Below are 46,454 nucleotides of genomic sequence, written 5' to 3'. Positions count from 1 at the left end.
ATCTATATTTATATAATTACAATACTGTATATTTTATTTAATTAATCGGTTGCATTTTGTTGTTTTAATAATAAATTATAAACTTAGATAAGGAAATCCTCTCTGAAAGGTGCAAAGACATCAATTAACTGACCTTGTTCAAGGCATTTTACCCCATGAATAATATTGGGCTGTGCGAAAAACCCATCTCCTTCATGCAGAACTTTTGTTTCACCATCTACAGTGACTTCAAACTTTCCGGAAGCAACATAAGTGATCTGCGAATGAAAATGCTGGTGTAGAGCTCCAACAGCATCTTTCTCAAATTTTACAATCACCATCATTACCTGAGAATTGTACCCAACAAACTGTCTTGAAACACCGTTTCCTAAACTATCCCACCCAGAGTTTCCGTTAAAGAATGGTTCTTTTTTTAAGTCCATGTTTATTTTTTTTTGAATTAAATTCTTGCAGAATCTGCTGAATCATCTAAGAGCTTTTTGCATTCTCTTTGTCATTCGGTAGGAATTTTCTCACCTTTATAAAGAGGGTTTAGATGCCACGCTTTACTTCTGAACTTTGTTCACAAATCCTTCAGTTTGTGCTCTAATGACAAACTCTGCGTAAAAATTTTGTTATTTAATATATTTTTCCAATCCGGTTTTCATATTTTTCAAAGAAGCAACTGCCAGTTTTGCAATAGATTCAGCTCCCAGTTTTGACAAATGAGTATCATCATCTTTACCTTCCGGGTAATAGGCTTCATCACCCTTTTTATAATGCAGATGCAGCTTCATTGAACTTTCCGGACCATAAGAAATCTCCAGTTGCTCTGATAATAATTGTAAATCAACAAACGGAACTTTTAAATCATTGGCAACCATTCTTACAACCAAAGGATATTCTTTATGGGTATCCACCAATACTCCGTTTTCATTGAAATTTCTCCTCACAATTGAGGTCATCAGAATTGGAGTTGCGCCTTTTGCTCTTACCTCATTCACATATCTTTCCAGATTAGCTTTGTATTGAGTATATGGATTGGTAAAACGCAAAGAATCATTTACCTTTTGGTCGTTATGCCCGAATTGAATGATCACAAAATCTCCTTTTTTAAGCTGTTTCATCACTTTATCCCATCTGCCTTCTGTTCTGAAGCTTTTTGAGCTTCTGCCATTTGTTGCATGATTTTGAATTTCAATCTTCGCAGTCATTAATGGCGGAAGCATTTGTCCCCAACCATGTTCCGGATTCTTATCCGGATTTTCCTTGTTGGCCATGGTGGAGTCTCCAATTAAGAATAATGTTGGTTTTTGTGCACATGTCAATATTGATAAAAAAACGGACGTGATTAGAAGAATTTTTTTCATTTTTTAAATTAAGTTTTATTGATATTAAACTTTTTAAGATACTTCGACAAGCTCAGCATTGCACACCGGTAAAAACACTAATTAATTGTCATTAAACACTTAGTAGGAGCAATGGCATGTTGAGCCCTATCCAAGCCTCTCATTAATTATGTATTAGGATTCCATCCATCAAATATTTTTTCAATAGTATATTTTTTCAAATCTTTTTTTGTTAATTGATGCGACCATTTTACACGCTTTGAAACATTTCCACCTTCACCCTTGCTTCTAAATTCTGCATAATATGCTGTTTTTTCTTTATCAGGAAACATTTTATCACCTTTCCATGGGTTCCAGCCTTCGGGTAAGATGTGTTTTCCCATTTCTGTATTGATGAAAACTGTTTTGGAGTAAGGTCTCCAAGGCCTTCCCAAATATACTTTTGTGATACCTTCCTTAGCAATTAATTGACAATCGAAAAAAACAAAACCATATCGCTTGTTGGCTTCCGTTGCGGCTGCGGTGATGTAAGAATCGGCTAAACTTTTAATCGTACAATTCTTAAAAATAACCGTTGCCTGACCAAAAATAAAGTCTGTTGTTCCTTCGATATAACAGTTTTCAAAATATTGTCTGCTGTGATTGGTAGCGGAATAAACAGTGTCCTGACAACCCAGAATTTTAGAATTTTTAATCACAAAACGATCGCCTTCTACATGCAGAGAAACTGCCTGCCCTTTGTTACAAGAGCTGTTTTGAACCGTTAAATTACTGATTTTAATATCATCACCCATCACCAGCAAAGTATAAGAATTGAACGTTGTCATTTTTTCATTAAATGCATCTGATTTTCCTGAAAAGTCATTATTGGTGATAATGGTATTGTCCTTATTTTCACCTTCTACTGTAATTTTATGTTTTGAAGAAGGGATTGTGATTTTTTCATTATAAGTTCCCGATTTAATGAAAATTAGTGCTTCTGCAGGTCCTAAATCTCTTACTGAATTAATTGCTTTTTGAATCGATGTAAAATCTCCGCTTCCGTCTTTAGCCACAGTAATTTTAATGTACGGATCATTTCCTGCCATGAGAAAATTAGCAATAGAAATAAACAGAATTAGGAGTATTTTTTTCATGAAATTTACTTTAAAGCTGGTCAATCTCAATCTTAATCTATTTCAAAACTTTATTTAAAAAGTCAACAGTATAATTCAATGTTTCTGTAAACCATGGTTCTGCGCTCCAAAATGAATGCGGAGAATCTTTAATTTCATGAAACTCAGTAGGAATATTATGGTTCTTTAATTTCTTCATCATATCGTCTCTTCCGGCATGGAATCGGGGCTGAGAGCTGTTGACGAAAAGGGTAGGAGGCGTATTTTTGTCCACATATTCCAGAGGTGAAGCCTCTGTCCAGTTTTTCAAATTGATATTTCTGTCGCCACCCAACCAATAGGAAGCGTAAATGCTTTCTTCAGCTTCGGGATGAATAAATGAAACAATTCCATCAATATTGATGATTGCCTTAATTTTATTCTTTTTCTTAACACCAACCAAAGTCGCCATTTGTGCTCCAGCCGATTCGCCAAAAACCACCATTCTATTTCGATCTAAATAATATTTTTTTCTGTTTTTCTTTAGCCAATGAATAGCTTTTTCAATATCTTCAATTCCGGCGGGATATTTTGCAACATCAGCCAACCGATAGCCGACTGCGATTGCGACATACCCTTTTGAGGCTAATTCCATTGCCATGAATTTTTCATTTTCTTTATCTCCCGAAATCCATCCGCCACCGTGCACCATTGCAATCCCGGGGTGTTTTGTTGTTTTATCAAGAGGATAATAAACGTCTGCTTTTAATGAGAGACCGTTGATGTTTGCATATTCTATATCTTTATCAATCCCGATATTTTGCGGAACCGGTCGATCTATCGGAGTAATAAAAGGATTTTTTTTCTTTAATTTTTCAAAAGTCAATTCGTTGGTATAAGGAGTCGCATTCGGCCGTTGAATCTGGCCGAATGCTAATGTTCCTCCCATTAAAAAAATAGAAATATAAGTATGTTTTCTGTTAAAAATCATTCACTTATGGAATTTTTATTTAACTGCATTTTTAGCTACCTCCGTTCCAATAGAAAGTAAATTTTTATCGGACGTTATTTCTTTCGGCAATAATACTGCTCCTGTTTTGTTTCCTAAAACCTTAATGTAAGGTTTGTTTGCAGATTCAAATTTTACCGTTGAAAGGTTGATGTTTTTACTGTTGTAAACCGTTGCTCCTGTTCCTTCAGCATATTTCAGCTTCACATTTTTTAGTTGAATTCCGTCTGCATCTACTATTGTTAAAGCTTTTTTCGTGTCAAACTGAGAATCTTCAATCACGATATTTTTAAGATTCATTTCTGCTAAACCGAACAATGTAATCGCTTCATAAGAATTAACTGCATTGATGTTTTTAAAGAAAATATTTCTAAAAACAGGAGTTTCATCTGTTACGGGATAAACCTTTTCCGGGGTGTTGTTGCCTTCTTTCTTCTGTCCGTCTTCCAAAACCGGTGAAGCGCCTTCATAGAACATATTGAATCCGATTACCTGAGTTGGGATATTAATCATATCGATATTTTTGATGTAAATATTTTCGACGATTCCACCTCTTCCGCGGGTAGTTTTGAACCGAAGACCAATATCCGTTCCGATGAAAGTACAGTCGGAAACGTGAATATTTCTCGCTCCACCCGACATTTCACTTCCTACGACGAAACCTCCATGACCGTGGTACACAACATTATTTTTAATGATGACATTTTCAGTCGGCATATTTCTTTTTCTCCCGTCTTCATTTTTTCCTGATTTAATGCAAATCGCATCGTCACCAACATCAAATGTGTTATCGTAAATCAAAACATTTTTACAGGATTCCAGATCTACACCGTCACCGTTTTGTGAAAACCAAGGATTTCTAACGGTAAGATTTCTTAAAATTACATTCGAACACATTAACGGATGAAGGTTCCAGGCCGGGGAATTCTGGAAAGTGGGACCGTCCAGCAAAACTTTGTCGCAACCCACCAGACTTACCATTACAGGACGAAGAAAATCTTTAACCGATTTTAGCTCTTCTTTAGAAATTTTATCAGGAACATTAAAATTTGAACTGCTTTCAAATCCTTTTTTATAACTTTCTGAAGGATACCAGGTTTTACCGTCGGAAGATAAGATTCCACCGGATTTTACAATTTCTTTCCATTCAGATTCAGATACTTTTCCTTTTTTGATGGCCCTCCAGGCATCACCACTGCCGTCGATTACTCCTTTTCCCGTGATGGCAATGTTGTTAGCATTTCTTGCAAAAATTGGCGACTGACAACGAACTGTGTTTAGTCCCTCAAAACTTACATCAACCAAAGGATAATCATTTTTGTCTTTGCTGAATATGATGAATGCTCCTTCTTCTACATGAAGATTGATGTTGCTTTTCAGCTCTATAGGGCCTGTGAGCCACATTCCGCGGGGAACAACCAGTTTTCCGCCGCCTTTTTTACTTAAATTCTCAATTGCTTTTTTGAAAGCTTCTGTATTTTTTACATTTCCACCCGCAATTCCGCCAAACTGTGTGATGGAGACCGTGTTTGCGGGAAAAGAAGTTTCCGCAACCTGAGGCATTTTAAACTCAATATTTTTATAAATATCCAGGTTCTGAGCATATATGTGCCCTGAAAACATCATGGCTGCAGCCAGACCGATAACTTTGAGAGACTTCTTCATTTTATTTTTTTTGAGTTTTAATTATTTTTTTGAATTCCTGATAAACAATCGATGCCACCACTTTTGCGCCTTCCGGTTGGAAATGGGTGTTGTCTTTTTGACCTTTTGGATAAGCTTCATACACGTTTTCCGGAAGATTCATGAAATAGTGATTTGTGGTAAAATCCTGTCCTTTTTTCGTAAAATAGTCCATGGACAATTTGTTTAAATCAATATAAGGAACATTCATTTCTTTGGCAATATCGATTGGAGCCTGCCAGTATTCTCCATGTACATTTTCAAGTTTTCCGTCTTTCCAGGGATAATTTCTGGCTACGGGTGTCAAGATGATTGGATTTCCTCCTTTTTGTTTGGTCTGGGTCACAAATAATCTTAAAAATTCTTTAAATCCTTCAATATTTACATACCGTTCTGTATGTTTTTCCGAGCTGTCGTTATGACCAAATTGCATGATAACATAATCATTCGGCTGCAAATGTTCGTACACATATCTCCATCTTCCTTCCTGAAAAAAAGTTCGGGTACTTCTTCCGCCATGCGCTCTATCGATAATGACAACAGAGTCTGTTGTGATGTCAGGTCTCAAAAAAGCCAGGCTGTCTTTCACAAAAAACGGTTGAAAAACCTGTCCCCAACCTGTAATAGGATAACGGACTTTCATATAATCTTTTCCCGGTTCGTAGTTCCCCGTATAATCTGCCATTGTGGAGTCTCCGATAAGATAAATATGCGTGACTTTTTTATGGTTTTTTACTGTTGTTTTTGGGGTTCCTTTCTGTGACTGACAGGCAGACAACAGCACAGCAGCGAATAAAAATGAAAGTATCTTGTATATTTTTTTTGTCATTGATTTTAATTTTTCCATAAACCTTATAGATTTTTAAAACCTATAAGGTTTAGATTAGGGAACTTCAAAGTTTAATTTTTAGTAATTCTAAACCAGTCAAAATCCGCATATCCTCCACGAGGGGCTTTTGCTGTGCTTATACTGTATAAACCGACTTTGGCACCAATCCATTTTCCAGGTTTTGCCTGAAAAATGTCACCAACTTTTGTAAAGTTTTTTCCGTTTTCGCTGTAGCTGAACTGGCATAATCCATTTGGTTCGGTAACATTTACTTTTAAATAAGCTTCGTTTCTTTTTAGTTTTGTTTCAAACAAAATCTTTTCTTCACCTCCTTTATCCGCTTTTTCGGCTCTTTTTAGCTGTAAATAATATCCGTCCGGTTTATTAGTAATAACGATGGATTCATGGTCTAATCCCATTACCAAAAGTCCTGCAGTTTTTCCTTCTTGAGCATCTTCCGGAGTTAATTTTACTTTCGTGGAAGCTGTAAAATTTGGTGCCGGGAACTTTTGAGTTAATAAATTCGGAACGTTCCAGAGATTTTTTTCTCCTTCAGAAACTTTCATGGAAAATAATCTTAAAAATTTCTGTCCGGGAAGTTTGGAGGACCAGACAATATTTTCGTTCGCGCTCCATTGCCATTGCATGCCTAATTTTTCACCATCAAATTCATCCGTTTCGGGAGGTGTAACAACAGGATAGGCTTGACCAATATTTGGTTTTTTATAGGTTAAGACCGGTTCACCAATTCCGTTTTTATTATTGTCGATTCCGATGACAGGCCAGTCTTTTTCCCATTTCATCGGCTGTAAATGAACGATTCTTCCGCCCGCATCTACATCCTGAAAATGGTAAAACCAATCATCACCTGCAGGTGTATCAACCCAGGCTCCCTGATGAGGTCCGTTGATTTTTGTTGAACCCTGTTCTAAAACAACTTTTTCTTCATAGGGACCATAAATATTTTTTGACCTTAGTACCAATTGCCAACCTGTTGCCACTCCGCCTGCAGGTGCAAAAATATAGTAGTAGCTGTTTCTTTTGTAAAATTTCGGGCCCTCAACGGTTGGATGAGCGTCATGACCATCAAAAATATGAACACCCTTATCCAACACTTTTGTTCCTTCCGGATTCATTTTATTCACTGAAAGTAAACTTTTAACGCCTGCGCGGCTTCCTGCCCAACCATGAACTAAATACGCATTTCCATCATCATCCCAGAACGGGCAAGAATCGATCAAGCCTTTCCCCTCCATCACCAAAACGGGTTTTTCCCAAGCTCCCAGCGGATCTTTGGTTTTTACCATATAAATTCCAAAATCGGGGTCGCCCCAATAGATATAGAATTCACCTTTATGGAATCTGATACTCGGTGCCCAAACTCCGTCACCTCTTTTGGGTATTGAAAAATGTTCTTTGGGAAGGACCTCCGGAAGTGCATAATTCACTAATTTCCAGTTGATCATATCTTTTGAATGGAGAATAGGCAATCCTGGAGCTTCGTTAAAGCTTGAAGCGGTCATATAATAATTTTCACCAACACGAATCACGTCTGGATCGGAATAATCTGCATACAAAATCGGATTTCTGTAATTTTTTCCCTGATCGGCTGTCCAAACTTCGGAAACATAGTTTTTTTCCTGCGCATTGAGATATGTTGACGCAACTGAAAGTGCTGAAATTACGGCTATATTTAAAATGCTTTTTGTCTTCATTAAATCAGATTCATTTATTGTAGTTAGTAAATTTTTAATGCAAAGAGCGCAAGGATTTTCTTAAATTAATACTGTTTTTAAGCTCGCAAGGGCATTTCACTCAGCAAAGGGTGAGTGTTTTTATTTCTCAAATTCTAAGCTTGCCAAAATGAAAGGCCCTGTTCCTTTCGGGTCATTGGACCGAATTTCTTCATTCACATAATATTCGTAAGAACCATCTCTGTAAGGATTTCCGCCTAAACCAGCAACTGCGCAGCATCTGTTTAAATTTACCACTCCGTTTTCATCAACTGTAATTAAATTTTTGATAATGCCGGCATAGCCTTTTTCTGCATATTTTTTATATGCCTTTGTCAGATATCCTTTGTTGACGGATTTTATCATTGTGTATACAAACATGGATGAGCCCGTGGCTTCCAAATAATTTCCTTTTTCACCGCCTTTATCTAACACCTGATACCAAAGCCCGGTTTGTTTGTCCTGAACTTTAATGACGGCATCACAGTAAGATTTTAAATATGAAATTAGTTTTGCTCTTCCCGGATGATTTTTAGGAAAATAATCAAGCACATCTACGATTGCCATTCCGTACCATCCCATTGCTCTGGACCAGAAATTGGGTGAAAGTCCTGTATTTTTGTCTGCCCAGGCTTGTTCTCTGCTTTCATCCCAGGCATGATACAGCAAACCTGTTCTTTTATCTAAAAGATTTTTTTGAATTAAATCAAACTGATTAATAATATCATTGTAAGCCTTTTCTGCGTCCATACCTTTTGAAAAGTCGCGGGTATAATGTGCATAAAACGGTTCGCCCATATAAAGGCCGTCTAGCCACATTTGGCTTGGGTAAATTTTCTTATGCCAGAATCCACCTTCTGAAGTTCTTGGTTGTCCGTCAATTTGAGAACGAAGCGTTTGTAAAGCTTTCAGATATTTATCCTTTTTCTCTTGCTGATAAAGATAAAGCAGAACATTACCGCAATTCAGCATATCAATATTATACTTTGAAAGATCATAGGAAATGATGTTTCCGTCTTCTTTTACCATCGTATCGCCGAACCTTGAGATGTAGTTATAATATTCTTTATTTCCAGTTTTTAGGTAAATGTTTTTTGCTCCTTCTAAAACTATGGCGGTGGGATAGCTCCATTTTGGAGCCTTATTATAATCAAGCATCCAGGCTTCAGGAAAACGATTCATTTCTGAAAGCAGCATTCTTTCTGACCATTTCAAATTCAACGGAACTATTTTACCTGATTTTGAATTTTCAATAATTGCTTTTGGCTGAGCGGTCTGCCTTGTTTGTGTACATGCCAACAAAATCCCTGATCCCAAAATCGTGAGTGTATATATTTTAACTTTATGGTTAATAAAATTCATTTATTGTAAACTTTAAAGTTGGTGAGTTTTATCTAAAATGTCCAGTTTTTTATCCAAATCCTGATAAAATGCTTCTTCTGTCTTCAAGCCGTTTGGTTCCAGTGACCAGGCTCCCAAAAAGTAATAAGAAATGCTCTTTGTTTTCTTGAAGACCACGGTATGAGTGGATTTTGTTTTTACATATTTGTCAAAACTTTCGAGAGGATAGAAGACAGCCATTCCTAAATTATCATCTTTTTTGGTTTCTGTTTGATTGCCGTAAGTGGCTATGTAGGCCCATTTTTTATTTTTGCTGATTCCCTGTTTCACCGGAATATTTTTAATGGCAACAATCCCGGTACATAATCCTGAAATGGTGTTGGTTAAGTTTAAATCTACTTTTACAAAACGGTCTTTATTAAAAATCGTCAGTTTTGACTGTAAATCTATGGCATCACCCCAAGTTTTCCAGCCTTTGTAATTGATGGTGGCATAAGATTGCTCTTTTTCATTATTGACTTTTACGGCAGTATTTTTTACGATTTTAAAGGTTTCAACAAAATCATTCTGCTCGTCATATCTTCCGTAAGATCCAATACCGATCGTACGACCGGATTTCAAAATATCCTGTCCCCAGGGTGCGTCATGATGATAAGATTCAAAACCGTCCTGTCCGACTTCAGGCAAAACCAAAGTATTTACTTTTTTACCAAAAATATCAGTAGCATTTCTCCAGTCTAAGTATAATCTATAGCCGATCTGGTTGTTTTCCAGACCGATACCTTCATATCTGATGTAAGAAGAATGATCTGTATGTTCGGCAGGGAGTACAAGTTCATTAATATTTTTAAAAGTTCCACCAACATACTGATTGCCTTCCCATTTTCCGCCTTCTTTAATGGAAAGTTCGGCATAAGAAAAGGGAGCTTTTGGATTTTTCTTAATTTTTTCAATCACAGAAACCTGAGCCAGAGAACATGTTGAACTTAAAAATGCTCCTGCAATTACTATTTTAAACACACTGAATTTCATAATATTCTTTTATTAGATAGCTGGTTTTTAACTAAAAGTTTTCATGGTTATTAATATTGTCTTTCGGTTATTTTTTTTACCAGATCGTTAAAATATACTTCAATATTATCGTAGTTTTTATCTAAATCACGTCCATTGGAATTGGCAACCTTGGGGTTTAATTTATTTTTAATTTCCCATTCATCGGGCATTCCGTCGTTATCTGAATCGGGGAGGGGGTTTCCAGGGTTTAAGGTTGGAAATCCGCCGACATCATTTTGAGAATCAATAATTCCGTTGGTACTTCCTTTTGAACCTTTGTATGTGAAACTTCCATTTTTTGCATCTTTTAAAACGTGCAGATCAACGGCATCTCTCACCAAACTTGCTCCTCCAAACAGCAAAATTTTCTCATAGGCTTCTTCTGCAGAATGAGTTTTCACATTGTCTTTAATATCGTGTGGCTGATTGATTTTTATGGAGTTTTTATCTTCATCCGTCAGATTATAAGCTTTCATCTGACCAAAAACACCTTTCGTCCAGTTATCCTTCGTGATTTCCGGGCTTCCTTCCATAACATTTCCGTTGATGTAATATTTCCCCCAAATGTTGTACACTTCAGCTTCCGGTTTTTTATTTTTATCGATGCCGACAATCCGTTGTTTTATCGTGGTTGCAGGACCGGGTTTGTAGTAATTATTGACGATATTCACGTTCATTCCTTCGCCTCCGTACACATTGTTGTGTCCCCAATTGTAGATCGCATTATTCCTGAAATCGGTAAAATCGGTCAATGCAAATTTACTTCCTGCATATTCCCCTAATCTGGGAGTTCTGCTGTCGTGATGGGCGTATAAGTTATGATGAAAAGAGGCAAATTTTCCACCTGCAATTCCGCCATATCCGTGAGTGCCTTTTTCGTGTGCAGAGTTTCTCAAACTTTCAGAAATTACGCACCATTGAAGTGTAGTATTTTCGTTGACATAAATGGAAACCGTCTCATCCGTAGACCAGCTCATCGAGCAGTGATCAACCATGAGATTTTTGATAAATCGTGCACCAAAGGCATCACCCTGATATTTTTTGTAATCACCCATCCTGAATCTCATATAGCGGATAATTACATTATCTGCCGCGACAAAAGTTTCGTAATTGGCAACGGTAATTCCGTCTCCGGGAGCGGTTTGTCCGGCAATAGTGACATCACCTTCTTTTATTTTTAGTGGTGATTCCAAGTAAATCGTACCGCCTGTTTTAAAAACAATATATCTTGGCCCGTTTTGGTCTAAAGCATATCTCAAAGTACCTTCCGAACCGTCATCCGTCAATTTTGTCACGAAATAAACCTTGCCGCCACGTCCGCCGGTTGTGTATCTTCCGAAACCTTCTGCACCGGGAAAACTTAGAACGTTTTGAGCTTCCACAAAAGTCAAACTTCCGCATACAATCCCTATCGTCATTATTTTTGTGAAGTGTTTTTTCATGGTTGAAAACTTTTTAGCGTTTTGGTGTTTTGATTTAAACTATTTTAAACTTTTTTTCGCGTTCCAGTGGTCTTTTCCTTTGAGAATATTTTGTGTTGTATATTTTTTGCTTTCTTGTTTTGTTAACTGATGTGACCACGAAATTCTTTTTCCAGCATCTGCACCGGTTCCTTTTGAATTAAATTCTGCGTAAAACGTTGTTTTTTCTGCATTTGGTTTGTTCCAGTTGTGCCATCCTTCCGGTTTTATGGTGGAATTCATCTCGCAATCAATGTAAACTGTTTTGGCAAAAGGTCTCCAGGGTCTTCCTAAGTAAACGGAATTTTCTTTAGCATTTCCGATGATTTTAGACTGAATAAAAACAAATCCGAATTCGCTTTCCTGTGGGGTAGAGGCGGCTGTGATATAGCTTGATGTTTCTTTAGAGTAAATTATACAGTTTTCAAAAACGGCAGTTCCGGCTCCGAAAATGTAATCGGTTGTACCTTCGATATAGCAGTTTTTAAAGTAATTTCTTGAGGGTTTTGTTTTATCTGTTAAATCCTGCGCTCCTTTTAAATATAAGGTATCCTGATTTCCTAAGAATCTGCAGTTTTCAAAAGTAATTCTGTCACCCGAGGTTAAAACCGCAACCGCTTGCCCAACTCTGCCTGAGCTGTTTTCAAATGAAATATTTTTTGCTGTAAAATCGCTTGAATAAATAAAAACTGTTGACGAACCTGTTGTTCCGATCTCTTTTCCATCCGGATTCTTTTTTGAAGCATAATCATCGTAAGTGATGATGATATTTTCAGGATTTTCTCCTTCAATTAAAATAGGTCCTTTTGTTTCAGGAACGATAATTTTTTCTTTGTAAACTCCGGCTTTAATTAAAATTTTTGTTTTTCTGGAAGAACCATTTTCAATGGCATCAATGGCTTGCTGTAACGTTGTGAAATTGCCTTTCCCGTTTTTTGAAACCACGATTGTTTTATCATTGATTTTAAAAGAAAGAAGACATACCAATACGATCGAAAATATTGAAATTGTTTTAAAATTTTTAATAAAAAATGAAGTTTTCATTAAATAAATTTTGAGTTAAAATACAGACTTCTCTTTATGAGAGTAAGCCTGTATTTTTTTGATATGAAACTTTTATCTAATAACCATAATCCTGTGTAAGATTATAGTTGGAATTAATTACATCTAGTGCTATTGGAAGCAATTCTTTTTTATTTGGCTGGAAGTAATATGCATAACTTTTGATAGGATCACCACTGATATACGGTTGAGTTATGGCAAGCCTCCAGTTTACTTTTGTATATCCGGAAGGTGTTGCCACACTTTGATTAGGGCTATAGAAAACATCAGCCTTTGTAACTCCGTTGGCAGTATAAAAATCGATGTCCAATACATTTTGCTGAGCTGTTTTTGTAGGCGTGTAAGCTACTTTTTTATAGAAAATATATTCAGGGATGTTGGCATAAGCTCCAGTACCGTTCATAAACTGCGTAAGTTTCTGTCTGGTTTCGTTAATTTTAGTTTCTAGCAGATTCCAACGGATCAAATCGTATTTTCTAAGTCCTTCCCCTCCGAATTCTAATTGTCTTTCCTTAACAATAAAACTGAAGAATTCATTTTTAGAAGTAGGAATAGTTCCCACTTGGCTTAAATTACCTGCATAAGCTCTCTGCCTAACCGCTAAAACAGCATTAATGGCGTCTTGTGACGGCCCACTGTGAAGTTCATTATCGGCTTCAGCAAACATTAGGAGAATATCTGCATATCTCAATAGCGGCCAGTCGATCCCGAGGTTCTGAGAAGTTCCGGTAATGTTTGTCCAGGATTTTCTGAATTTACCGTCATTCCAGTTAATTGCTGTTTGAAGTTCTTCCTGTTTTGTAGTGCTTACCCTGAAGATCGCAATATTAACGTCTCTTCTTAAATCATATTTTGTAAATTCATAAAAATAAACAGGGATCGCATTGATGCCTCCTGAAGATTTCCAATCTGTATCATCATGTCTTAAACCATTGTAGTAACCGATTTTACTGTCCGTTCTTGAGTTTCCTCCGAATGCTCCTATAGCATATATAATCTCATTTGTCGCATCGGGACTATTGGTATGCAATGATCTGAATAAGCCTTCATAGCTCGGATTCAGCTGATGCTGCCCGGAATTCATGATATCTTTACACTCGTCGTAAGCGATCTGGTAATATTTTTGTGGATTCGTACCTTGCAACATCTGTTGTGGATTTCTTCTTAAGGAATATCCGGCTCTTGCTAAAGCAATTCTTGCTCTTAACCCTTTTACAGCAGCTTTTGATATTCTTTGTGCTGTTGTGTTGCCTTCTGATTTCCAAGGGACTAAGCTTTCGGCTTTTAATAAGTCATCCAGAATTTTATCGTAAATAACATCTCTGTCTGTTTTTGCAAGATACAAATCCGGAAGGTCTGCGGATGGGACGTCTTGAAACGGAACATCACCCCAGTTTTTAATAAGGTCATAATAGAATTGGGCTCTCAGCGTTAAAGCTTCACCCAAATATCTGTCCATTAATTTTTTGTCTGCTGCAGAACCTGTTTGGTATACCGGAGAAATCGGAATATTTTTAATAACAAGGTTCGCTCTTTCAATTCCTGCATAAGTATCTAAGAAAGGTCTTAAAAGTTCGGTATTGGTTGGTATGGCACCAAAGCAGCTGATTCCTCTTCGGTCATTGGCATTGTAATCCCCTGAAGTTCTTAGGTCGTCTCCCGATTGTGTAAGGATAAGATTCATTCGCTGACCATAGGTATTATCACCCATAGTAGCATTATAAACTCCCACTAATGCTGAAAATGTGTCAGATGCGGAGTCAAATTGCTGCTTTTCAGCTGTATTAGATAAGCTTTCTACATCCAGATATTCTTCACATGAATTTAAAGATATCAATCCTACAATGGAAAATAGAATAGCTAAAAATTTATTTTTTTTCATAATATTAGATTTAAAAAGTTATATCAACTCCTGATAAGATAAATCTGCTTCGCGGGTAAGCTGCATAATCAACACCGGGTGTTAAAGGATTCCTTCTTGTGTTGGCTTCCGGATCATATCCGGAATATCCTGTTAATGTAAATACATTGTTCATTGTAAAGTACAATCTGAAATTTGAAAGCCCCAGCTGTTTAGTAAATTCTTTACCTAAAGAATATCCTAACGTAACGTTATTTAATCTAAGGAAAGATCCGTCTTCGATTGCATAAGAGTGCAAGAAATATGCACCCGCGGGAGGAGTCCACATGGTTGTATTGGCATTTAGTGCAGCCAATTCTGCAGGATCATTTACTTTAACCCCTGCATCATTAAACCATCTCCATCTGTCGGCGACTTCTGCCAGCATATTATTATCTCTGTAAAGATATTGCGTAGAATATTCTATTTTGTTGGCATTATAAACTTTATTTCCTACAGAGAAGTTAAACATTAAACTCATATCCCAGTTTTTGTATCGAAAAGTCTGATTGAACCCTCCGTAAAATTTAGGCTGGGCATTTCCCAGGTCTGTCATATCCTGATTATCAATAATGCCGTCATTGTTAAGATCCTGAAGTTTAAGATCTCCGGGTTGTATGAGCTTTGCTCCGTTTGCAGCAGCAGAGGCACTCGGAATACCGGCTTTTAATGTATAAACCTGTGTAGTAGGATTATAATCAAAGTCGTTTATTTCATATCTTCCTGCCGTAACATATCCCCAATAAGTACCTACCGGTTTGCCAACCTGTACTAAAAAATCATTCAGATTGTTCTGCCAACCGGACGGATAGTAGTAAAAATTAGCACTTGCAGAAGCATTATTTCCTAAGCTTTTGATTGTATTTCTGTTGGATGAAATATTGGCATCAATTTTCCAGGTGAAGTTTTCTTTGTTAATGATTGTACTTCCTACAGAGAATTCAATACCTTTATTGGTAGTACTTCCGGAGTTTTGATATTGGTATTCATAACCTGTAGTCTGAGGGATTTTTGCCAGAAGTAAAAGATCTTTTGTATCGGTCTGGTAAACATCAAGTGTACCGTATACTTTTCCTTCAAATAGCCCGAAATCTAAACCTGCATTTCTGGAAGTTGCAGTTTCCCATTTAACGTTTTTGTTGGCCATAATATTACCTGTAGTAGCACCGGGTGTTACATTGGTTCCGAAGGCATATCCGTAATCTGATGAGGTAATAAAGAATGTGTCATATAAGAAAGAACCAATCCTATTGTTACCGGATAAACCGTATCCTACACGAAGTTTTAATTCGCTGATGGTTTTGCTGTCTTTTAAGAAATTTTCTTCAGCAATTTTCCATGCCGCAGAAGCTGCCGGAAAATATCCCCATCTGTTTCCGGGCCCGAATACACTGGATCCGTCTGCCCTCATGGAAGCGGTAAGGATGTATTTGTTATTGAAAATATAGTTGGCTCTTCCAAAGAAAGAAGCTAATCTGTCCGGAACTCTTCCTGCTTTTGGAGCATCCTGAACCAATCCGTTTGGTGGCGATGCCGACTGAATATTGGCAAATGCTTCTTCTGCACTTATTGATTTTGGAAACCATTTAATGTTAAGTGCTAATGATTCACCATCAGTTTTTACGATTTCCTGCCCGGCCAATAAGTCTAATTTATGTCTTCCGAATGTTTTTCTGAAATTTAAAGTATTGGTATTGGTAATTCTTCTGGTCTGGGTTTTGCTAAGAAATACCACCGGCTGATCGTTATTTTGTCTTGCAAGGCTGGTTACCGTACCCGAGAACTGATTGACAAATTCATCTCTCTGTACATAGCCGATAACACTTCTGAATGTAAAATCTTTATTGATTTTATATTCTAAAGTTCCATTAAGCATCAGATCGTTTCTGCCGTTTTCTTTAATTTCATTATTGGCCAGTAAAATAGGATTAACCAGGTTGGTCTGATCTGCAAATAGAGGATCAAATTCATCAACAATTACTGTAGATCCCCCTTCAAAGGGCTGATATCTTACAGCATTTCTTAGTCTGTTGGTGCTTTGCGAACCTGTAGAGGATGTTCCTGATCCGAAAATAGTTTGTCTGCTGTATCTTGCGTTTAAAGTAAGGCTTAATTTCTTTGAAATATCATAATCATATTTGAAATTAGCCATATTTCTTTTAAATCCGGAACCAATCATGATTCCGTCTTCATGTACATTATTTAAAGATAATGAGAAAGATGAATTATTAGATCCTCCTGTAACAGAAAGATTGTGAGTAAAGTTGAATGCTTCTCTGCCAAAAACTTCATCCTGCCAATCTCTTTTTTTAATATCTTTATATTTACCTAACTCTTCGAAGGTCCCATATCTGGTTTTAAAAGCATCAACATCAGTCTGTATACCCGCTCTGTTGTATAGCTCATATTGGTAAAGCACGTATTGATACGGATCTAGTACATCAATAGTATTCTGTATTGATCTCACTCCTAAAAATCCATTATAATTAATAGATGTTTTAGCCTTCTTACGTCCTCCTTTTGTCGTAATTAAAACTACACCATTTGCTCCTCTGGCTCCGTAAATACTGGTTGAAGAAGCGTCTTTTAAAACTTCAATAGATTCAATTTCTTTCGGTGATAAAATAGATAGTGCATTATCCATCTGAACACCGTCTACGATATAAAGCGGAGCATTACTGCCGGTAATGGAGTTACCTCCTCGGATTACAATGTCTACATCAGCTCCGGGTGAGCCTTCACTTAAAGAAACCTGAACTCCCGCCATTCTGCCTTGGATGGCTTCTGCAGCATTATTGGAAGGCATATCTTTAATAGCTTCTGCTTTTACCGAAGAAACAGCATTGGTAACATCTTTTTTAGAAACTTTAGTATAACCCACCAAAACCACTTCTTCGATTTTGGTATCTTTTTCCTTTTTTGTTTCTTTTTCTTGAGCCATGCCAAGGACAGGAAGTATAAAAACAGTTAGATATAACCACTTTATTGATTGTACTCTTTTATCCATTTTGTATCCTTATAATTTTAATTGTTGGTTGAAAGTTTTTTTCAATCGTTTTTGTTTTGTGGATTTGTAAGTATTCTACTGATTTTAGTGGTAAATATTTCCTGAAAGATTTACACATTATAATGTGCAATCGATTGCGTAAATTTTCATGATAAATATCTTGGCTTCTAAACTAATATTATTTTCCAATATGCAAAGAAAAAAATATTATTTTTTTATTAATTTGATTGTTTAAAGCTGACGAGTTTATAAATAAAATGATACTTGCTACAATGTAAACCGCTGTAAACTAATTATTTGTTTAATCTAAAATATGCTGAAAATTTAAGTTTAAAAATAAATTTTCTCTTATTATTTAGCATTTTAAAACTTAAATTTTGCTTAAAATTTGTCCATTTCCGGTCTCAGAAATTCTCCAAAAACGACAGTCAAGAGTGATTTCTTTGCATTTTTCCTGACTTTTATCATCTTTTAGGTTGATGTTTTTAGTTGAATTTTGTACTTGATACTCATTGTTCTTATTGTGTGCGATATGTATATTAGTTTTGATATATATTTATCAAATAAATATCAAAGCTTTGTTATTTATTTTTGGCATGGTTTTGTACATAATTGCAATTTGAGTATTAATTTTGGTTAATATGATGAGTGCAATTTCCTTAAAATTTCTTGTTTTCTTTAGTCTTAATTTAAAATATTTATCTAAAAATCAATAATTTACAATTTTAAATTAATTTTTTGTTAACTAATTAAAGAATAATTATATATTTATCCCAATAAGTATTTCTATCAAATTTAGTGTAATTTTATGCAATCGATTACACATGGTTAAATGGTTTTGATAAAACCGCAAAAGAAAAGTATAAAATAAAGCAGTATGACACAGTCAGAATTTCGTTACGCCCATCATCCTGAAGATGCAAAGAAGTACACTACTGAAGATCTTAGGAGGGAGTTTCTAATCAATGATTTATTTAATGAAGATAAGATAAAATTAGTCTATACTATGTACGACAGGCTAATTGTAGGAGGTATAATGCCTTCTGCAAAACCTTTAAAACTGGAACCGACAGACGATTTAAAAGCTAAAAATTTTCTTGAAAGGAGAGAATTGGGAATCATCAACGTTGGCGGTGCCGGAAAAGTAACGGTAGACGGCGAAGTGTATGAGCTTGCTAACAAAGAAGCCCTATATATAGGTAAAGGTGCTAAAGAAGTAGTTTTTGAAAAGTCAGGTGATGATCAACCTTATTTTTACATCAACTCAGCTCCCGCGCATCATACTTATCCGACAAAGAAGATCACGAAAAACGAAGCCGAAATTGTAGAATTAGGCGAAGAAAAATACGCCAACCAGCGTACGATCAACAAAATGATTGTCAATTCTGTGCTTGAAACATGTCAGCTTCAAATGGGAATGACAGAGCTTCATACCGGAAGTGTATGGAATACAATGCCTTCACATACGCACACAAGAAGAATGGAAGCGTATTTTTATTTTGATTTGGAAGAAGGTCAGGCAATCAGTCATTTCTTAGGACAGCCTCAGGAAACGCGTCATATTTTTATGAAAAACCGTGAAGCTGTGCTGTCTCCGGAATGGTCTATCCACTCAGGAGTAGGAACTTCCAATTATACTTTTATCTGGGGTATGGCCGGGGAAAATATGGACTACGGTGATATGGACGGTATCAAAACTAACGAACTAAAGTAATTTTTCTAATGAATTTATTTGATTTATCCGGTAAAGTAGCCGTTATAACTGGCGGTACTCACGGATTAGGAATGGCAATGGCTGAAGGTCTTGCCGCTGCAGGTGCTGAACTGGCGATTACAAGCACGACACCGTCAAAATTAGAGGAAGCTTTAAATTATTATCGCAATAAAGGATACAATGCAACCGGTTATCTTTTTGACGTGACAGACGAGCTGGAAGCCGCTCAGAAAGTGGCTCTAATGGAAGCCACTCATGGAAAAATAGACATCCTTGTCAATAACGCAGGAATCATCAAACGTATTCCGGCGGTTGAAATGGAGGTCGAAGACTTTAGAAAAGTAATCGATGTAGACCTTACCGGACCTTTTATCATGTCAAAATTAGTTGGCAAACAAATGATCAAAAGAAAATCCGGAAAGATTATCAATATCTGCTCGATGATGAGCGAGCTTGGTCGTGACAATGTAGTCGCATACGCTTCTGCAAAGGGCGGTCTGAAAATGCTTACCAAAAATCTGGCGACAGAATGGGCAAAACACAATATTCAGGTGAATGGCATCGGTCCCGGATATTTTGCAACTTCTCAGACAGAACCAATCCGGGTTGATGGACATCCTTTCAACGATTTTATCATTAGCAGAACTCCGGAAGGAAGATGGGGAAATCCCGAAGACCTTGCTGGAACAGCTGTTTTCCTTGCTTCGGATGCAAGTAGGTTCATCAACGGACAAATTATTTATGTTGATGGTGGAATTTTAGCGACCATCGGAAAACCGGCTAATGAGTAACAACAGAATTAGATTAGAATGAAACCTTTTATAACAGATCAATTTTTACTACAAAATAAATACGCTGAGGAATTATATTTCAAATATGCGGAAAAACAACCTATCATTGATTATCATAATCATTTGATTCCTAAAGATATTGCAGAAGATACCGTTTTCGAAAATATCTCAAAGGTTTGGATTGCAGGCGACCACTACAAATGGAGGGCAATGCGAACACTGGGCGTGAACGAAAAATTCATCACGGGAGATTCTTCAGATAAAGAGAAATTTGAGGCTTGGGCAAAAACGGTTCCTTATACATTGAGAAATCCTCTGTATCACTGGACGCATTTAGAATTAAAAAGATACTTCGGAATCGATGAATTGTTGAATGCAGACAACGCATCAGAAATTTACGAAAACATTACCGCTCAGCTTCAGACTCCTGAAAAATCGACAAGAGGTTTATTAAAAATGATGAATGTGGAATCCCTGTGCACAACGGAAGATCCTACAGATCTATTGAATTATCATCAGGATTTGGCGAAAAGCGATTTCAGCATTAAAATAAGCACAGCTTTCCGTCCTGATAAAGCGATTTTAATTGAAAACCACAACTTCGCAGATTACATTTCAAAATTAGGCGAATCAGCGGGAATTGAAATTAATTCTTACCAGGGATTATGCGATGCTTTACTAAGAAGAATTGAATATTTCCACGAAAATGGATGCAGACTTTGCGACCACGGACTGAACAATATTTCTTTCGAAGAATTTACAGAAGCTGAAGTAAATGCTATTTTCAATGATAAAATCTCAGGAAAAGTAATTGCTGAAAAGCAGGTGAATCAATTTAAAACAGCCATTTTATTATTCTTAGGGGAAGCTTACCACAAGTTCGGATGGGTTCAGCAGTTCCATTTGGGTGCTTTGAGAAATAATAACGAAAGAATGCACAGAATTCTGGGCCCGGACACGGGTTGGGATTCTATTGGTGACTTCGTTCAGGCTGAAACGTTGTCTAAATTGCTAAATACTTTAGATGGAAAAGATAAATTAACAAAGACAATTCTATATAATTTAAACCCCGCCGACAACGAGATTTTCGCGACAATGATCGGGAATTTCAACGACGGTAGCATCAAAGGTAAAGTTCAGTTCGGTTCAGGATGGTGGTTCCTTGACCAGAAAGACGGAATGATCAAGCAGATGAATGCCCTTTCAAATATGGGATTGATCAGCTGTTTCGTTGGAATGTTGACGGATTCCAGAAGTTTCCTTTCGTACCCGAGACACGAATATTTCAGAAGAGTATTGTGTAATCTTTTCGGAGAAGAAATGAAAAGTGGTGAATTGCCTGATGATATCGAACTGATTGGTAAAACCATTTCAGATATTTGTTATCATAACGCTAAAAATTATTTTGATTTTTAATTGAATAAAAAGATTCTCACAGATTTAGCAGATTTTTTGACGTAATGATCTACAAAATTTGCTTAATCTGCGAGAAATAAAAAATAAAATTTTAAACTATTAAGGAGAATTAAGACGTTAAGTTTTGATTAAGGTAAAATCAAAGATTTTAATTCAGCAAAATGCTTAAAGCGAAGTTCAACTTAATTTTTCTAAACTCCTTAAATAAAATCTTAATAGTTAAAAAATAAATATCTGAAATTTCTTCTACTTAAAAAGTCTTTGAGTTCTTGGTTGAATGAAATGCCTTTGCGAACTTAAAAACAGTTAGTAGTTAAAAAAATCTTTGCGCACTTTGTGTTAAATAAAATCAGATTTTAAAAATTAAATGATCGTTAATTAAGAAAATGAGCAACAAAATAGTCACATTCGGGGAAGTCATCATGCGACTTTCACCACCCGGAAACAGAACGATGAAGCAAAGCCACGAAATGGAATTCTTTTTCGGCGGAACAGAGCTTAATGTAGCATCTTCATTGGCAACAATGGGTTGTGACGTGAAACATATCAGCAGTGTTTCTGATGATTTTGTGGGTGAATCGGCGGTTTCTTTTATCAAAAGTTTTGGGATTGATACAACTTTCATCAACAAAAATGAGCATCCTTTAGGTTTGTATTTTTTAGAAGTGGGTTCATCAGTTCGTGCCAGCAGAATTGCTTACAACAGACTGAACGGTTCTTTTGCGAATATTAAATCTGGACAAATTAACTGGAAAAAAGCGCTTGAAGGCTGCAAATATTTCCACTGGACAGGAATCAGCCCTGGAATTTCCCAATCTGCTTATGAAAGCCTAAAAGAAGGTTTACAAACAGCCCGTGAACTGGGAATTGAAGTTACATCAGATCCGGCTTATCGCTCAAACCTTTGGAAATACGGCAAAAACGGTAATGAAGTTTTAAAAGAATTGGTTTCATATTCAACGATTTTCATCGGTGGAGTGAATGAAATTAATGAAGTTCTCGGAACCCAGTTTTCATCAGATAAAGAAGGCTTTATGGAGGCCTGTAAAGAATTAAAACAACAAATTTCTTCTATTTATAAGGTTTTCGATAAAATAAGAATCGGCGTTACGGCAAGTTCTCAACAAACACAGGGAAGGGCTTTAATTGAAGAAAATTATTTTGAAACAGAGCTTTTGGAAGTAAATCCTGTAGTCGACAGAATTGGAACAGGTGATGCCTTTGCAGCAGGTCTGATTTATGGCTTAATCAATTTTAATGACGAAAAAGCATTAAAATTTGCCAACGCAGCCTGTGCAATCAAACATACGATTCCGGGAGATATCAATTATTGCAGCGCAGAAGATATTCTGGAAGTCATGAACGGAGATTCAGGAGGAAGAATAAAAAGGTAAGTTGTTTTGTTATTGGTTGCTAGTTATTAGTTTTTAGCAATTTCATTAAAAGGAACCAAATTTTATAACCGTTTGTGGTCATTGCTGATCAGAGCACCTTTGCGAATCTTAAAAGCAGTTAGCGGTACAAAAACTTTGCGAACTCTGCGTTAAAAATAATCATCAAAATATAAATATTGTCAGGCTAGCTTGCCAAATTTTTAATATAATAAGTCAAAAACATGACAAAAATTCAATTAGTTACAAATACCGTCATCAATCAAGGAGTTTTGCCTCTATATTATAATGCTGATGAAACAGTAACTCTGGAAATATTGAGATCACTTTACAAAGCCGGAATCCGTGCGGTAGAATATACAAACCGTGGCGATGCTGCGTTGAGTAATTTCACAAAAATGGTAGAAATCCGTAATGCAGAAATGCCGGAAATGCTTTTGGGAATCGGAACCATAAAGAATGTACAACAAGCTGAAGAATATTATACAGTGGGTGCGGATTTCTTTATCAGTCCGGGTTTTGTGGCGGAAGTTGCAGAATTTTTGATTTCAAAAGATTTGTTGTACAGTCCGGGTTGTATGACTCCGACAGAAATTATTAAAGCCGAAAATTCGGGGGTAACTTTCATTAAATTATTTCCTGGAAATGCTTTAGGAACCGGATTTATGAGCGCTATTAAAGATGTTTTCCCAAATCTGAAATTCATGCCGACCGGTGGTGTTGATACTACAAAGGAAAGCATTGAAAGCTGGTTCAAAGCTGGTGTTTCTGCGGTGGGAATGGGAAGCAAATTGGTAAGCAAAGAATTAATGCTTGCCAAAGACTATGCAACGATAGAAAATGAAACAAAAAAAGTGCTGGAAATTATTCAGACTTTAAAATAATAACTAATTCTAAAATTAATATGAGTTCAGTTAAGTCTCTTAAACCAAGTAAATTCAGGTGGACAATATGTTTACTGTTGTTTTTAGCAACCACGATCAATTATCTGGATCGGCAGGTTTTATCCCTGACCTGGAAAGATTTCATTGCGCCCGAATTTCATTGGAATAATAATGATTATGGAAATATCACCGCATTATTTTCAATATTTTATGCGGTAGGAATGCTTTTCGCAGGAAAATTTGTTGACTGGATGGACACCAAAAAAGGTTTTCTTTGGGCAATTGGTATTTGGTCTATTGGTGCGGTTTTACATGCGTTTTGCGGTATTGCTACATCCGGAATTCTTACAGGAAACTGGGCGGTTGGCTTTCATGAATCCAAAGAAATCATAGGAAATGTAGGAAGCGTTTCTGCGGTTATCAGTACAAGTGTCACTTTATTTATTTTTGCACGTTTTGTATTGGCCATTGGTGAAGCAGGAAATTTCCCGGCAGCGATCAAAACTACAGCTGAATATTTTCCTAAAAAAGACAGGGCATTTTCTACAAGTATCTGGAATGCAGGGGCTACAGTGGGAGCTTTGGCGGCACCGATTACTATTCCTTTTATTGCAAAATCGATGGGTTGGGAATGGGCTTTTATCATTATCGGTGCTTTAGGATTTGTATGGATGGGCCTTTGGGTATTTTACTATAAAAAGCCTCATGTACATCATAAAGTAAATGAACATGAATTGACATATATTAATCAGGATCAGGACGACCTTCCTAATGAAGATACTTCTGTTCCCGAAAAAGTATTTACGTTCAAGGAATGTTTCAGCTACAGACAAACGTGGGCGTTTGCATTTGGGAAATTCATGACAGACGGTGTCTGGTGGTTTTTTTTATTCTGGACGCCGGCATATTTAAGTTCGGTATACCAGATGGATTCTACACAAAGTGCCTTGCCGTTATTCGTTCTTTATATGATCACTTTATTATCGATCATAGGCGGCTGGCTTCCAAAATATTTTGTTGAAAAAAAAGGAATGAATGCCTATACAGGAAGAATGAAGGCAATGTTGATTTTTGCATTTTTCCCTTTGTTAGCGCTTCTTGCTCAGCCTTTAGGTACGATTACCTATTGGATTCCCGTTTTGATTATCGGAATTGCAGGAGCAGCGCACCAGGCTTGGTCGGCAAATATTTTCTCGACAGTAGGCGATATGTTTCCGAAAAAAGCGATTGCAACCATTACAGGAATAGGCGGAATGGCTGGAGGAATAGGCTCTTTCCTGATTAATAAATCATCGGGACTTTTGTTTGATCATTCGCACAAAGCTTGGTCAACGGTGAATGGGGTTCCTTTGTTGGAAAAATACCCGGAGTATATCAACGAGCGTTTGCCGGAAGGCTTTTTTCAGGAACTGGAAAAGTCGGGTGCAGTAGTTTCTGACGGAATTAATAAAGGATATATGATTATTTTCTCAGTCTGTGCAGTCGCTTACCTGATTGCTTGGATGGTAATGAAAACATTAGTTCCAAAATATAAAGTTATAAGTAAATAATGATGGAAAATCAGATAAAACAGAAATTAAATCGCAAATTAATTGATTCTCAGGAAAAGCTTCCGATCAAAGTTGTACAGTTTGGAGGCGGAAATTTCATGAGAGGATTTACGGATTATGTGATTGATAAATTAAATAAAGAAGCAGGGTTTAATGCAGGAATTGTAAATGTTCAGCCTACACCAAACGGTTCGGTTCATAAATTAGAAGAGCAGGATAATTTATACACGCTTTTCTCAAGAGGAGTTAAAAAAGGAGAAATCATTGATACAAAACAGGTGATTTCTGCGATTCAAAGGTCGACTAATCCTTATACAAATTACGATGAATTCTTGGCGTTGGCTAAAGAGGAAGAGTTAGAATTTATCTTTTCCAATACAACAGAAACGGGGATTACTTTTGATGCATCAGAAAATGATTACGTTGGCCCGCACAAAAATTTTCCTGCGAAACTAACGGTTTTATTGCATGAAAGATTTAAGCATTTTAATGGAGCTGCGGACAAAGGATTGAGAATTATCCCTTGTGAATTGATCGAAGACAATGCTTATGCTTTAAAAGAAATTATCTTAAAATATGCTCAACTTTGGAATTTAGATTCTAACTTTGTGCAATGGATTGATCAAAATAATTATTTTCATAATACATTGGTAGACAGGATTGTTCCGGGTTATCCGAAGGAGGATGCAGAAGCCTATGAAGATCAGTTGGATTATGAAGATCAGATGATGGTGGTGTCGGAAGTATTTTTGCTTTTTGTGATTCAGAATGAGGCAAATTTAAAAGAGAGAATTCCTTTCGATACAATTGACGAACAGATTTTGGTTGTTGATGATATTCAGCCGTATCGTTTGAGAAAAGTAAGGATTTTGAATGGTGGTCATACATTAATGCTGGCTCCGGCGATTTTATCAGGAAAAGAAACGGTAAAAGAATCTATTGATGATGAGTTTTTAGGTAAATTTTTAAGTGAAACAATTTTCAATGAAGTGAACCCAACATTAGGTTTAGATGAAAATGAATTAAAAGATTTTGCTGAAGAAGTTTTCGACAGATTCAGAAATCCTTTCATCAAGCATTATCAGGCAAGTATCGCTTTGTATTTTGTTTCTAAATTTAAGGTTAGAATTCTTCCGGTTTTTTTTAAATATGTTGAAATTAACCATAAATTACCGCTTAATTTAACCTTCTCCTTGGCAAGTTTAATCAGATTTTATCAGGGAAATTTTTGTAAAAAATCTTTACCGTTAAATGATGAAGAAGCTATCGTAAACAGATTCAAAGAAATCTGGAAAAACGAAGATTACGAAATAATTTCAGAACAGGTGTTGAGCGAAACATCTTTCTGGGATACAGACCTTACTAAGGTTAACGGTTTGAAATCTGCAGTAGCAAAAGCGTTGTTGGAAATTGACCATAATGATGTTGAAACCGCTTATCACAACTTTATACAATTTTATTCTTAGAAAAAATGCAAAAGAAAGTACTGAAAGTAAATCCCAAAGATAATGTAGCAGTGGCTTTGGTTGATCTGACGCAGGGGGAAACTGTTACTTTGGGTGATCTTACGTATAACATTATAAAAGACACGAAGGCAAAACATAAATTCGTGACCGAAGATCTTGCGGCTGGGGATAAGATCATTATGTACGGTGTTTTGGTGGGAAAAGCAAGTCAGCCTATTCAGAAAGGAGAAGTTATCACCACTGAAAACGTTAAGCATCAAAGTGCAAAAGTAGAAGGTAAAACAGAAATAACGGCTTGGAGTGCTCCGAATGTTGACAAATGGAAGGATAAAACTTTCATGGGCTACCTCCGTGAAGACGGACAGGTTGGAACAGAAAATGTCTGGTTGTTTTTTCCTCTGGTTTTTTGTGAAAACAGAAATGTTGAAATTTTAAAAGATGTTTTTGAAAAGGAACTGTTATTCGAAAAAGTAACGAAACATCAACTTTTATTAAGATCGTTAATTAATAATTCTGAAACTGAAACTGTTGTTGAAGAAGAACAGGATTCTCGGGTTTTTAAAAATATTGAAGTTAAATTCATCACTCATCAAGGAGGCTGCGGCGGAATTCGTCAGGATGCGGAAGCATTGGGAAGATTATTGGCAGGCTATGTTAATAATCCGAATGTAGCCGGAGCAACAGTTTTGAGTTTGGGTTGCCAGAATTTACAGGTTCAGATTTTTAGAGATGCATTGAATAAAATCAGTCCGAGCAATAAGAAACCCATCATCGTTTATGAACAGCAAAAGTCCGGAACGGTAGATGAAATGCTCAGCGGTATCATCAAAGATTCCTATAAAGCCATCAAACAGGCCAATGACACAGAAAGAAAGCCAGCCCCAATTTCAAAATTGGTTTTAGGCTTAGAATGTGGCGGTTCAGACGGTTTTTCAGGAATTTCAGCCAATCCTGTTTTAGGACAGTTATCAGATTTAATGGCAGGAATCGGAGGTGCAACCATCCTTTCAGAATTCCCGGAATTATGTGGAGTTGAGCAGGAACTTGTGAACCGTTGTGTAAATGAAGAAGATGCCGAAAGATTTTTACAATTAATGAAAGATTTTGAAGAATCAGTCGTTGCTGCGGGTTCGGGTTTTGACATGAATCCATCGCCAGGGAATATCAAAGACGGCTTGATAACTGATGCCATGAAATCTGCCGGAGCCGCTAAAAAAGGTGGCTCATCACCAATAAATGACGTTCTCGATTTTACAGAATACATTAAAAAGCCAGGCTTAAACTTATTATGTACACCCGGAAATGACGTGGAATGTACAACCGCTTTGGTTGGATCGGGCTCAAACGTAGTTTTATTCACGACTGGTTTGGGTACGCCGACAGGAAATCCTGTTGTTCCTGTAGTAAAAATTTCGTCAAACACTTCTTTGTCACAAAAAATGCCTGATATCATCGACTTTAATACCGGAGATGTGATTACAGGTGAGAAAACAATCGACGAAAAAGCAGAAGAATTATTAGAATTCATCATTGAAGTGGCCAGTGGGAACATCAAAACAAAAGCTGCCATTTTAAATCAAAACGATTTTATTCCCTGGAGACGGGGAGTAAGTTTATAATTGTTTAAATTATATTAATATTAGGGTTGAAAATGCTTTCTACGTTTGTGGAGAGCATTTTCTTTCGGTTAAACTTGATTTTTAACCATAAATAACACAAATGCTTTCACGATTTGAATCAGTAGGAACGGGTTTTAGCCCGTTTTCAAAAAAATAATTAAAGTCAATGGCTTTAGCCAAAACTTAAGAATGTCCAGAATCTTTTTTATCAGAGTTGGGATTCTTCCTTCGTTATTCCCTGAACTGTCAATACGACATAGGAAAATAGAGCGTAAAAAATTCCCATTGTCTGAACCGAGAGACAAATGTCAATTCAAAAGACAAATTCTAAATTCGCGCAAGTTTTGGGAATTTTAGGATTAAGCTTTAATTTTTAGCGGAAGTTTCCAAGTTTTGAACTTTGTTTCTTTTGTTTTAAGGCAAAAGAAAATAATATCAAAAAAACTATTTCCTTTTTGAAGACTTTCTAATATAAAGCTGCGGTGCCAGCACAACTTTCTTTTCAGTAGAAACCCCGGAACCATTTTCTTTTACACTTTCGATAAAAACCCGGCCCGCCATTTTTCCCATGGTTACAGGAGTTTGGTCAACGGAACTCATCGGAAGCTCCATGAATTGGGTAAAAGGTTCGTTGGAAAAACCTATCACAGCAACTTCTTCCGGAATTTTTATTTTGCGTTTTTTCAGTTCCTGGCAAGCACCTAGCGCAGCAAAATCACTGGATGAAAAAATGGCATCAGGAATTGATTTTCTGTCCCAAAGTTTTTTAATGGCATCAATTCCGGTATCGATCGAACTTCCCGTAAAGATAATATTGTCTTCTTTTATCTGAAAATTATTGTCAAGCAAGGCTTGTTTGTAACCGTTAAGGCGGTTCTGATAAATTTCAAGATTAAGGTCTCCGGCAAAGTGACAGATGTTTTTATAGCCTTCTTTGATCAGGTGCTCTGTAGCCATATATCCGCCACGGTAATCATCAATGGTTACTGTACTGATTCCTGCAATATCTTTCTTCCTGTCAAAAAATATAATGGGAGTATTGGTGGTCTCTAAAATATTTTCAATATGTTCTGTATCAATCGTTGTTTTTGATACAGACATGAAAATCCCGTCAACCTGAGCATTCAGTAAGGTATTTAAATGCCTTTTTTCAATATTGACATCTTCATGGCTCTGGCAGATAATCACATGATAGCCAAGTAGAGAAAGCTCTTCTTCAATTCCGCGGATTACTGAGGAAAAAAAATTGGTATTGATGTAAGGGACAATAATCCCGACATTTTTGGTTTCACCGCTTTTTAAAGCTTTAGCAAGGTTGTTTTGCTTGTAGTTCATTTCCTTGGCCGTTTTTCGGACCAGTTCTTTGGTTGCTTCGCTTATTCTTGGGTGGTCATTCAATGCTCTCGAAACAGTGGCAACACTTACGTTGAGCTTATGGGAAATGTCATATATCGTTGCACTTTTCTTGTTCATAGAAGTTTTTTCGTATGCATTGTTGCATGTAAATTTAATCAAATTATGGTGTAATATTAAAAAATTAATTTAATTTTTAATGGAAAAGATTTGATTGATTTTTATAATCATTTCCTTCGCATTATTATTGGTTGGGTCTAATTCTAATGATTTCTGATAATCGCTTTTGATAATGCATATTCTTTTTTATTAAAATAAGCTTGACCTCGACTGTCATAGATATTTCCTGATTTTGGAAACTTATTGACATTTAAATCAAAAATCTTAAGTGCTGCGTTTAATTGATTATCTCTTAGAAACTCATAACCAAGTTCATTCAGTTCATTTTCGTTGTAGAAGCATATTATGTTGATGACAAATTAAAAAAATATAAGCCTAAAAATAAGCCATACTAACTTTCCTTCATCGTATATTTTTTGTGATATAGTCCCTAACATGAATAATTTCAAATTTATTTTTCAGCTATTTTATTATTGCGATTATATGTTCCCGTTTTTGTGTTTAACCCTAAATAATAAAAACCGAAGCCATAAGCCCGGTTTTTATTATTAAAATTATTTATAGTATCATTTTAATTCAAATTGGCCAAAGATCTGGAGTGAATCTTTTTTTTGATCGACCAACCAGACTTTCTTACTGATCCTATATGTGCCCGGAGGTAAATTTTTGTTCTTTAAAAGTTTAGTTAATGGAATCTGAAAATCCTTAGATTCTTTTGGCTCAACACTGTACAATATATCTTCAAAGCCCATCGTGTCAATAAAAGGCTCTTCAGTCCAAGCTGTATCGCTTTGTTTTTCTATTGTAAAAGCACTTCCGAATTGAACAGCTGATGACGAATTGTTAGTAAGCCTGCAGTTAATGTTAATCTCATTTTCGGCAAGTGAATAAATTTCTGGGTTTACACTGATCTTTACTTCCATATTAGGTGTATTTCTATTTTCTAATTTGTCACTGGCTGCATCCTGTATAATAGTATTACTATTTTTATCGCTTTTTGAGGGTTGGCATCCTATGCACAAAACGGCACATAGCAGCACAAACTTCGGAAAATTATTCTTTCTTATTTTTTCCATAACCATATTATTATAGTAAAGACAGACTGAATTTTGGCATTATTACTAAATTTAATATCTGGATAATCCCAATGCGGATAATATTAAACTTGCTTTGGTATAATAGCGGGTTGAACCAATCGCTCCAATATGCGTACCCACAGTGGGGCGAGTACCGGAACTGCTAATGTATGTGTAAACAATCCCACCGCTGTCCCCACCATCACTGGTGTAGTTAGCAGTTGTGATATTGGTTAACGTATTTCCCGATGTTGGAGAAGTCCATGTAGCATTTGTGCTCAGAATGGTACCAGAGGTGTATCCTGTTGTTGCCCCCCTTTTATTAACAACTGTACCTACTCCCGGTAAGCTTGTTGAAGTAGAAAGTAGGTCTGAAGCGGTTCCACAAAGTGTATTACTAGGAATGTAGGTGCTTGGATTTGTTATAGGGATAAATGATGCATCAATAGAACCTGAAATTTGTCTTACACTACACACCCCAATTGCAGTTGATCCATTATATAAAGTTTGTCCGGCATTGATTACGTGTCCAGCGGTAACCATCCCAACTTTACCATCTGAATTTCTCTTCGCAGCAAAACCATATGATCCGTAGCTTGAACCCGAAGTATTCAATGCTGCCTTACATCCAGGATTTAAATTTGCTTCTAATACCATCTCACCTTCGGATTTTCTAAAGCTTATCCCTTCCGCAGCGGAAACATACCTCTTAAAATTTTCAATAGAAGCATCGGAATACTCATGGAGATCAACTATAATTTTATTTTCTCTATCCATTAAAGCAAAGGTGTTAAAATTGCGTACGGCAGCTGCATCTTTTTTATTCAAAACGAATTCATTAAGCTGATCCATGACCTCGGAAAGATCTCTGTAGGAATATTTAGCCTGTTTAAAATCGACATTTCCTTCCCCGATAATTGAGGCAATCGTCTGCTTTGATTTCTCAAAATCAGAAGAAATGTAAACAACCAAAGTTCCATTTTCAGTGATGTAGGATCCACCATAATACGCTGGATAATTCGGTATTTCTTCTTTAAATCTGTTAGTCGTCTTGCCAAAAGATTCCAACAATTTGGAGAGTTTGACATTGGCCTCCCATTGATGTGCAGCATCAGCTTCCACACCGTTAGATCGTGAGTCGATTTTAGCTTCTACTTTTCCCGTGTCATCTAGTCTTTCAAGGGAAGTAGAGTCTGAACATCCAGAAAATGTAAAGACAGCAATAATTGCAAATACTGATAATAATTTTTTCATAGCATAATTTTTTTAGTTATAATTCATTTATTAATGGCTCATAATGAATTAGTTACTTTAAAATTACATCAAAAAAAGTAATTGACCAAATTTATTTCTCTTTGAAGAGAAATAAATTTTTATTTAGATATTATTTTATATAATAAGTAATAATGCAGAACGTTAGTTTTCCAATCGTTTGCAGTAGGTTGTTACGCGAAAAAATAATAATGATGCAATGGGTTTAGGAAAGAATTCAGCTGCCTCAGGATTTCTCTCTACTGCAATCTTTCATAAAATGTTTTTGGTAAGTAAAGATAATTAGATTCTATTGAGAATTATAATGTAATTAATTATCTTAAATAAATATTAATCTATAGCATTAATATAAATTGACAATCATCAATATGATTAATGGATCGTTGTTAACTCAAAAAAAATAGTACAGACCGAAAAAATCAATCTGTACTTCAAAAATTAATTATTCTAATAATTAGTTTTTGATAAAAGTTTTCTGTATTCTTTTGGTACCTTCTTTCACTAAAACAAAGTAGGTTGCATTGGGAAGATTTGAAATATCCAGCTTCTCACTATAATTGCCAGTAGATGACTGTACATCTTTTTTGAAAAATACCTTACCTGAGAAATCAATAATCTGTATATTGATTTTATTTTCAGCTGATTTAAATTTTACAGTTAACTCGTTATCAGCAGGATTAGGATAAATTTTAAAATCTAAACTGTTTTTTATTTGTTCATTTACTGCTAAACTTCCAGGGTCACAAGTCGGGATTCTGTTGATTCCGTCAATTCCCCATGCAGTCATTACCGGGATACAGAGCCAGTTTAGTATAGTAGGGAAGTGGTCGGTTTGCCTTGGAGTATTCAGATAATTCTGAATGGTAAATGTTTCTGAAGTCTGAAGATTTCTTGTCGGCGATCCTGTGATAGCCGCATTATTAGCTAATGGTCCTGAATCTATCAGAGTATTTCCTGAAGCTTCAGTCATTTTATAATTTGCTAAAAGATTAGAATAGAAAGGATGCGAACTCGTTACATCCTGATTTGCCCACTGAACTATGGCTTCATTCGTTAATTTGGCATTCCAGATCCTTACATCTTTATAAGAAGCGGCTAGATTTACACCATAGGTATTGGTTCCGTCCTGATTGATAGTTAATGGTAAATCAGAAGTAATATCACCAATGGTATTCATTTTTCCTACAGTTACAGGAACTCCATCGTCATACATGGTTGCCAGACCATCTCTGTCGAACGTTACGGCGATATGTTTCCATTGGTTGGTCACAAGTTTTCCTCCCACAAGATCCAGTCTATTGCTTCCGTCACCAATATTCATTTTAAAGGTCTGTCCTGAATATCCTGAAATTACAAAACCTTTTTTGTAGCCGTTGTTCCAGTTCTTATTGCCAATAAATACCGGGTCACTGGTGTAATTGGCATTAGGCTTTACCCAAAATTCAATAGTAAAATCCTGATTGGCTCCGAAATTAAAGCCACTCTGAACCGAAGGCTTTGCATATGTTCCTGCAGGGAAATTAAGACGATTATACGTTGGTGTATTCTGACTTTGAGTTTTACTTATCTGCTGAGGGGTGAATGATGGATTGGAATAAATTGAAAAAATATCTCTTTCAGTAAGATTTCCTCCTCCATGCGAAGTACCTTCTCCACCATGATCAGTTGTGACTACCACCAGCCAGTTTTCGCTGTTGTACGTGCTTCTGTTTTTCATCGCAGTGAGAATCTCACCGATGTAAGTATCTGTGGTTTGAATTGAGTTCACATACTGAGCTGATGTTGAAGAAAAACCATAGCTATGTCCGGCGCCATCCACATCGTCGAAATCAACGAAAAGTACATCGGGATTATCATTTTGAAGGGCATTAACTGCTGCATTTTTTACTGCAAGATCAGTTGAGAAGTTTGTTTTTATATCAGCAGTGTTGATGATATTGTTGTTGATCGGTGCCCAGTGAACTAAAGAAATTGTTCTTAAATTAGGATTGTATGTTTCAATTCTTGTAAGAAAATCACGATAATTAGCATAGTTGGGATTGGTGAAATTATTGTCCGGCACATTGTGCTTATCAAGACCAACCCCTGTCAGCATAGAGCTCCAGCCGTTTCCACTGATGGTTGGTGCTAATGTAATGGCATCTAAAGAATAGATTGCAGTTGGCAATAATCCCTGAATGTTCGGAGTGTTGGATGACATCATTACATCAGGCCTGCAGCCGTCTATCCCAATGAATAATACTTTTTTGGTTTGTGCACTCAGGGCAGCAGACATCACCAAAACAGAAAAAAGTTTTGTTTTCATATTAATTTTATTAAAAAAAGGTTATTTACTGAAATGTTGAAATAAACTGTTTACAGAACTGATCTGCAAACAGTTTTAGAAATTATAAAAGAAGACTTTCAGCTTCTGAAAGATTGTTGAATATATAATCCGGCTCTGCGGCTTTAAGCTGCTCTCTGTTTTGTGCACCGCTTAAAACCGCAATGGTTAATCCGCATCCTGCATTTTTCCCTTCCTCAATATCAATAGCGGAATCTCCGGCTTTTAATACCTGCTTTGCATCTGTAATCTCAAATTTAGACATAGCCAGCCTGATCATTTCAGGACTCGGGCGGCTTTCTGAAACATGGTCTGCTGTGATTAAATCATCGAAATGTATATTTTTCTCCCATCCTAATTTTGAAAGTAACTGTAAAGCAATTTTTTTTGTGTAGCCAGTATTTAACACCACCTTTTTTCCTGCTGATCTTGTTTTAACCAAAAAATTTTCAACACCTGCAATAGGTTTTACTTCCAGCCGCTCATAAGCAAGAACAAGATCATCTGAGAAATTTTCAAAAATAGCTTCCGTATCGTCAATATCTCCACCGATGTTCTCCAGCAGATTTCTGATAGCTTCTGCTTTCTCCATTCCGGCACAGATTTCAAGCACTTTATCTAAACTTACATTATACCCATAATTGTTTACTGCCCCAGCAAGTGTTTTATATACTACATTGCCTTCATCTATCGTTGTTCCGGCCATATCCAGAACCAATAATTGTATATTCATTTTTAAGAAAAAATTGTATTGATAGTAAATTTTGAAAAACCACCGCTTCCGGTCATTCCTTTTCCGCCGATTCCTGTTACAATATAAATGTTTGGGGAAGGTGTATACTCAAAGATATCTTTGGTTTTGCATTGAGAATATACCCCAAACCATCTTCTCTGAATTTCGTACGTCGGAAGATCGATGATTTTTTTTGCTTCCCTAATCATAAAATTGTCAATGTCCATATTAAGATCATACCCCAGATCATCTGCATTCTTGGCATCAGCATATTCGTGGGAATCTCCTATAATTACAGAACCATCCAAAGCCTGTTTAAATAAAATATGAACTCCGAATTTCTTTTCAAAAGAGTTTTTGTCTTCCTTTTCTTTGATTGTTTTAAATGATGCACATTCGCTGAATGATTCATATCTTCTGATGGAAAGTCCCGTCAGGATGTTCCCGGGAAGAGAATAAATTCCCTGAGGTTTGGTCTGCAACATCTGAAGCTTGCTTACTTCAAGATCGCTTGCATTGAAGATTTCAGGATATAAAGTTTTAAACTCGTGTCCGCCACAGATGATGATCTTTGAAGCGGTAATATGTCTTCCATCAGAGGTTACAGCAACGCAGTAACCATTGTTTTCATTGGTTTCCACGACGGTAGTATTGTAAAAAATATCCAGACTCTCCTGATTTTTTAAATACTGATGAAGTTTCACAATCATTTCACCGGAATCAACAGAAATTTCCTGAGGGAAAAATAATCCGCCTTTGCAGTAATCTGACCGTAAGCCATCAAATTTTTGGATGCATTCATTTTTTGAAAGAAGTACGGATTCATAATCATTGTTTTTGTTAATTTCCGATAATTCTTCAATGAGCTGAAGCTCTTCCTCATTGGAAGCTATGTATACGGACCCGTTTGGGCGCACTGTAAGGTCTGTTTTCGACTGAAGGTCTTTATAAATCTTTATACTTTCTTTTCCGAACTTCTGCCACTTGATATCCATTCCTGAAGGAACAACCTGTCCGAAATTTCGTACGGTTGCGCCTTGTGGAACAGAGTTTCTTTCAAGAATTACCACTTTCAGGTTTTTCTGTAATGCGTGGTAAGCATGGAATGTTCCTAAAATTCCGCCACCTACAACGATTAAATCATATTGAGTATTCATATGTATTATTTTAAATTTTAAAAGCATCAAAACGAATCGCGTGAGATGTTTCTTCGTTTTCAGCATTTGATTTTGATTTTGATTTTTTTTGGAATGCTAAAAAAGCAATACCTGAAAAAAATAAAACGGCAGCTGCAATGATATAATTGAGATTGATATAAAAATGAAGCCAGGAGCGCTCTTGTGAACCTGAGTTCTTCAGAAACAGAACCGAAACGCTTCCCAAATATCCAAAGGCGTCAACGAAGTAGATAAAAAATCCCACATTGCCTTTAACTTTAAATGCAGCAATCATCCGGTCAAAATAAATTCCGTTAAATGGAATATAGCAAAGATACATCCCGAAGCCGGAAACCGTCATCCAAATGAAGGGAGAAATAGCCCCGTTTTGAAATAAGAAAGTTGATAATCCGACAGAGCTGATCCCGCCAAATAAAATATAATGATAATAGCTAAAAGCTTTACTGTTGTTTTTCACTTTCACCATAAAACCAAGGATCAGCAAAACCATAATGGAAATTGGAACTTCCGTCAGAGTAAATACAGTACTGTCTGCTTTACCATCCATTTCATCCCAGATTTCCCTGCTGAAATTATCCCTGAAGTCCCTTAATACAGTCAAACTGATGTACAAGACCGTAATGCTTACGAGCGGGATAAAGAACGTTTTAACCAGAGATTTTCTTTCTTCCTTGCTTAATGTCTTTCTTTCTTTTTTTAAAGCCTTGTCTTCGTCTGTGGGCTCGGGAATTTTATTTAAAATCAAGGCAAATACAATCAGCGGAATGATAAAAACTAAACCTGTTGCAAAGGGCATCCAGAATTCCGTAATCCCGAAATGGTTCATTAAATACATCCCTGCGGATTTTACGACCCCTGAAGAAACAACAAAACTGGCACAGAGAAACAACCCTATGATTTCTGTTGTTTTTCTGCCTTCAATATAGGAAAATACGATTCCCCAGATCATCCCGAGCGGAATTCCGTTGATGAACATAAACAGAATATTGTACGGGGCAGGGACAACTGCAAATCCCAGCAATGCCAGTTCAGCGGCAGCAATGAAACTTAGCAGAAAGATAATTCTTTTCTGAGGTTTTAATTCTGAAATGAATTTAATTCCGATAAATTTGGAGATAAAATATCCCACTGCCTGAGCGATGATGATTAAAATCTTATAGTCGAATCCAAAGAACTCTAAATTGCTGTATGAAGCTACAGTAAAAGGTTTCCTGAATGCATACATGCAGAAGTAAACCCCGAAAGCAGCACTGGCCGCTTTCAGAGTTACACTCACGGTGCTGTTATTGTTTGAATTGGTGTTTTTCATCTTTTAGAAATTCACTTTTACGCCAATATTTCCACGTACTCCGTAGTATTCTACCTGCTCCGGTCTGTCCTGACTTTCCCCGAAATTATAGATCAGAGGTTTGTTCAGAATATTGTTGACATCCGCAAAAACAGTGAAGTGCTTGTTGATCTGGTAAGACGTCCCAAAATCGAGATTGCTGTATTTTCCATAATAAGAATCGTAAAGGTCTTCTTCTGCATATTCTACAGCGAATTTTCCTTTATGGTTGTATGCAAGTCTTGCGTTGAAACCATTTTTCTCGAAGAATAGCTGGACATTGTATAATTCTTTCGCCTGATACGGAAGCTTTACCTTTCTGCCACTTGGTTTTTCCATTTCCGAAGTCATGAAGGTGGCATTTAGCTGTGTTCCAAAATATTGGAAGATTCCCGGCAAAAAATCAAACCTTCTGTTGATTCCCAATTCAATTCCGCCCAGCCACGCTGCTTTTCCGTTGTTGGGTGTGCTGAACTGAACTCCGGAAATTCCATTGTAGGTTCCGATAAAAGAGTCCTGGAAAATAGGATCCGTAATGGATTTATAGAAAGCACCGCCGCTTAAGATTCCAACATTGGAGAAGTAATATTCGCCCATTAAATCTAAATTGATAGAGTAGGTGGGGTTCAGGTTAGGATTTCCACCCTTGAATTCATTGTCGGCTTCAATATAGGTTCCTCCTGGCGTCAGATCTCCGAAGTTAGGTCTTGAAAATGTTCTTGTCGCGGCAAATCTAAGGTTGGTTTTATCGTTGATGGTATATTTAAAATGCAGCATCGGCAAAACTGCAAGATATTCTTTTGTGTTCTCTACCTCGGTTAAGGCATCATTAACAACATTATAACCTTTTACTTTGGTATGGGTGTTGGATAATCTTATCCCTCCTAGAATGGTCATTTTATCGTTGATTTTATACGTTCCCATTCCGTACGCATCGGCATGCTTTTCATAAACATCAAAGTTTCTTCCCAACGCTTTATTGTATTCCAATGCTTCCGAATCGGTTTTATTTATGGATAAATTTCCCTGATTCTGGAACCAGAACTGATCCATTCCTCCCGTTGCTAAAACTGGTCCGAACGTATTTCCGATATGAGCATTCATTTCACTTAAGTATCTGGTTCCGCCAGGCTGTGTGGTAATGTGTTGTCCGAAATCCGAAAGCAGGGGCGCGGTTCCGTTGCTCCAATTATAGAAAATATCTGAGAATCTTGCAATTCTTTCTTTATCGCGGTATTTGAAGCCGTACTTCAGGGTAAGTTGATCCGAAACGTTGATTTCATGGTTAAAGCCTGCGACAATTTTATCTTTTTCCTGAACATATACTTTATAGAATTCAAGATCGGTGAATCTCATCCGGGAAGCATTCATTTTAAAATCAGGATTACTGTAGAAACCGAATAATGCATCCGGGTCTTTATAATCTAATTTTCCGCCGTCAGCTTTCCAATAGGCCCGAGGGCCAAATCCTTTGTCTGAAATGTAATCCGGATTTATTCCTACGCCGTTCTGAGTATATTTAATAACGTAATAAGAATTGTTCTGCTTATCCGGAATGTTTCCGTATTTGAAAAGATTATTGTAGTAAGATAAGTCCCAGTCGATTTTGCTCTTGTTGAGCTGATGAATTCCGCCTAGAGAAACAGAGGTTAGTTCAGTAATTAACAGGTTATGGATATTCTGAAGCTCGACTCTTGCTGTATTATTGGCACTGCTGAATTTATCGAATCTTATCCTGTGTTTATAATGTGTTTCATCATCGGAAAGTGTACCGTACATTCCTTTCAGATAGAATGTGCTTTTGGGTGACAAAACATATTCTAAAGCCGCGTTGGCTCCGGTAGTTTTCCTTACTCCGTTGTAATCTCTGAGCTCCATCCTGAAAACCCCTTCATCTCCGCTTCGTCTGGCCTCAAAATTATCGGTTGACCAATTTCGAATAAAGTGAGAAAAATTAATGAGATATCCGAATTTTTTATCTTTTGTTCTTCCTCCGTACAAGAGTCCAAGATTGTAAACTCCCTTGTCGGATTTTGCATTGTATCCCGTTCCTAAAGTTCCTCTGAATTCAGTTTTCATTGGAGGCGTTTTGGTAATAAAATTAACGCCGCCACCGATTCCGTCCGCTTCCATATCGGGGGTGAAAGACTTGTTGACATGAACATAAGAAATTAATTCGGTCGGGAAAAAATCAAAAGCCGTTGCTCTCGATGTGGTTTCCTCTTCAGCTGTTGGGAGTCTGTTTCCATTAATTGTTGTCGAAGCCCAGAACGGTGGAAGACCTCTCAATGAAACAAATCTTCCTTCCCCCTGATCTCTTTCAATAGAAACTCCCTGAACTCTCTGTACAGTTTCTGCTGCATTTCTGTCTGGCAGTTTTCCGATTCCGTCGGAAGCAATTACATTTGAAATATTGATTGCATTTTTTTGCATATTCAAACCACGTGCTTCACTGTTTTTTAGTGTTCCTGAAACAATAATTTCATCTATATTTTTTTGGCGCTGAAACAAAACAATATTTCCCAGATCAAGATTTTGCGCGTCAAGGATTTCTATATTCAGATTTTTAGGTTCGAAACCAATGTAGCTTACTTTTATGCTGTACTGCCCGGCTTTAAGATCGCTGATACTGAATCTTCCTTCGGAATCTGTAATCATCACTTTGGAAGTACCATTAACAATTACTGTGGCGCCCGGTAATGCCTGATTGTCATCAGAAACAATTCCGGTAACAATCTGTTTTTGTGCGAATACTCCAATGGTGCAACAGGCAAACAACGGAACAAAGCTTTTTCTCACTACGGTATTTATTTTTTTACAAATATTAAAATTATACCGCAAAAATAGGCTTGAATTTTAATATTTATAAACTTTTAATGTTAAGTATTAGTAAATAAATCTTTTCCCTAATCTGAATAAAAATTTAGCTTTATGCTATTTTGTCTGAACCTATTATAAGGCGTAAAACCTTCACAGTAACGAGTTCTTTATGAATTTAATATCATTATAATCATTCGGGGATACATTTATTTTAGGAAATAAAGATTAACAGTTTATTATTTAATTGTTAAATGAAAAAAATAAAAGTTTACTATTAGTAAACTTTTAAATAAGGTGGAAATATATAATTCAATTTTTTTCTGAATAAAGATAAAGAACCAACATGAGGCACGATTCATCTGAAATACTTTCTGGAACGTGGGGGTGTCTGCCGTTGAAATAGAGTGCATCACCTTCGGAGAGGATGATTTCCTCCTGATCAATTATGTATTTTACTGTTCCTTTAAGAATATATTTAAATTCCCATGCGTCTGTAATTACCTTTTCTCTTTTGGAATTGGGTTCTAATGTGAGTAAAACCGCTTCAAATCCTAATGAACTTAAGCTTTTGCTGAAAATATGCATATACTTGAAACCCCGGGCTTCAATTTCTTTTTCTATAATCTGCTGGTTTTCTTTAGGAATGTAAATGAATTTTGAAGTACTGTCTTTCTCTACCCCTTCGAAAAAATAGCTTGCATCAATTTCTAGTGATTGAATAAGATCCAACAACACAGGAAGTGAGGGAATTGTTCTTCCGTTTTCTATCCGAGAGATCAGGCCATTGCTTACGTTAGCCCTATTAGCAAGCTCGTTGATGGTAAGATTGTTTTCCTTTCTAATATCCTTTATTCTTTTTCCGATGCCTATGATGAAATCACTCATGCTTAAATTTGAATTGTAGTAATTTTTACTATTAGTAATAATCAGAGACAAATTTAATGTAATTTATATTTAAAAAAATAAAAAGTACATTTTCTTATGAAAGAGCGTAGAAACATTTCCAAAAATTGGTCCGGGGATCACTTTTGGCTTTGTCGTGGCAGGGCAATTACTTATTTCTATGCTCATGGAACATTTTTCATTGATGGGTGGCAGCCATCATTCAATAAGTATAGGCAGGGGGTCAGGAATGCTGCTGATTATTGTTGGAGTAGAAGTCATGAAAAAGTTTTAACTTGTTTATTTTTTAGTTTGCTTTATGTCATCAAACAAGTTATCGACTACTTTTTCTAAAATGTCTCCTGTTTCATTAAAGCTGGTGTTGGTCAGTATGGATATTCCTATATTTTGTTTAGGATAAACCACAAACCAGTTCTGCATTCCGTAAATACCTCCGTGATGTCTATACATTAATCCATTACCATTTTCTATGATGTACCAATGATAGCCTTCCCAAAAATCAGAACCTTCTTTGTGTAGTTTTTTATGAGATTCGCTGACAACAGGATTGGATGGGGCAAGCTGCAGTTTCATATATTTCACTAAATCCGGAGCCGTGGAGTGCAATCCTGAAATTCCACCCCATAACGTTCTGTTGAAGTTGGGCATTAGCTCGTTTTTGTCATTATAGCCTTTTACCAGTCTTGTTCTGTCATTTTCATTGAGTGTAAACTTGGTTTGATTCATGTTATTGGGTTTCAGGACAAATTCAATGACCAGTTCCTCAAACGATTTTTGATACACTTTTTCAAGGATATAGGCGGTCAGCTCCGGAGCCGTGTTTGAATAGGAATAGACTTCTCCGGGTTTCGTTTCAATGTTGATGAGTTTTAATCCCTCTAAAAAAGCCTTTTTATTTTCGCTTTTTATAGGCATATTAGGAAATCCACTGGTATGGGTGATGAGGTGTCTGATTCTTACAGGTTCACCTTTACATTCTAAATTGGGATAGGGTTCGTTAAGATAGATTCTGATATCATCATCTAAATTTATTTTTTTATCAAGAACAGCTTTGGCGGCTACATAACCTGTAAAGGTTTTCGTTACAGAAGCTAATTCATAAAGGGTGGAATCGTTGGGTTTGTTTCCTTTTCCAATCGTTAATTCTCCAAAATGTCTGATGGTGGATTTTCCATCTTTAAGTACTGCAACGGAAACAGAATGAAATCTTTTGTCCTGTAATAACTGAAGCGCATTTTTTGTAATCGCATGTTCAACATTTTGTGTATGGATTGGCTGAACGCTTTTACATCCAAGTAAGGCGAAAAATAAAATAAGGGTTACATATTTCATGGTCAGAATTTTAATTTGATATTGATAATCTGATGCAAATATGCTGTAGAGAATCCTGAAAAAAGTCCGTATAAAAAAGTCGGACTCATTTTTTGGATTAAAATGAGTCCGATTATCTGCAAACCAAAGTTCGAGTATTTACAATCAATTAATTGTCAATTGTTTCTGAATGCTGTTGGTGTCTGATTGGTGTATTTCTTAAATGAAGTATGAAAAGAAGATTTTGAATTGAAACCCACTTCATACAAAATTTCTAAAACGGTTACCTCTTTTTTTGTAGGATCTTTTAGAATCGTCATTGCTTTTTTAACGCGGTATTCATTTACAAAATCAAAAAAATGCTGATTGATATGATGGTTAATTAATACAGACAACTCACGAACCGGGATTTCCACCTGGTCCGCCAATTCCTGAATGGTTAGAGAGGGGTTTAAAAAGGGTTCTTTTTCAACCATGAATTTTTTAAGCTGTTCGATCTGAACACTTTTTGTTTCGTCAGTTTTATTTTCAGTTTCCAGCGTTTCAGCAAAATCTGTTGTAGGTTGTAAGGTAGAATCAATTCTGCGAAAAAGCTCAGGATAATTTAATGCCTTTAAGATAAACCAGCAGGCCGCCAATAAAAAGGAAGTTCCTGCCAGAATATGCAGCCAGATAAACAGATCGTTGTATGCGGTATACCGTATGATATTTTTAAAAATAATACATACATGGATGAATAAGAAAATGAGGGTAAGCTGAAACAGCCATTGGTATAACAGGGTGTTGGGATTGGTGTAGTTTTCAAGATAAATCTTCTTATATTTTCTGAGTATGATGAATACACCAACGATATAAAAGAAAAACTGCAGTTCCCCGATGAGCTGATACACAAACATTTCAGGGGAGTGCCACATCGTTGTAAAGAAATCTTCTTTTGCAGCACCTTCTGCCAGATAAAGTCTTGGAACCAACATTAAGTTGGCAACGATAAAAGGAATAAGATGCAGTAAATGCTTTCTTTTTAAGGTGAAATCAGAATAACAGACGGCATTCACATACAGGTAGAAGAGCGGCATTACCAATAAGTAAGCAGATATTTTGAAAGCTTTCAGATTATAACTATCCACAAAAAGGTGCATAAAAAGCCCGCTGATATCAATGGCATTAATGATAAGGAACGCTGCAAATAATCTGTTTTCCAGTTTTCTTTCTGTTTTTACCGTTAACAAGAATACAGCAAGCAGCAGCGATACAAAAACAGCAATCGCAGCAATAACTTCCAGAAAACTTAATTTGTCCATTAGTTTTTTTACAAAAATAGGATATAAGTGATAAAGAGAAATGATGGGCAATCATCATTTTTAAAATATTGGGCTTTGTTGTGGAAGGTTTCCCGACTTTGAGTTAGTGAAATAAGATTATTTTTTTTAAGCTTGCTTCAAAGTCAGATTTCGGAGAGCATGGGAGTAACTATTTATTTTATATATTTATTAATTTCAAATTTAAATAATTCTGATTGATTTGCTAAAAAGATTTTAAATGCATCATTAGATGTTAAATTCCCATTTTGATCGAAAGAAATATTTTCTATCTGATTGTTTTCTTTTAACATTTTCGTTACACTAGGTCCAAGTCCAATTCTAGTTAAATTAATTACTTCTTCATTAACAGTTCCATAGACAGCTAAAAAGTAGGCTTCTTTTGTTATTAATTCGAAGTCATAAAGAAAAGTTATCAATTTTTTTAATTTGAAGCTAACAAAATCTTCTTCCAACTTAATTTTAACCAAAGAAATATTTGCTAACTGTTGTCTACTTTTCCCACGTAAATTTATATACACTTCTTGCAGGTATTCATAATTTTTATATTTTGGAGAAGGGTTAATTACTTCCCCAAAAGAACGACCAATAAATAAATGACTATCATTTATATCTTTAGCCTTAGCTTCAAAATAATTTAATGTGTTAATAATTTTATCTTTTAAACTTAATAATTGTATTATATCAATATAGTTCTTGTAGTAGTTTCTCGCTTTTTCATTTTTTAATCGTTCGATTTCATAGTCCTTAATTTGATTCTCAATATTCATTATGAAAACTTCATAAATAGTTGATATAACATTACTTTTATCTGATATGTTTTCAAAATTTTTAATAATTAATGGAATTGCAGATTCTATATCCCAGTAAAAATCATCAATGTTATTTTCTATAAAACTATGTTTTATTCTATTTTCTAAAGAACCATCATTTTCGTTGATTAGAAATTCTGTAAAACTTATTAGTTTATTATCTTTTTCTTTTTGTTTTATAAGTTCGTCTTTTGTCAATTTAAGCTCTTCAACATTATAACCTTCCAATAAAGGATTTTTATTTTCGTCTTTAAAAGTATGTTCTCTAAGCAAAGAAAGTTTATTTCGCATATTGCTTACTTTATCAGTAAATTCTTCTGAATCAACAAAGTGAATTTTAGATACAAGTTTAGATAATGAACTTTGGAAAACATAATTTAATCTATTAACTCGGCCAATTAAATTGTTAAGGTCTTTAACATTTAATCCATATGTGGATGTTATGAATAGTGTGTCAATTGGAAAATTTATACCTTCTAAAATAACTGAGTTTGCTATGATAAATTTTAGATTTAGAATATCTTTATATTGATATTCTAAATATTCTTTAAGAATTGTAGGTTGTTTACCGTGTAAGTATATAATCCCTTTTCTAACTAAAGTAACTAAATCAATATCTTCAGATATCTCACTAGCAATAGTTCTTGATATATTGACTAAAGTTTCATTTTCAATATTTTCAAGTAATAAAGAAAGCTTCTTCGCAATTAGCTCTACATTTTTGGGTCGATAGTTATATATAAAATTCTTTTCCTGAGTATTTGTAATTATGTAATTGATAAAAGAAGAATTTTTGTCAAGTTCATATGATTCATTAGAAAATCTATCAAATATTGACAGTACTCCTCTTTTATCTAAATAAAAAACATCATAAGCTTTTAAGTTATGTTTTATGCTGCTTTGAAATATTTGTCCTTCAGATGTGAATTTAGCTTTTAGATTTTGCGAATTATTTACTAGAGGAGATAAATACAACAACCTTTGGTTCGGGTTGTTTTTATAATTTAGCATAATCAGTCTTGACAATAAATGATTTCTGCTATTATTTCTTAGGATATTATGTGCTTCATCAATAAATAATATATCAAATTTAACATTAAATTTATTAATTAATCTTGTTGCTCTTTCTTGAGTTAAAATACCTATAAACCTTTCCTCTCCGTTGAACATTTCATCATGTAAAATTAGTTTATAATTTAATTCTAAATTTCTAATGTCAATATAAGTTTGTGTTATGAGTGACTTAGTAGGAACGATAATTGCAATCTTAGAAAAGTCGTTTTGTTTAATAACTTCACGGATTATTGAGCTTTTTCCAAATGAGGTTGGTGCAATGTATGATGAATCTTCTAAAGATATTCTTTCTAAAATTTCTTTAGATGTATTATATTGTTCAACAGTTTCAATGTAACTTGAATTGTTGTACAATGTCCTGATTTCTTGATTTATTATAGATTCATGTAGATATTCTTCATGTAATAAATTATTAGCCAAAATAAATTCTGAAATTGGATAAAAGCCTATTTGTAATGATATATCATAAAGAGGTCTATAATCGTCATTAACCAACCCATATT

34 protein-coding genes (1 of these 34 only partly in view) are annotated in these 46,454 nt (G+C 35.8%); 9 read left to right on the top strand and 25 right to left on the bottom strand.

The window, feature by feature from the left end:
* Positions 1-83: 83 nt before the first annotated feature.
* From DRF60_RS03870 to DRF60_RS03810, 13 genes are all read right to left on the bottom strand, one after another.
* The gene (locus tag DRF60_RS03870) at positions 84-422 is read right to left on the bottom strand and encodes a cupin domain-containing protein (protein WP_116010803.1); all 339 of its coding nucleotides are present in this window, start codon (positions 420-422) and stop codon (positions 84-86) included.
* 192 nt (positions 423-614) lie between these two features.
* On the bottom strand, positions 615-1,349 hold the full coding sequence (locus DRF60_RS03865; RefSeq protein ID WP_116010802.1) for a rhamnogalacturonan acetylesterase: 735 nt from the start codon (positions 1,347-1,349) through the stop codon (positions 615-617).
* A gap of 146 nt (positions 1,350-1,495) precedes the next feature.
* Positions 1,496-2,464 (bottom strand): pectinesterase family protein, encoded by a 969-nt coding sequence (locus DRF60_RS03860; RefSeq protein ID WP_116010818.1) that lies wholly within the window; start codon positions 2,462-2,464, stop codon positions 1,496-1,498.
* A gap of 37 nt (positions 2,465-2,501) precedes the next feature.
* Complete coding sequence (locus DRF60_RS03855) at positions 2,502-3,413, bottom strand: alpha/beta hydrolase (RefSeq protein ID WP_116010801.1); 912 nt, start codon at positions 3,411-3,413, stop codon at positions 2,502-2,504.
* A 15-nt stretch (positions 3,414-3,428) separates the two neighbouring features.
* Positions 3,429-5,096 (bottom strand): glycoside hydrolase family 28 protein, encoded by a 1,668-nt coding sequence (locus DRF60_RS03850; RefSeq protein WP_116010800.1) that lies wholly within the window; start codon positions 5,094-5,096, stop codon positions 3,429-3,431.
* A gap of 1 nt (position 5,097) precedes the next feature.
* A complete protein-coding gene (locus tag DRF60_RS03845) occupies positions 5,098-5,943 on the bottom strand; it encodes a rhamnogalacturonan acetylesterase (protein ID WP_116010817.1) in 846 nt (281 codons plus the stop codon).
* A 71-nt stretch (positions 5,944-6,014) separates the two neighbouring features.
* Positions 6,015-7,658, bottom strand: a complete 1,644-nt coding sequence (locus DRF60_RS03840) for a glycoside hydrolase family 43 protein (RefSeq protein WP_116010799.1) — start codon at positions 7,656-7,658, stop codon at positions 6,015-6,017.
* A 120-nt stretch (positions 7,659-7,778) separates the two neighbouring features.
* The gene (locus tag DRF60_RS03835) at positions 7,779-9,038 is read right to left on the bottom strand and encodes a glycoside hydrolase family 88/105 protein (protein ID WP_116010798.1); all 1,260 of its coding nucleotides are present in this window, start codon (positions 9,036-9,038) and stop codon (positions 7,779-7,781) included.
* A gap of 12 nt (positions 9,039-9,050) precedes the next feature.
* Entirely contained in the window at positions 9,051-10,049 is a 999-nt protein-coding gene (locus tag DRF60_RS03830; RefSeq protein ID WP_116010797.1) for a DUF4861 family protein, read from the bottom strand.
* 50 nt (positions 10,050-10,099) lie between these two features.
* On the bottom strand, positions 10,100-11,512 hold the full coding sequence (locus DRF60_RS03825) for a pectate lyase family protein (RefSeq protein ID WP_116010796.1): 1,413 nt from the start codon (positions 11,510-11,512) through the stop codon (positions 10,100-10,102).
* A 39-nt stretch (positions 11,513-11,551) separates the two neighbouring features.
* Positions 11,552-12,574 (bottom strand): pectinesterase family protein, encoded by a 1,023-nt coding sequence (locus DRF60_RS03820; RefSeq protein WP_116010795.1) that lies wholly within the window; start codon positions 12,572-12,574, stop codon positions 11,552-11,554.
* Between the two features lie 76 nt (positions 12,575-12,650).
* Complete coding sequence (locus DRF60_RS03815; RefSeq protein WP_116010794.1) at positions 12,651-14,474, bottom strand: RagB/SusD family nutrient uptake outer membrane protein; 1,824 nt, start codon at positions 14,472-14,474, stop codon at positions 12,651-12,653.
* Positions 14,475-14,484: 10 nt separating this feature from the next.
* The gene (locus DRF60_RS03810; RefSeq protein ID WP_116010793.1) at positions 14,485-17,499 is read right to left on the bottom strand and encodes a SusC/RagA family TonB-linked outer membrane protein; all 3,015 of its coding nucleotides are present in this window, start codon (positions 17,497-17,499) and stop codon (positions 14,485-14,487) included.
* 877 nt (positions 17,500-18,376) lie between these two features.
* On the opposite strand from DRF60_RS03810, the gene kduI reads away from it, so the two are divergent.
* From kduI to DRF60_RS03770, 8 genes are all read left to right on the top strand, one after another.
* Positions 18,377-19,213 carry a 5-dehydro-4-deoxy-D-glucuronate isomerase gene (gene kduI, locus DRF60_RS03805; RefSeq protein WP_116010792.1) on the top strand — a complete coding sequence of 279 codons (837 nt, stop codon included), beginning with the start codon at positions 18,377-18,379 and terminating at the stop codon, positions 19,211-19,213.
* An 8-nt stretch (positions 19,214-19,221) separates the two neighbouring features.
* Positions 19,222-20,004 (top strand): gluconate 5-dehydrogenase, encoded by a 783-nt coding sequence (locus tag DRF60_RS03800; RefSeq protein ID WP_116010791.1) that lies wholly within the window; start codon positions 19,222-19,224, stop codon positions 20,002-20,004.
* A gap of 18 nt (positions 20,005-20,022) precedes the next feature.
* The gene (gene uxaC, locus DRF60_RS03795; RefSeq protein ID WP_116010790.1) at positions 20,023-21,420 is read left to right on the top strand and encodes a glucuronate isomerase; all 1,398 of its coding nucleotides are present in this window, start codon (positions 20,023-20,025) and stop codon (positions 21,418-21,420) included.
* Between the two features lie 386 nt (positions 21,421-21,806).
* A complete protein-coding gene (locus tag DRF60_RS03790; RefSeq protein ID WP_116010789.1) occupies positions 21,807-22,814 on the top strand; it encodes a sugar kinase in 1,008 nt (335 codons plus the stop codon).
* A gap of 221 nt (positions 22,815-23,035) precedes the next feature.
* Positions 23,036-23,695, top strand: a complete 660-nt coding sequence (locus tag DRF60_RS03785; RefSeq protein ID WP_116010788.1) for a beta/alpha barrel domain-containing protein — start codon at positions 23,036-23,038, stop codon at positions 23,693-23,695.
* A gap of 20 nt (positions 23,696-23,715) precedes the next feature.
* Entirely contained in the window at positions 23,716-25,245 is a 1,530-nt protein-coding gene (locus tag DRF60_RS03780; RefSeq protein WP_116010787.1) for an MFS transporter, read from the top strand.
* Positions 25,245-26,711 (top strand): tagaturonate reductase, encoded by a 1,467-nt coding sequence (locus tag DRF60_RS03775; protein WP_317125814.1) that lies wholly within the window; start codon positions 25,245-25,247, stop codon positions 26,709-26,711. Before DRF60_RS03780 ends, DRF60_RS03775 begins: the two co-directional genes overlap by 1 nt.
* A gap of 5 nt (positions 26,712-26,716) precedes the next feature.
* Positions 26,717-28,330 carry a UxaA family hydrolase gene (locus DRF60_RS03770; RefSeq protein WP_116010786.1) on the top strand — a complete coding sequence of 538 codons (1,614 nt, stop codon included), beginning with the start codon at positions 26,717-26,719 and terminating at the stop codon, positions 28,328-28,330.
* A gap of 444 nt (positions 28,331-28,774) precedes the next feature.
* Here the strand turns inward: DRF60_RS03770 and DRF60_RS03765 are convergent, their stop codons facing one another.
* The 9 genes from DRF60_RS03765 to DRF60_RS03725 form a co-directional block, all read right to left on the bottom strand.
* Positions 28,775-29,803 carry a LacI family DNA-binding transcriptional regulator gene (locus tag DRF60_RS03765; RefSeq protein WP_116010785.1) on the bottom strand — a complete coding sequence of 343 codons (1,029 nt, stop codon included), beginning with the start codon at positions 29,801-29,803 and terminating at the stop codon, positions 28,775-28,777.
* 566 nt (positions 29,804-30,369) lie between these two features.
* A complete protein-coding gene (locus DRF60_RS03760; protein WP_123902625.1) occupies positions 30,370-30,879 on the bottom strand; it encodes an immunoglobulin-like domain-containing protein in 510 nt (169 codons plus the stop codon).
* A gap of 51 nt (positions 30,880-30,930) precedes the next feature.
* Complete coding sequence (locus DRF60_RS03755; protein ID WP_116010783.1) at positions 30,931-32,133, bottom strand: S1 family peptidase; 1,203 nt, start codon at positions 32,131-32,133, stop codon at positions 30,931-30,933.
* A gap of 472 nt (positions 32,134-32,605) precedes the next feature.
* On the bottom strand, positions 32,606-34,456 hold the full coding sequence (locus tag DRF60_RS03750; RefSeq protein ID WP_116010782.1) for an alkaline phosphatase family protein: 1,851 nt from the start codon (positions 34,454-34,456) through the stop codon (positions 32,606-32,608).
* A gap of 82 nt (positions 34,457-34,538) precedes the next feature.
* On the bottom strand, positions 34,539-35,207 hold the full coding sequence (locus DRF60_RS03745) for an HAD-IA family hydrolase (protein WP_116010781.1): 669 nt from the start codon (positions 35,205-35,207) through the stop codon (positions 34,539-34,541).
* A gap of 2 nt (positions 35,208-35,209) precedes the next feature.
* Positions 35,210-36,364: a TIGR03364 family FAD-dependent oxidoreductase gene (locus tag DRF60_RS03740; protein ID WP_116010780.1), complete on the bottom strand. Its 1,155-nt coding sequence runs from the start codon at positions 36,362-36,364 to the stop codon at positions 35,210-35,212.
* Positions 36,365-36,374: 10 nt separating this feature from the next.
* Positions 36,375-37,694 (bottom strand): DUF5690 family protein, encoded by a 1,320-nt coding sequence (locus tag DRF60_RS03735; RefSeq protein ID WP_116010779.1) that lies wholly within the window; start codon positions 37,692-37,694, stop codon positions 36,375-36,377.
* 3 nt (positions 37,695-37,697) lie between these two features.
* Positions 37,698-40,511: a TonB-dependent receptor gene (locus DRF60_RS03730; RefSeq protein WP_238639999.1), complete on the bottom strand. Its 2,814-nt coding sequence runs from the start codon at positions 40,509-40,511 to the stop codon at positions 37,698-37,700.
* Between the two features lie 330 nt (positions 40,512-40,841).
* Positions 40,842-41,417 (bottom strand): helix-turn-helix domain-containing protein, encoded by a 576-nt coding sequence (locus DRF60_RS03725; RefSeq protein ID WP_116010778.1) that lies wholly within the window; start codon positions 41,415-41,417, stop codon positions 40,842-40,844.
* A gap of 124 nt (positions 41,418-41,541) precedes the next feature.
* Between DRF60_RS03725 and DRF60_RS21855 the strand changes: the two genes are divergently transcribed.
* Positions 41,542-41,709: a DMT family transporter gene (locus DRF60_RS21855; protein WP_116010777.1), complete on the top strand. Its 168-nt coding sequence runs from the start codon at positions 41,542-41,544 to the stop codon at positions 41,707-41,709.
* A 5-nt stretch (positions 41,710-41,714) separates the two neighbouring features.
* Here the strand turns inward: DRF60_RS21855 and DRF60_RS03715 are convergent, their stop codons facing one another.
* The 3 genes from DRF60_RS03715 to DRF60_RS03705 form a co-directional block, all read right to left on the bottom strand.
* The gene (locus DRF60_RS03715; protein ID WP_116010776.1) at positions 41,715-42,767 is read right to left on the bottom strand and encodes a serine hydrolase domain-containing protein; all 1,053 of its coding nucleotides are present in this window, start codon (positions 42,765-42,767) and stop codon (positions 41,715-41,717) included.
* 155 nt (positions 42,768-42,922) lie between these two features.
* Complete coding sequence (locus DRF60_RS03710) at positions 42,923-44,047, bottom strand: helix-turn-helix domain-containing protein (RefSeq protein WP_116010775.1); 1,125 nt, start codon at positions 44,045-44,047, stop codon at positions 42,923-42,925.
* 173 nt (positions 44,048-44,220) lie between these two features.
* On the bottom strand, positions 44,221-46,454 hold the 3' portion of the coding sequence (locus DRF60_RS03705; protein ID WP_116010774.1) for a DEAD/DEAH box helicase. 214 nt of this gene lie beyond the right edge of the window; the window shows 2,234 of its 2,448 coding nt (coding positions 215-2,448); its start codon lies off the right edge, out of view; the stop codon is at positions 44,221-44,223.

Source organism: Chryseobacterium elymi, from assembly GCF_003385495.1.
In the GTDB taxonomy this organism is placed as follows: Bacteria; Bacteroidota; Bacteroidia; order Flavobacteriales; family Weeksellaceae; genus Chryseobacterium; species Chryseobacterium elymi.
Note: the sequence above shows the minus strand (reverse complement) of the source record. Positions and strands in the feature narration are given on the sequence as shown.

Bases quoted from the DNA above. Each gene is read 5' to 3' on its own strand.
- DRF60_RS03870 (WP_116010803.1), bottom strand. From the start codon at position 422: ATGGACTTAAAAAAAGAACCATTCTTTAACGGAAACTCTGGGTGGGAT.
- DRF60_RS03865 (WP_116010802.1), bottom strand. From the start codon at position 1,349: ATGAAAAAAATTCTTCTAATCACGTCCGTTTTTTTATCAATATTGACA.
- DRF60_RS03860 (WP_116010818.1), bottom strand. From the start codon at position 2,464: ATGAAAAAAATACTCCTAATTCTGTTTATTTCTATTGCTAATTTTCTC.
- DRF60_RS03855 (WP_116010801.1), bottom strand. From the start codon at position 3,413: ATGATTTTTAACAGAAAACATACTTATATTTCTATTTTTTTAATGGGA.
- DRF60_RS03850 (WP_116010800.1), bottom strand. From the start codon at position 5,096: ATGAAGAAGTCTCTCAAAGTTATCGGTCTGGCTGCAGCCATGATGTTT.
- DRF60_RS03845 (WP_116010817.1), bottom strand. From the start codon at position 5,943: ATGACAAAAAAAATATACAAGATACTTTCATTTTTATTCGCTGCTGTG.
- DRF60_RS03840 (WP_116010799.1), bottom strand. From the start codon at position 7,658: ATGAAGACAAAAAGCATTTTAAATATAGCCGTAATTTCAGCACTTTCA.
- DRF60_RS03835 (WP_116010798.1), bottom strand. From the start codon at position 9,038: ATGAATTTTATTAACCATAAAGTTAAAATATATACACTCACGATTTTG.
- DRF60_RS03830 (WP_116010797.1), bottom strand. From the start codon at position 10,049: ATGAAATTCAGTGTGTTTAAAATAGTAATTGCAGGAGCATTTTTAAGT.
- DRF60_RS03825 (WP_116010796.1), bottom strand. From the start codon at position 11,512: ATGAAAAAACACTTCACAAAAATAATGACGATAGGGATTGTATGCGGA.
- DRF60_RS03820 (WP_116010795.1), bottom strand. From the start codon at position 12,574: ATGAAAACTTCATTTTTTATTAAAAATTTTAAAACAATTTCAATATTT.
- DRF60_RS03815 (WP_116010794.1), bottom strand. From the start codon at position 14,474: ATGAAAAAAAATAAATTTTTAGCTATTCTATTTTCCATTGTAGGATTG.
- DRF60_RS03810 (WP_116010793.1), bottom strand. From the start codon at position 17,499: ATGGATAAAAGAGTACAATCAATAAAGTGGTTATATCTAACTGTTTTT.
- kduI (WP_116010792.1), top strand. From the start codon at position 18,377: ATGACACAGTCAGAATTTCGTTACGCCCATCATCCTGAAGATGCAAAG.
- DRF60_RS03800 (WP_116010791.1), top strand. From the start codon at position 19,222: ATGAATTTATTTGATTTATCCGGTAAAGTAGCCGTTATAACTGGCGGT.
- uxaC (WP_116010790.1), top strand. From the start codon at position 20,023: ATGAAACCTTTTATAACAGATCAATTTTTACTACAAAATAAATACGCT.
- DRF60_RS03790 (WP_116010789.1), top strand. From the start codon at position 21,807: ATGAGCAACAAAATAGTCACATTCGGGGAAGTCATCATGCGACTTTCA.
- DRF60_RS03785 (WP_116010788.1), top strand. From the start codon at position 23,036: ATGACAAAAATTCAATTAGTTACAAATACCGTCATCAATCAAGGAGTT.
- DRF60_RS03780 (WP_116010787.1), top strand. From the start codon at position 23,716: ATGAGTTCAGTTAAGTCTCTTAAACCAAGTAAATTCAGGTGGACAATA.
- DRF60_RS03775 (WP_317125814.1), top strand. From the start codon at position 25,245: ATGATGGAAAATCAGATAAAACAGAAATTAAATCGCAAATTAATTGAT.
- DRF60_RS03770 (WP_116010786.1), top strand. From the start codon at position 26,717: ATGCAAAAGAAAGTACTGAAAGTAAATCCCAAAGATAATGTAGCAGTG.
- DRF60_RS03765 (WP_116010785.1), bottom strand. From the start codon at position 29,803: ATGAACAAGAAAAGTGCAACGATATATGACATTTCCCATAAGCTCAAC.
- DRF60_RS03760 (WP_123902625.1), bottom strand. From the start codon at position 30,879: ATGGAAAAAATAAGAAAGAATAATTTTCCGAAGTTTGTGCTGCTATGT.
- DRF60_RS03755 (WP_116010783.1), bottom strand. From the start codon at position 32,133: ATGAAAAAATTATTATCAGTATTTGCAATTATTGCTGTCTTTACATTT.
- DRF60_RS03750 (WP_116010782.1), bottom strand. From the start codon at position 34,456: ATGAAAACAAAACTTTTTTCTGTTTTGGTGATGTCTGCTGCCCTGAGT.
- DRF60_RS03745 (WP_116010781.1), bottom strand. From the start codon at position 35,207: ATGAATATACAATTATTGGTTCTGGATATGGCCGGAACAACGATAGAT.
- DRF60_RS03740 (WP_116010780.1), bottom strand. From the start codon at position 36,364: ATGAATACTCAATATGATTTAATCGTTGTAGGTGGCGGAATTTTAGGA.
- DRF60_RS03735 (WP_116010779.1), bottom strand. From the start codon at position 37,694: ATGAAAAACACCAATTCAAACAATAACAGCACCGTGAGTGTAACTCTG.
- DRF60_RS03725 (WP_116010778.1), bottom strand. From the start codon at position 41,417: ATGAGTGATTTCATCATAGGCATCGGAAAAAGAATAAAGGATATTAGA.
- DRF60_RS03715 (WP_116010776.1), bottom strand. From the start codon at position 42,767: ATGAAATATGTAACCCTTATTTTATTTTTCGCCTTACTTGGATGTAAA.
- DRF60_RS03710 (WP_116010775.1), bottom strand. From the start codon at position 44,047: ATGGACAAATTAAGTTTTCTGGAAGTTATTGCTGCGATTGCTGTTTTT.